This is a genomic window from Methanobacterium sp., assembly GCA_039666455.1.
Classification (GTDB): Archaea; Methanobacteriota; Methanobacteria; order Methanobacteriales; family Methanobacteriaceae; genus Methanobacterium_D.
This window is the reverse complement of sequence record JAVSLW010000002.1, coordinates 1-45857: the sequence shown is the minus strand read 5'-3', so window position 1 is coordinate 45857 and position 45857 is coordinate 1. Positions and strand designations below refer to the sequence as shown.

At 33.9% G+C, this 45857-nt stretch carries 51 protein-coding genes and 1 pseudogene; 25 read left to right on the top strand and 27 right to left on the bottom strand.

All coding sequences use genetic code 11. The annotated features are described in order from the left end of the window. The 8 genes from PQ963_00660 to PQ963_00625 form a co-directional block, all read left to right on the top strand. A partial coding sequence (locus tag PQ963_00660) for a 50S ribosomal protein L11 methyltransferase (protein ID MEN4028183.1) occupies positions 1–960 on the top strand: 960 nt, incomplete at its 5' end. Then, entirely contained in the window at positions 926–1408 is a 483-nt protein-coding gene (gene hycI, locus PQ963_00655) for a hydrogenase maturation peptidase HycI (protein MEN4028182.1), read from the top strand. The genes PQ963_00660 and hycI, both read left to right, overlap by 35 nt. 324 nt (positions 1409–1732) lie before the next feature. Further along, positions 1733–2848 (top strand): ATP-grasp domain-containing protein, encoded by a 1116-nt coding sequence (locus tag PQ963_00650; GenBank protein ID MEN4028181.1) that lies wholly within the window; start codon positions 1733–1735, stop codon positions 2846–2848. Positions 2849–2931: 83 nt separating this feature from the next. Beyond that, entirely contained in the window at positions 2932–4011 is a 1080-nt protein-coding gene (locus tag PQ963_00645) for a glycosyltransferase family 4 protein (protein ID MEN4028180.1), read from the top strand. A 14-nt stretch (positions 4012–4025) separates the two neighbouring features. Continuing rightward, positions 4026–5594: a Mur ligase family protein gene (locus tag PQ963_00640; protein ID MEN4028179.1), complete on the top strand. Its 1569-nt coding sequence runs from the start codon at positions 4026–4028 to the stop codon at positions 5592–5594. Positions 5595–5660: 66 nt separating this feature from the next. Continuing rightward, complete coding sequence (locus tag PQ963_00635) at positions 5661–6113, top strand: hypothetical protein (GenBank protein MEN4028178.1); 453 nt, start codon at positions 5661–5663, stop codon at positions 6111–6113. Positions 6114–6134: 21 nt separating this feature from the next. After that, positions 6135–7382: a hypothetical protein gene (locus PQ963_00630; protein ID MEN4028177.1), complete on the top strand. Its 1248-nt coding sequence runs from the start codon at positions 6135–6137 to the stop codon at positions 7380–7382. Between the two features lie 32 nt (positions 7383–7414). Continuing rightward, entirely contained in the window at positions 7415–7774 is a 360-nt protein-coding gene (locus PQ963_00625; protein ID MEN4028176.1) for a DUF356 domain-containing protein, read from the top strand. 26 nt (positions 7775–7800) lie between these two features. Here PQ963_00625 and PQ963_00620 read toward each other — a convergent pair whose 3' ends face one another. Next, positions 7801–8259: a multiprotein bridging factor aMBF1 gene (locus PQ963_00620; protein ID MEN4028175.1), complete on the bottom strand. Its 459-nt coding sequence runs from the start codon at positions 8257–8259 to the stop codon at positions 7801–7803. A gap of 276 nt (positions 8260–8535) precedes the next feature. Between PQ963_00620 and PQ963_00615 the strand changes: the two genes are divergently transcribed. Next, complete coding sequence (locus tag PQ963_00615) at positions 8536–9768, top strand: proteasome-activating nucleotidase (protein ID MEN4028174.1); 1233 nt, start codon at positions 8536–8538, stop codon at positions 9766–9768. Positions 9769–10033: 265 nt separating this feature from the next. Then, complete coding sequence (locus PQ963_00610; protein MEN4028173.1) at positions 10034–10504, top strand: hypothetical protein; 471 nt, start codon at positions 10034–10036, stop codon at positions 10502–10504. An 18-nt stretch (positions 10505–10522) separates the two neighbouring features. On the opposite strand, the gene PQ963_00605 is transcribed toward PQ963_00610, so the two are convergent. Further along, the gene (locus tag PQ963_00605; GenBank protein ID MEN4028172.1) at positions 10523–11251 is read right to left on the bottom strand and encodes a UPF0280 family protein; all 729 of its coding nucleotides are present in this window, start codon (positions 11249–11251) and stop codon (positions 10523–10525) included. Between the two features lie 132 nt (positions 11252–11383). Between PQ963_00605 and PQ963_00600 the strand changes: the two genes are divergently transcribed. After that, positions 11384–11983 (top strand): PH domain-containing protein, encoded by a 600-nt coding sequence (locus tag PQ963_00600; GenBank protein ID MEN4028171.1) that lies wholly within the window; start codon positions 11384–11386, stop codon positions 11981–11983. 137 nt (positions 11984–12120) lie between these two features. Here the strand turns inward: PQ963_00600 and PQ963_00595 are convergent, their stop codons facing one another. The 3 genes from PQ963_00595 to PQ963_00585 all read right to left on the bottom strand — a co-directional run bounded on the left by PQ963_00595 (position 12121) and on the right by PQ963_00585 (position 14432). Then, complete coding sequence (locus PQ963_00595; GenBank protein MEN4028170.1) at positions 12121–12384, bottom strand: hypothetical protein; 264 nt, start codon at positions 12382–12384, stop codon at positions 12121–12123. Between the two features lie 52 nt (positions 12385–12436). Further along, entirely contained in the window at positions 12437–13840 is a 1404-nt protein-coding gene (locus tag PQ963_00590) for an MFS transporter (GenBank protein ID MEN4028169.1), read from the bottom strand. 208 nt (positions 13841–14048) lie between these two features. Continuing rightward, positions 14049–14432 (bottom strand): hypothetical protein, encoded by a 384-nt coding sequence (locus PQ963_00585; protein MEN4028168.1) that lies wholly within the window; start codon positions 14430–14432, stop codon positions 14049–14051. 262 nt (positions 14433–14694) lie between these two features. Between PQ963_00585 and PQ963_00580 the strand changes: the two genes are divergently transcribed. From PQ963_00580 to PQ963_00570, 3 genes are all read left to right on the top strand, one after another. After that, positions 14695–14979, top strand: coding sequence for a hypothetical protein (locus tag PQ963_00580; GenBank protein ID MEN4028167.1), 285 nt, complete (start codon positions 14695–14697; stop codon positions 14977–14979). A gap of 44 nt (positions 14980–15023) precedes the next feature. Next, positions 15024–15317, top strand: a complete 294-nt coding sequence (locus tag PQ963_00575) for a pyridoxal-dependent decarboxylase (GenBank protein ID MEN4028166.1) — start codon at positions 15024–15026, stop codon at positions 15315–15317. A gap of 146 nt (positions 15318–15463) precedes the next feature. Further along, positions 15464–16675, top strand: a complete 1212-nt coding sequence (locus tag PQ963_00570) for a cation:proton antiporter (GenBank protein MEN4028165.1) — start codon at positions 15464–15466, stop codon at positions 16673–16675. 22 nt (positions 16676–16697) lie between these two features. On the opposite strand, the gene PQ963_00565 is transcribed toward PQ963_00570, so the two are convergent. Together PQ963_00565 and PQ963_00560 are read right to left on the bottom strand one after the other, a co-directional pair. Next, the gene (locus PQ963_00565; protein MEN4028164.1) at positions 16698–18233 is read right to left on the bottom strand and encodes an MFS transporter; all 1536 of its coding nucleotides are present in this window, start codon (positions 18231–18233) and stop codon (positions 16698–16700) included. 61 nt (positions 18234–18294) lie between these two features. Continuing rightward, positions 18295–18813: a DUF308 domain-containing protein gene (locus PQ963_00560; protein MEN4028163.1), complete on the bottom strand. Its 519-nt coding sequence runs from the start codon at positions 18811–18813 to the stop codon at positions 18295–18297. A gap of 239 nt (positions 18814–19052) precedes the next feature. Between PQ963_00560 and PQ963_00555 the strand changes: the two genes are divergently transcribed. Further along, entirely contained in the window at positions 19053–19565 is a 513-nt protein-coding gene (locus PQ963_00555) for a hypothetical protein (GenBank protein ID MEN4028162.1), read from the top strand. Between the two features lie 89 nt (positions 19566–19654). On the opposite strand, the gene aroC is transcribed toward PQ963_00555, so the two are convergent. Further along, on the bottom strand, positions 19655–20746 hold the full coding sequence (gene aroC / locus PQ963_00550) for a chorismate synthase (protein MEN4028161.1): 1092 nt from the start codon (positions 20744–20746) through the stop codon (positions 19655–19657). A 135-nt stretch (positions 20747–20881) separates the two neighbouring features. After that, positions 20882–21265 (bottom strand): nuclear transport factor 2 family protein, encoded by a 384-nt coding sequence (locus PQ963_00545; protein MEN4028160.1) that lies wholly within the window; start codon positions 21263–21265, stop codon positions 20882–20884. A 190-nt stretch (positions 21266–21455) separates the two neighbouring features. Between PQ963_00545 and PQ963_00540 the strand changes: the two genes are divergently transcribed. Beyond that, on the top strand, positions 21456–22163 hold the full coding sequence (locus PQ963_00540; GenBank protein MEN4028159.1) for an endonuclease III domain-containing protein: 708 nt from the start codon (positions 21456–21458) through the stop codon (positions 22161–22163). A gap of 59 nt (positions 22164–22222) precedes the next feature. Here PQ963_00540 and PQ963_00535 read toward each other — a convergent pair whose 3' ends face one another. The 8 genes and pseudogenes from PQ963_00535 to PQ963_00500 form a co-directional block, all read right to left on the bottom strand. Beyond that, the gene (locus PQ963_00535) at positions 22223–22495 is read right to left on the bottom strand and encodes a hypothetical protein (protein MEN4028158.1); all 273 of its coding nucleotides are present in this window, start codon (positions 22493–22495) and stop codon (positions 22223–22225) included. Then, positions 22495–23040, bottom strand: coding sequence for a flavodoxin family protein (locus tag PQ963_00530; GenBank protein ID MEN4028157.1), 546 nt, complete (start codon positions 23038–23040; stop codon positions 22495–22497). Before PQ963_00530 ends, PQ963_00535 begins: the two co-directional genes overlap by 1 nt. A gap of 56 nt (positions 23041–23096) precedes the next feature. After that, a complete protein-coding gene (locus PQ963_00525) occupies positions 23097–23885 on the bottom strand; it encodes an EFR1 family ferrodoxin (GenBank protein ID MEN4028156.1) in 789 nt (262 codons plus the stop codon). A 26-nt stretch (positions 23886–23911) separates the two neighbouring features. Then, positions 23912–24648 (bottom strand): annotated as a pseudogene (gene ribB, locus PQ963_00520) (3,4-dihydroxy-2-butanone-4-phosphate synthase). Between the two features lie 74 nt (positions 24649–24722). Next, positions 24723–25286, bottom strand: a complete 564-nt coding sequence (locus PQ963_00515) for a hypothetical protein (GenBank protein ID MEN4028155.1) — start codon at positions 25284–25286, stop codon at positions 24723–24725. A gap of 33 nt (positions 25287–25319) precedes the next feature. Then, a complete protein-coding gene (locus tag PQ963_00510; protein ID MEN4028154.1) occupies positions 25320–25703 on the bottom strand; it encodes a hypothetical protein in 384 nt (127 codons plus the stop codon). Between the two features lie 147 nt (positions 25704–25850). Continuing rightward, the gene (locus PQ963_00505) at positions 25851–26498 is read right to left on the bottom strand and encodes a TetR/AcrR family transcriptional regulator (GenBank protein ID MEN4028153.1); all 648 of its coding nucleotides are present in this window, start codon (positions 26496–26498) and stop codon (positions 25851–25853) included. Positions 26499–26707: 209 nt separating this feature from the next. After that, on the bottom strand, positions 26708–27997 hold the full coding sequence (locus PQ963_00500; GenBank protein MEN4028152.1) for a threonine/serine exporter family protein: 1290 nt from the start codon (positions 27995–27997) through the stop codon (positions 26708–26710). A 185-nt stretch (positions 27998–28182) separates the two neighbouring features. Here PQ963_00500 and PQ963_00495 point away from each other — a divergent pair, with 185 nt between their 5' ends. Both PQ963_00495 and PQ963_00490 read left to right on the top strand, forming a co-directional pair. After that, positions 28183–28476 (top strand): nucleotidyltransferase family protein, encoded by a 294-nt coding sequence (locus PQ963_00495; GenBank protein MEN4028151.1) that lies wholly within the window; start codon positions 28183–28185, stop codon positions 28474–28476. Further along, on the top strand, positions 28473–28820 hold the full coding sequence (locus PQ963_00490) for a DUF86 domain-containing protein (protein ID MEN4028150.1): 348 nt from the start codon (positions 28473–28475) through the stop codon (positions 28818–28820). The genes PQ963_00495 and PQ963_00490 overlap by 4 nt, the downstream gene beginning before the upstream one ends. Before the next feature lie 22 nt (positions 28821–28842). On the opposite strand, the gene PQ963_00485 is transcribed toward PQ963_00490, so the two are convergent. From PQ963_00485 to PQ963_00440, 10 genes are all read right to left on the bottom strand, one after another. Continuing rightward, positions 28843–30651 (bottom strand): glycosyltransferase family protein, encoded by a 1809-nt coding sequence (locus PQ963_00485; protein ID MEN4028149.1) that lies wholly within the window; start codon positions 30649–30651, stop codon positions 28843–28845. A 180-nt stretch (positions 30652–30831) separates the two neighbouring features. Then, the gene (locus tag PQ963_00480) at positions 30832–31437 is read right to left on the bottom strand and encodes a hypothetical protein (GenBank protein MEN4028148.1); all 606 of its coding nucleotides are present in this window, start codon (positions 31435–31437) and stop codon (positions 30832–30834) included. A gap of 29 nt (positions 31438–31466) precedes the next feature. Further along, positions 31467–32138 (bottom strand): hypothetical protein, encoded by a 672-nt coding sequence (locus PQ963_00475; GenBank protein ID MEN4028147.1) that lies wholly within the window; start codon positions 32136–32138, stop codon positions 31467–31469. A 9-nt stretch (positions 32139–32147) separates the two neighbouring features. Then, positions 32148–32384 carry a hypothetical protein gene (locus PQ963_00470; GenBank protein ID MEN4028146.1) on the bottom strand — a complete coding sequence of 79 codons (237 nt, stop codon included), beginning with the start codon at positions 32382–32384 and terminating at the stop codon, positions 32148–32150. Between the two features lie 258 nt (positions 32385–32642). Beyond that, positions 32643–34394, bottom strand: a complete 1752-nt coding sequence (locus PQ963_00465; protein ID MEN4028145.1) for a DUF1616 domain-containing protein — start codon at positions 34392–34394, stop codon at positions 32643–32645. Between the two features lie 58 nt (positions 34395–34452). Further along, positions 34453–35106 carry a biotin transporter BioY gene (locus PQ963_00460; protein ID MEN4028144.1) on the bottom strand — a complete coding sequence of 218 codons (654 nt, stop codon included), beginning with the start codon at positions 35104–35106 and terminating at the stop codon, positions 34453–34455. Positions 35107–35317: 211 nt separating this feature from the next. Further along, positions 35318–36181, bottom strand: a complete 864-nt coding sequence (locus PQ963_00455) for a tyrosine-type recombinase/integrase (protein MEN4028143.1) — start codon at positions 36179–36181, stop codon at positions 35318–35320. A gap of 230 nt (positions 36182–36411) precedes the next feature. Continuing rightward, a complete protein-coding gene (locus PQ963_00450) occupies positions 36412–37923 on the bottom strand; it encodes an ATP-binding protein (protein MEN4028142.1) in 1512 nt (503 codons plus the stop codon). Positions 37924–38012: 89 nt separating this feature from the next. Continuing rightward, positions 38013–39173 (bottom strand): DNA primase DnaG, encoded by a 1161-nt coding sequence (dnaG, locus tag PQ963_00445; protein ID MEN4028141.1) that lies wholly within the window; start codon positions 39171–39173, stop codon positions 38013–38015. A gap of 93 nt (positions 39174–39266) precedes the next feature. Continuing rightward, positions 39267–39674, bottom strand: a complete 408-nt coding sequence (locus tag PQ963_00440; protein MEN4028140.1) for a toprim domain-containing protein — start codon at positions 39672–39674, stop codon at positions 39267–39269. Positions 39675–40157: 483 nt separating this feature from the next. On the opposite strand from PQ963_00440, the gene PQ963_00435 reads away from it, so the two are divergent. The 7 genes from PQ963_00435 to PQ963_00405 form a co-directional block, all read left to right on the top strand. After that, complete coding sequence (locus PQ963_00435; protein MEN4028139.1) at positions 40158–40820, top strand: RraA family protein; 663 nt, start codon at positions 40158–40160, stop codon at positions 40818–40820. 55 nt (positions 40821–40875) lie between these two features. Continuing rightward, positions 40876–41940 carry a UPF0104 family protein gene (locus PQ963_00430; protein MEN4028138.1) on the top strand — a complete coding sequence of 355 codons (1065 nt, stop codon included), beginning with the start codon at positions 40876–40878 and terminating at the stop codon, positions 41938–41940. Between the two features lie 123 nt (positions 41941–42063). After that, positions 42064–42339 (top strand): Gar1/Naf1 family protein, encoded by a 276-nt coding sequence (locus tag PQ963_00425; GenBank protein MEN4028137.1) that lies wholly within the window; start codon positions 42064–42066, stop codon positions 42337–42339. Further along, positions 42336–43271: a transcription initiation factor IIB gene (locus PQ963_00420; protein MEN4028136.1), complete on the top strand. Its 936-nt coding sequence runs from the start codon at positions 42336–42338 to the stop codon at positions 43269–43271. Before PQ963_00425 ends, PQ963_00420 begins: the two co-directional genes overlap by 4 nt. Before the next feature lie 111 nt (positions 43272–43382). Next, complete coding sequence (locus tag PQ963_00415; GenBank protein ID MEN4028135.1) at positions 43383–44537, top strand: TIGR04083 family peptide-modifying radical SAM enzyme; 1155 nt, start codon at positions 43383–43385, stop codon at positions 44535–44537. Positions 44538–45127: 590 nt separating this feature from the next. Further along, positions 45128–45568 (top strand): hypothetical protein, encoded by a 441-nt coding sequence (locus PQ963_00410; GenBank protein ID MEN4028134.1) that lies wholly within the window; start codon positions 45128–45130, stop codon positions 45566–45568. Positions 45569–45613: 45 nt separating this feature from the next. After that, the coding region (locus PQ963_00405) for a helix-turn-helix domain-containing protein (GenBank protein MEN4028133.1) at positions 45614–45857 on the top strand (244 nt) is incomplete at its 3' end.

Sequence of the window (45857 nt, the reverse complement as noted above, 5' to 3'; positions counted from 1 at the left end):
TCAAAATCGGAGATTTTGAAGGCCGTCAAACACGAAGTGTTTGGGCAGTCAAAATCGGAGATTTTGAAGGCCGTCAAACACGAAGTGTTTGGGCAGTCAAAATCGGAGATTTTGAAGGCCGTCAAACACGAAGTGTTTGGGCAGTCAAAATCGGAGATTTTGAAGGCCGTCAAACACGAAGTGTTTGGGCAGTCAAAATCGGAGATTTTGAAGGCCGTCAAACACGAAGTGTTTGGGCAGTCAAAATCGGAGATTTTGAAGGCCGGAGGAATTGTTTATGATATTGGTGCAGGCTGTGGAATTTTATCTATTTTAGCTTCTTTTTATTTTAACACAGTGTATTCTGTTGAAATTGATCCTAATATTGCTAATATTGCTGAATTTAATTTTAAGCCGTTTGATAATATCCATCTAATTAATAAAGATGCAAAGGAACTTATTTTTCAGGATAAGGCTGATTTGATTATTTGTGAGATGTTAGATACTGCCCTAATTGATGAGGAACAGGTTCCAGTGATTAATTCTATTTTAAAATTCCTTAAAAAAGACGGAGAAGTTATTCCATGCAGAATTCTAAATGGTGCCGAAATTATCAGTATGGATAGGGATTACATCTGTTATGAAGACCCTGAATCAAATCAAAAACCCTATTATGAAGTAATGAGCAATTTCATAATCTACAGTGAAATTAATTTTAAAAATAGAATCGAAGAAAATTTAGAGGCGAATATTGAGTTTAAAATCTTAAAAAACGGGATTTTATCAGGAATTAAAATCACCACATTTACTGTTCTTACAGAAAATATAATTTGCGGACCTACACCAATGTTAAATCCTCCGTTACTTGTCCCTATAGAAAAAATCAGTGTATATATAGGAAATCGCATAAATGTTAAACTCAGTTACCGGATGGGTGGTGGATTAAATAGCATTAAAGCAACAGCTGAAAAAATTTCTTAAAAATCATGGGAAAGTAGTTATTCTGGGCATCGGAAATGAAATAAAAGGTGATGATGCTGCTGGACCCAGTACCGCATGGAAACTAACTGAATTATTTGAAGAAAATGGCGAAGTAGTTGTTTTTGACGGAGGGACCGTACCTGAAAATTATACAGGCCTGATAAGGAAAGAAAAGCCCACACATATCATTTTAGTGGATGCAGTGGAAATGAAAAATGATCCCGGATATATTAGAGTTGTTAAAAAAGAGGAAATAGTCAATTATAACCTTTCAACTCATGCCATGCCTGTTTCATTTTTGATAAAATTCATGGAAAGCACAATTGATGCAGACATAATTCTAATTGGTATTCAGCCTGAAAAAATGGATCTTGGTGAGGGAATATCTAAAGAAGTGGAAAAAAGTATTGGAATCGTGGTAAATACTCTTTTTGAGTTAATAAATTAACTCAAATGTCTTTTATCATTCCACTAATTACATCTCTGCATGAAGCTACTGCAGGTGCTCCTGAAGTGAGCAGCACAACTCCCAGAAGCTCAGCTATTTCTTCTTTATAGCTTCATGTCTTTCTTTTACCATTTCGATCACCACTTACTAATATCAATTTTAATAAATTTTACTGAGTTTATCATAAATACATTTACGACATTTACGTTTGGTTTTAAATATGTTAAAATCAAGATAGAGAATGAATAAAAATAAACTTCTTTATACATTTAAACCAAATTAAATATTATTGCCATATTAATTTACTGGTTTTCAGTGATAAAAATGAAGATACTGTTTATAGGAGCAAGGCTTTTCGACGATATATCATTATATACAAAAAATGAAGGGATTACATCTGTGTTAACAGAATCAAACCCTGATTCACCCAATTTGAAGTTACCAGATATTCACTACATTGTTCCAAGGGGGATGGAAGCACCTAAAGAAATTGCAATTAAAGAAGATGTGGATGCAGTTTTACCTTTAATTGGGATAGATAAACCTCTTATTGAAGTTGCAAGGCTAAAAAAAGAGCTTGAAACTGATTATGGAATCCCTGTAGTGGCATCTCCACTAAAAACAGTTATTACTGCCAGAGACAAGCTTAAAACCAAAGAATTTTTCATTAAAAATCAAATAAATACCCCTCTTTTCAGTAAAATTTCAAAAAATGGGCAAAAGCTACAATTACCTGCTGTAGTTAAAAAATTAGAAGGTCAGGGTGGAAGTGGAGTAAAAATTGTCTGGAATGAAGAGGATTATAATAGTATAATGCCAGATTTTGAAGGTGCATTTGCAGAGGAATTTATTGATGGCACAGAAATATCCATTGAGGTTTTAAGACATAATGGAAAAGCAGTTCCTCTTGTACCGGTTTATAAAGGAAAAACAACTATTGAAGGTACTCATCCCCTGGATAAACTTAAAACCGCTCCCTTAAATATAAATGGTCTGGATAATGAAGAATTAAGAAAAAAAGCCAGTATGATCGCTGATTTTTTAGGTGCTGAAGGTGTTATTGATATTGATGTCATATTTGATGAAAAAGAGAATATCAGCTACTTTATAGAGATAAACACCCGTCCAAGCGGCACAAGATATTTAACTGCAGCCTCCACAAATGTAAGTCCTATGCATGAACTTGTTGATATGGCTACAGGTAAATGGAATTACAAAGAAACAGAGAAAAAAATTGAAAAATACTGCGCTCTCGAGATACCTGTAGGGAATTATAAAAGGGAAGAAAATGATTATAAATTCAGAGAGTTTAAAGGCAGCAATTCATGGATAATTCACGGCCCTCAAAATTTCCAGCGGATCACAATCCGTGCTGAAACTCTGGAAAAAGCATTTAATACAGCACAAAAGTTAAATATTGATTATAAAAAGTTTCAATAACTTGAAAGTAAGCAAAGATTAAAATTCATGTAAATACAGATTAAAATATAGAAATTAATTGAAATTAGAAATCAGGTGGTAAGTTGAGTATTTCACAGATAGATATTTTCATATTTCTTCTTGCATTCATATCAACAGTATTTTTCACTTTATTTGTAAGAAAAATCTTAAAGGATGCCAATATAACTGATAAACCAATTGTAACAGAACACAGCCATAAAACAGGAACTCCAACTATGGGAGGACTTGCAATACTTCTTGGAATTCTTCTTACTGCATGTATTTATTTTGAAAATTCTAATTTAACCATTACAGTAATGCTGATGATTACATCTGGTATAATAGGCCTTATGGATGACTTAATAGGCCTTAAAACCAGAGAAATTCAAAAAAAAGTCAGAAATATTTCTTCCCTTACAATTGAAATGGGCAGATTAATGCTTAAACCGGGTGAAGAAGCACGTGTTACAACACCTAAGGCTAAAAAAGACCTTAAAAAGCATCTAAAAGAAAAGAACGTTGAAATAATAGGGGAAACACCTATAAAAAGCGAAGTTAAAGAAAGCGAAAAAATATTCGCCCAATTTTTAATTTCCCTGTTTTTGATAGGCTCCGGTGCAGTTAGTTCTGCGGTGCTTGGATTTGATCTTGGGATCTTTGTAATTCCAGTGATAATATTTGGTATAATTGGTGCAATAAATTCTGTAAACCTGATTGATGGTATGGACGGCCTTGCAGCAGGTATACTGGCAATAGCATCCACTGCATGCGCAATTTTCTCCATTTTTACTGGAAACACTGATGGCTCGATTCCATTTATTGCACTTGCTGGTGTGTCATTCGGTTTCCTTGCACTGAACAGGTATCCTGCTTCAATATTCATGGGAGATACAGGATCATTTGCTTTAGGTGCAGGATATATCACAGCAGCATTCTTAGGTGATATAATTTATTTTGCACTAATTGCACTTTCTGTTCCAATACTTTCTGTTGTAGTTAGCCTTTTGCACCGTGCTAAAATCATTAAGTTACCTGTAGAGCCATTGCATCATACTTTACATTACAAAGGGCTTTCTGAAAGGAAAATCGTTGCACTCTACTGGTTAATTACCATTGTAATATGTGTTATAGCACTTTATTTCTACCATTACTTCATAATTTAATCCTGTGTGAGAAAATGAAAGAACTTAAAGCATCAGAAATTGCAGAAAAAATAGAAGGAAAACTAAAAGGGCCTGATAAAGTAATAAAAGGTATTTTTAACATCTTAAAAGATGCAAAAAATGGTGATGCAGTAATAAGGCACTGGATAGATGAAAAAGGAGTAGAAATTGCCGCTAAAAAAGGTGTTTCATGCTTAATAACTCAAAGTCCCAAAGATGGTGCAGTTGAAACCGCCGAACACGAAGTGTTCGAGGCATCAAAATCAAAGCCCTCAAACACGGAGTGTTTGGGGCCCTCGGAAATTCTACGAATTTCCGGGGCATCGAAAATCAAAGATTTTCGAAGGCCCCAAAATCGAAGATTTTGTGGGATTTTGAAAGCCGCCGAAAAATTAGGACTCTCATTAATAGTTACCGAAAAAATTGAACTTGCCAGTGCATTTGCCATAAAGTGGGCAATTAATAAATTTGCCAGGAATTCACTGCGTGTTGTGGTAACCGGAACTAACGGGAAGTCAACAACTGCTCACATGATTTATAGCATTTTGAATGAATCAGGATATAGCACCTATACCAATACTGACTCAAAATCTGAATTTAATACCCTCATTGATCCAATGGTTTCCAAACAAATAGCTGAATTTGAACATGACATAGACGCAATGGTTATAGAAGTTTCTGAAGTACAGGGATGGCTTAATAACATAATGCAAGATCATGCTTTTCTAATGACCTCTGCAGTTGATCCTGATGTGGTTGTTATAACTAACGTGGCTTTGGATCATATAGGTCTTGTAAACTCCATAGAAGAAACCTATGATGAAACTTCTGGGGCTGTAAAAGCACTTAAAAAAGAAAATGGTCATTTAGTTTTGAACTCGGATGATCCTCTCGTAAAAAAGATGGAAAATCTTACATCAAATGAGATTCTGTTTTTTGGGAAAAATAGAGACATAGATCTGCTTGATGATGGAATTTCTTATAAAGGAGATGTTTTGATAAAAAAAGAGGATCTGCCCTTTAAAAGCAATCATTTTATTCAAAACACCATGGCTGCTGTAGGCGCGGCATTAAGTTTGAAAGTTGATCCTGAAATAATTAGAAATGCTCTTAAATCATACACTCCTTTAAATAGGCGTTTTACAATAATTAATAAAAATCCGTGCATCATAGATGATTTTGCACATAATCCTGATGGAATAAAGGCCACAATAAAAAATGCTGCATTAATGGCAAATGAGAATTTTTATGTTGTTTCAGCTATTAGAGGTTCAAGAGGTGAATTTATTAATCAAATTAATGCAGAAGCCATTGCAGAAGGGCTTAAAAATATCCCATATAAACTCATTATAACAAGTAGCAGCGATGTTGTGGATGATTTGAACATGGTTAAGGACAATGAGAAAAAAGTTTTTATGGACACTCTCCAAAAGAAAGGGATAAAATATATCTTTTATGAAAGACTATATGATGCATTAGAAAAGGTACTTAGATCATCAAAAAGCAATGATACAATTTTATTAATTGGGGCACAGGGTATGGATCCTGCAAATGGACTTTTAAATAAAATTTTAGATTTTTAGATGTTGAAAATCCTTAAAATAACATGTTAATACAAAATAACAGTGCATTAACTTTCGGTGAGTGAAATGTTCCTAAAAATAAGAAGAGATACTTTAATCATTCTGATGCTGGCCTTTATATTAATCGTTTCAGGAAGAACTATGAGTTATATGTCTTATGCTACAAATACAGGCTCAGATCAGGGTGTGCCAGTATCTGGAGTAATTATAAAAGGAAATGACATAGTCCCAACTGATTCAATTAGAGGTAACATAGCACAGTCAGGTTTTAGATCAGGAAGTTATATCAGGGGAGACACACTTGTAACCGGAAAACGAGAATTACCCCTAAGTGAAGCCATAGAAAGCGCTAAAAAGTTTGCAACATTAACTACTATTCCCGGCACAAGATTAACCCCAATAGTGGCTGCGGATGTTAAAGTGGATAAAGAAAAGGGAATTGTTACAGTAAATGTTATAGAAGATTTCTCGAATCTACAGGTAGCCCCTACAGGAGTAAATCCTTCAGCAGAAGTATGAGGTAGAAATACGATGAAAAATATGATAAAATTACTTTTATTTATTCTTACAATTAATATGCTGATTGCACCTGCAGCAGCAACAGGTAACATAGTTATAATTACGGATCCTACTGGAGGAGACCCTAACGGAGCTGCAGCAGGGAGTATGTCTTTTGCTCAAAACATGTTTCAGTCTACCTTTTTACTTTCAAAGGATAATAATTTTGCCGTTCTTTCTGGGGGTGAAGGTGATTCTATTGCTCGGTTGGGTTCTGTTGTGGAAACCATTAACCGTCTTAAAGCAGGAGCATCACCAGAAGAAGCTGCATCTGCTGCAGGATCATTTCCAGGAGTCAGGATAATGGTTGGGACTGCTACCAGGGGCGCTGCAGTGGGCGGTTCATTTGATGCTTATGTGGTAATGGTGGAAAATGATGGAACAATTACAGTTACTCCCTACACTGGAGGGACTGCAGTTTTACCTGCCGGAAAGAAAGGAGCTATAATTCACTTGAGAAACACCCAGGGTAATCCTATGTATGGAACAGCGACTAGCGTACGTCAGGAAACTGCAGTAAACATCGGAAAAATGATAAGGGACGGTTACTCTGCCACATATATACTTGGACAGGCCTTTAAACAGATATCAAATGACGCTGGTGAAAAATACGGTGGTGGGGGGGCAAATCTGGTTTCAGGAGTGACTACCGGAGACATGTTCACTCCAGAAAAGTTGAATACAACTGGTTATCCTATGAACTCTCCTTACAGTAAAGTATGTCCAACAGATGGTTGGAGTATTGGTTTTCCTGCTGCAGAAAATTATCAGGTTTGTCCAAATGATGGAACACCTCTTAAAACCATCTATGCTTATGATGCTTTGGGTAATGCACTTACAGTAAGTGGTCAATCAGTACAGGTCTCAGTATATGGATCTGATGAACTTGGCATAAAATCAACAACAAGAGAAATTGTTGCTTTAACTGTCCGGAAAAAAGGATACAACAACGTGGAAATAGCAAATAGTATTAACCGGGCAATAGATAATGGGATTTTGGTAGGGGTCAATCACGTGGAACCAAAGGACATCAACACTGTAGAAAGATCAAGAGCAGTGGGAGTATATTTTAAACCTCTTCCAGACCGTAGATCATCCCCGCCATGGGACTTACCAGTAAGCTCATCTATTCTTGACTTAATTGGGAATATACAAACTGCAATTGGTCTAATTTTAGTGTTGCTGGTTTTATTTAGAAGCAGTCTGATAAAATCGTTTAAAAATAGATAAAATCTAAAAATTTTATTTTAAAAGTGATGAAAATGGCTTTAATTTTAATTCGGGCAGACAACCAGGAAAAACTTTTAAATGCACTTGCAGACATTGAAAGGCATGCCAGTTTAAAAATAGCAGGTAAACCTAAAATACTTGATTCTAAAAAAGCAGACCTGCTTGCAAAGAGAATTCTTAAACAGAATTTAAGGACAGAAAGTAAAATAGCAGTTATTGTAAAAGTTTTAGAAGATACAACAAAAAGTATAATGCATATAAAAAAAATACATCCCCCAGCACACATAGTAGTTGTAAGTGATGAATACAGCGAATTTAAGGAAATAAAACAACTTTATACTATTTTACCTCCACTTAAAGGTTATTATTCCCATAAAAGGATGTTAAATTAGGAATTGAACACAGATTCAATCTAAATTTAATTTCTCTTAATTCGAGCTATATCTCCAATTGTAGCGCCTTTAGAGGCGATAGATCCTATATCTTCTCTTTGTACGTCATCCTGTTTTTCAATTAGTTTTATATTTAATGTTCTTTCTAATTTTCTTGCAAGCTTTATGTCAGGAATCATTTTTCCAGATTCAATTCTGTTTACCACAGAAGCCTTTTCATACAATTTTTCGGCAAGTTCCTCACGAGACCAGTTATTCCTTTCCCTTGCAGCTCTTATTATTTTATTATAATCCTCTACAACCTCTTCTGAAGGTTCTCTAAATCTCCGGGCGCTCTTAATCGGCCTATGTTTTACTGGTTTTGGTGGTTCTCTTTGTATTTTTCCAAACTTAGCACATTCATTGCATGTAACCATAATTGAGCTTTCAATTTTTGTTTTTGTTGGCTTTCCAATTATTTTCTTTCCACATATCTCGCATCTCATGTTATCCCTGTACTAAAACAATTGATCCACTTGAAAAACATTCTTTCATAATTAGTTGATTAACCCTTTTTTAAATAATTTATTTTTTTAAATTAAACAGGTTGTACTAATCTTTTTTTCATTATATCTGTACCTCAATATTTAAATATTATTAAAACTAAAATATGACTTGAACTATTTATATATTTTTTAACCAAATACAGAAGGCATGAAATGTTTGAATGCCCGAACACTTCGTGTTCGCTGATATGAAAAATTCAGGAGTGAGTACGGATCATGGAAAACATGTCCAAAAATATAATGAAAAAGACCGAAGATCTTAAAAGGGAAATAAAACTCCTAAAAGAAGAGAATACTAAAACAAAAAGAAACTTAATGTGGAAAGTAAGAAAACTTGAAAAGGACAAAGTTTTAGTTGAAAATGAAAAAATGAGGCTTGACAGGGAAGTAAAATCCCTTAGAGGAGAGATTGAAAGATTCAGATCTCCACCACTTGTAGTAGCTACCATTACAGAAGTATTAGAAGATGGAAAACTTGTAGTAAAAAGCAGCACTGGACCTCATTTTGTAATTGGATATTCACGTTTATTAGATACAAGTTCACTTGAACCTGGTGCAAGGGTAGCTTTAAATCAACAGACATTCAGTATTGTAAATGTCTTGCCATCAGAGAAAGACCCACTTATAACAGGAATGGAAGTTGATGAAAGGCCAGATGTAAGTTATGCGGAAATAGGTGGGCTTGAAGAACAGGTAGTTGAAATTAAAGAGACTGTAGAGTTGCCGCTTAAAAAACCTGAATTATTTACAAACATTGGAATTGAACCTCCAAAAGGAGTGCTGCTTTATGGTCCTCCAGGAACAGGTAAGACCTTACTTGCAAAGGCAGTTGCTAACGAAACCAATGCAACATTCATAAAAATTGTAGCATCAGAGTTCGTTAAAAAATACATTGGTGAAGGTGCAAGACTTGTTAGAGGCGTATTCGAACTTGCAAAAGAAAAAGCCCCAAGTATAATCTTTATTGATGAAATTGATGCAATTGCAGCCAAGCGGCTTAAAAGTTCCACCAGTGGTGACAGGGAAGTCCAAAGGACACTGATGCAGCTTCTAGCAGAAATGGACGGGTTTGAAGCCAGAGGCGATGTTGGGATAGTTGCAGCAACCAACAGACCGGACATACTGGATCCTGCACTTTTACGTCCTGGAAGATTTGACCGGTTCATAGAAGTACCTATACCAAACGAAGATGGTAGAATGGAAATATTAAATATTCACACCAAAAGCATGTCTTTGAGTGAAGAAGTGGATGTAAGGCTTGTAGCATCGCTTGCAGAAGGTGCTTCAGGCGCTGATCTTAAAGCAATATGTACAGAAGCAGGTATGTTTGCAATAAGGGAAGAGAGATCCACTGTTACAATGAACGACTTCATGGACGCTATTGATAAGATTGTGGGACTTGAAAAAGAAGAAGAAGTTAGAAGAGAAACCGGCGTAATGTACGGTTAAACTCCTTTATTTTTTAGTTTTTTAAGCCAATGATGAACCCTATGAGCTCTGATTGGTGATGAATGATGGGCGAACTGAGGCTTAACTTTACAACCCCTTAAGCTTTAAACTATATTAGGTTTGAAGTTTAAATAATACATTATTATATAATTATAATAATTTTGGTGGGTTAATGTCTTATCTTATCTGCAAAAAGTGTGGAGGTCACTATAAACTAAAGGAAGGAGAATCTCCAGAAAATCCTCAAAATCTTCGATTTTGGGACATGAAAAACGAAGTTTTCGTGTATTTTGAATCCTGTGAATGCGGAGGCAAGTTAAAATATGTTCAAAATTTTAATTCACATTTTGAAAAAAATCATTCAAATTTCATTAAAGAACATTCAGCTAAAGAAACAATTATTACAATATCATCAATAATTGCAGGAATTTTAGTCGTTTTAATACCTCAATTATTGATATTTAATGAAAATTATGCATTACTTCTCCTTGTACTTGGTGGTTTAGTATCATCTTTAACAGTAAAAAATAATGATGTTACATTAAATGCAGCTATTGTTGGTTTAGTTGCTGGTTTAATTCTCCTGATTTTCAGGAGCAATATAACATTTAGCAATGAAATGTCTTATTTTGTTACACTGGAAATGGTTGGTCCTCTTTTAATACTCATTATTTTTGGAGTTTTTGGAGGATTAATTAATATTTTTGTGAGATTTTTAATTTCAAAATACAGATAAAGGATAATACAAAAGCTATCAATATATATCAAATAAATCTCCCAAAACAACCTTTTTATCTGTTTTTATAAGCTCTGGGATTTTTCCAATTGTTCCTGCTGACCCCCCTACAACTATCATAACTCCTCTGAAATAGAACTTAAAATCATCAGCCCTATCAAGACAGCTTTGAACAGCATCTTCATCTAAATCACCTTTAGCTTCATTTGCAATGCTGGTTGCAAGTGCATCAGCAACACTGGCCTCATCAGCAAATACGGTGACAGAATCTGCCCTTCCAAGACTTATGGAATGACCTACTGTACCTGAAGATGTGCAAATTCCCATAGGAGTCTTTTCATGCTTTATTTTAAAACCAATTTGTCCTGAAAGTGATGAAGTTCCGGCATAAAGGCCCATCACAACATCTTTATTGGTTTTAAGTGCAATATCTCCACCATTTTCTATTATTACATATTCCGCACCTTTATTCACCAAATATTTCATTGAAAGCTCAGACATGGCCCCTGCAACAGCTGCCATTGGACCTACATCAGCGATTTCACCGGCTTTAGCCATTATCTTAGCTATAAAAGGCCCTTCATCCATGTTTACAGGTTCGAAAGATAGTAAAAATTCCCTGTTTTTACGTATATAATTTATAAGCTCCATACGTTGTTTTAAAATGAATTTATCCAATCTATGATTCATTAAATCTGTTTTAAGCAAAATATTGGTTTCATTAATCTGTATTCTTTCTGTGATCATACCAGTTCCTTCTTCTTGACACCTTCAATCACTTTTAAGATCCAGGTTCTTAAATAGGTTTCTGGCTTACATTAAATATATTAAGATTACTAACTCTAAATTAGTGTTATGAATAAAAAAACAGTGATTTAAATGAGAAGTACCCGGGAAGTTCGTTCAGGAGAAGAAGTAGTTTTTAAAACAAGACCGCACTTTTTAATGTATTTGAAGTCTGCTTTAATCAAATTCATGGTTATAGTGTTCATAGTATATTTCTTTAGAGATACAATGTCTTTGGCGGCAGCTTTGCAAAATTTTATCATTAATTATGTTCAGGTTCCCCTTGTACAATCTGTTACAATTATTCTGTTAGTCTTAATCTTTGTGCTGTTTCTTTGGATCATCGGGGATCTGCTTTCATGGAAGTACACATCATATATCATTACAAATACAAGAATAATCTCTAAAAAAGGTATACTCCGTAAAAAAAGGTCTTCAATTCACTTTGACAAAATTCAGGATATAAGGGTTTCGCAGGGGATAATAGAACGTATCATAGCAAGTGGAGATATAGAAATATACAGCGGCCATGATTTTACCACAATGAAACTTTATGATGTTCCAGGTCCCGATAAAGTAGAAAACTTGATTAATCGGGCTATTGAAGGAGATTTTGAATTTAAAAAGCCTTTCAGAAAATCTGAAAAGAATAAGCCAGTGGTGAGTAATTACGAAAGGAAATTTAGAAGGTAGTTTTTTAATAAATAATAAAATTTATTATGAGAGAAAATAAAGCGTTATAATGGTTTGAAATGAATTTAAATACTCTTTTAATTTAAAAACAGAATATTCAAAAAATTAAAATGTGGTTGTGTTTTCTTTAAAATAACTTATGAAAATACCATAACCCACACTAAGAAGGTAAAAATAGTGATTTTTTCCATCAACCCACCAAAGAACAGGTCATTAGCCACACTGTATGCAGTTAGGGCTTCAAAAATCACTACAATAATCCCCGATATGAAAGAGTAACTCACAAAATTTCCCATAGCTACTAATTTTCGAAAACTAATTCCAGTAAGGAAAATTGCAAGTATGATAAACATGGAGGAAAATCCAGCTAAAACTATTCCAATTTTTTTTCCTACATTCAAATATTTTGCTAATTATTACAAATTCCATTTTAGATTACGATCCTGGTTGATCTTATTTGATTTCCTGCTTTTTTATAGTCAAAGATATTAAAATCAATGCAATTACCATAATAACTGCCCCAATTAAAAAAGCATTACGAATTCCTGCAGATACAAGGTCTGGTGTTATATCTGCAATGGTTCCAGGCATTGCTCCTGCAAAGATGGCCATAACTGCAGAAGTAATCAAAATAGCCACTCCAAAACCATTACCCATCATTCGAGATGTGTTTACAAGCCCAGAAGCTATTCCCCTATATTGAATCGGGCTTTCTCCAATGACAAATTTAGTGTTAGGCGGATTAAAAGTAGCCACTGATGCTCCCATTACTAAAAAAGCAACGGCGATGAATACAAGACTTGATAAAGGGTTAAATGAAGCTATGAGGACACAAGCCAAAATACCAATCAATGCTCCTATTAAAGATACTCGATTTGGATCTATTCTATCAGAAAGAATCCCTGCTAGAGGGCCTACAATCATAATAGCGATAGGCATGATAGCAAGAGCCATACCAGATTGACTTACGCTGAATCCTTTGGCTAACTCAAAGTAGAACGGTAATAGAACAACTGCTCCCGAATAGGGCATGTTAAAGAAAAAATTGCCTGCAATTGCAAGAGCTATCTGACGTATACGCACAAAATTCATGTCAAGAAGAGGTTCTGAGGTTCTAGACTCCTGGAAAATGAACAATGCCCAGAAAATTATTGATGTAATGATACTTCCCAATATAATTGAAGAAGTCCATCCAAAATCAAGTCCTTTGTTTAGGGCAAATATCAAGGTTGTTTGAGCTATAAATATTAAAATTATGCCGAAAACATCGATTTTACCCGGTTGGATCTCTGTTTCTTCAAAAACAGCTTTTCCCATTATTATGGCAAAAATCCCAATAGGAATATTGATATAGAATATCCAGTGGAAATTTATGTATTGAGTGATAAAACCACCCAGGACTGGCCCCAATGCCATTCCCAGAGAACCCATTGTAGCAATAATTCCCATATTTCTGCCCCTTACATTTTCTGGAAGGTAAATAGCTACCATAGCCGCGGTTATCGCAGAAAACATAGCAGCACCAACTGCTTGAATAAAACGAGCCATAATTAATGTATCAAAATGTTGAGCAAGGCCGCTCATGGCTGAACCTATGATAAATAAAAAAAATCCTGTAAGAAAAACCTTTTTATAGCCCTTTTGTTGTGCTAACTTTCCAAAAGCAATGAGAAAACTTCCAAGGACTATCATATATATCAAGATAACCCAAAATACGGAACTAGTGCTGACTCCGAAGAATTTGGCCATTGTAGGAAGAGAAACATTAACTATAGACACATCTAAAAATCCCATAAACGCACCTAAAGAAATTACGAGTAAAGTGAGTTTCTGGTTATTTCTCAAAATTTCAAACACTTTGTTCCTCCCATAAAGCCAAATTTACATGTCGACTAATCTATTAATTACTATTCCACAAGTTAGAGGCTGTCATGTAATTAATTTTTGAAAATAGATAAGTTCTATTTTTAACGTCCATCTATCCCCTTTCATGATTTTAAGCCTATTAATCGTTTAGATTTTTTCCATATTTCTAATTATTAGTGCCTCTTAAGTCAAAATAAGGTCATGAAGAATAATTTATAGATATAACTCCCTGACCTCCAGAAGTACTTTGATTAACAACAACGTTCCCATCTTTAATTAGTTGTACATTTAAAGTTCCAGCATTGCCAGTTTTTCGTAAAATAAGATTTACAGAGCCTGGATTCTGACCTAAATTGTATGAAGCACTTCTTTCTCCTTTTATAGTTTGAGTTCCATTATTATATGTTAATATACCACTCCATGAACTATCAGAATTAATTTGAACTATTATATCTGAATTACTTTTCATATTTGAACCTCCAGAAGTGTTTAACTTTGAATTATTGCTACTATTACTGATACATCCAGATGCAAGAACCATTAAAACTAAAATAGCCATTAAAACAACTGCAATTTTTTTCATTTTAATGCATCTCTTTTATTTTATTCTATAAGACAAGATAGAGTTTTTTAGATTAGATACGAAATTCAGTGTCATTACGTATTATTTTAAACAAATTTCATCATAATAATACATTGTTTTTAAATCATAAGTAATCATCGATTTTTGATATTCTCAATCAGGCGCAAATCTGAAATGCAAAAATATAATGACAATCATTTACTTAATATTAATTATTAATAACATAATTAAGAACTTATTCCGAGTATAAAGGAGAATCAACATGTTATCTCGAAAACATGATTTAAGTAAGATGAATAAAGAAGAAAAGGAACATACAGCTTATACAACCACTTATGGAAGTCGATATTTTTCTAAAAGCGTTCCTAAATATGAAATGCCAGAAGAAGGTATGCCTTCAAGGGCAGCTTATCAACTAATCCATGATGAATTAAATCTGGACGGAAATCCTGCTTTAAATCTAGCCAGCTTTGTAACAACATGGATGGAAGGCGAAGCTGACAGGCTGATAATGGAAAGTATGGATAAAAACTATGTGGATAACTAGATGAGTATCCTCAAACGGAAAAAATACAGGATAGAGCTGTAAACATGCTAGCTCGGCTTTTTAATGCCCCATCTGATTGCAAATCCATAGGTACAGGCACTATCGGATCCTCTGAAGCAATTATGCTTGGACTTTTAGCTCATAAATGGACATGGAAAAAGCGCCGCCAGGCTGAAGGAAAATCCTATAATAAACCCAACATTGTGATGGGAGCAGATGTGCATACAGTATGGGAGAAGTTTGCACGCTATTTTGATGTAGAACTGAAGCTTACCCCTAAAAAGAGATCTTTATACAATAACTGCAGAAGACATTGCAGTAGTGAGAATGGTTATTAAAGAGAATTTTGGAAGGGATATGGTAGATATATTCTTAAATGACTTAATGAAGACTTACAGTAAGCTTGAAGAAGCTGATATCAAGAAAAAAGATATAAATCATCGTGAAAATCCATCCCTATTGTACTAAGGATTAAGTGAACAAAATGAATGAAATATTAATTTTTTTTGTTACAACATTTATTTTTGCATTATTTTCAAAAAGATTAGCTGGAAGCATTATTACTGCCCATATGGTTTTTATTGCGGCTGGTTTACTGATTGGATGGCTTATAACGAGTTATATTGATATTAGAAACCCTCCAATATCAGATATAGTACTTCTAATTGCAGAAATAGCACTAGTACTCGTCCTATTTAGCGATGCATCTCGAATTGGACCAGGATCGCTTAGAGGAAACAATCTACCAACACGATTACTGGGCATAGGTTTAACGTTAACCATAATTCTAGGAATTATAATTGCTGCTTTGTTATTTACAGATCTTACCATTTGGGAAGCGGGCATAATTGGGGTTGTTCTTGCTCCCACTGATGCAGCTTTAGGACAAATAGTTGTTAAAAATAAAAAATTACCTGATGGCATACGTAAAACGCTGGAAATAGAAAGTGGGCTAAATGATGGATTATCAGTTCCTTTTCTCCTTGTTTTCATAGCTATTGGTCTTGCTGAAGAAACTTTTAGACCAATAGGACTCTTTATAGAAGTAGCATTGGAACAAATAGGTTTAGGAGTGCTGATTGGACTGAGTGTTGGGATAATTGGAGGTTTATTAATAATTAAAGCCAGAAATAGGGACTGGATAACTCCAACATATCAAAGAATTGGATTTTTAGCCATGGCACTTATTTCATTCATAATAGCTGATGAAATAGGCGGAAGTGGATTTATAGCTGCATTTATAGGAGGATTAGCCACCGGTTATGTGATTAAAGATGCGGGAGAGATTTTAACTGATTTCACCGCAGAAGAGGGGCAATTATTAAATCTAGCTGTATTTTTCCTTTTAGGAGTTATTTTAGCCTCCTTAATTGGTAGTGTAACCTGGCAAATTGTTTTATATGCTATTTTAAGCTTAACTGTAATTAGAATGATACCTGTTGCCGTATCCCTGATTGGAACTAAGTTAAATAAAAATTCTATTCTGTTTATTGGATGGTTTGGTCCCAGAGGTCTTGCATCCATTGTTTTAGTTCTTATAGCAATAGAACGACTACATTCTTTTCCAGGCCTTAATACAGTCTTATTAACCGTTCTAATAACAGTTTTATTCAGCATTTTTGCCCATGGAATCACTGCTTCGCCTTTATCAAACCTCTATGCTCGTAAAATCAAAGAACAGTTGAATAATGAATAAAAAACCTAAAAATTAAGATAAATTATGATTTCCTGCTTTTCGATATAAAAATACTGATAATAAACCCTAAAAGCAGAATTAACGTTAAAACATTGAATGTCTGCTTCATTGCAGAGCTAATAGTGGAATCAACAATCTGTGAGGCTTGTGGTACTATTTGTGGAGGTATATTTTGAGGATTAACTGTCTGCATTTTTTCCACATAGTTAAAAAGACTGTCATGTATCTGTTCTGTGGTCATGTTTTCAGCTATGCCTGATGCTTCTATTCCGCTAGTAAGACCAATGAATATTCCAAGTAAGAGTAAAACTCCTATTAAAGCTGTCCCCATAGAATAACCTAAATTTTTAAATGCATTAAGGAAACCAGCAGCATCAGTTTCCTGATCACTTCTTGCAGCAGACATGGTGAGATTAGTAAGCTGTGAAAGTAAAAGACCAATTCCTATCCCAAATACAACTGTTCCAGGTACAATATCCACTATTTGAGTGTTTATGTTAAATGAGTTGCCTAATAGGAATGTTCCAGCTGCTGAAATAATAAATCCCATTATCAAGATATATTTTGAATTTAATCTGGATGATAACCTGGCACCCAGTAATGAAAACAAAAGAATGGTAATAGATGCAGGTAAAAGAGCAACTCCAGTCATAAATGCATTAAGTTTAGTAACCTGCTGCAGAAATACAGGAATTATAAAAAGAAACCCTGCTAAAGGTATTTGTTGTATAATAGAGTTTATATTACCTAATCCAAATACACGATTTTTTAAGAGAGATATATCTGAAAGAGGCTCTAAATCTTTTTTAATTCTTCTCCTCTGCCATAACAAGAAGAGCACAAAGAGAATTGAGCCTGAAGTTATTAATACTGCTACATATTCCCAATATTGAGGTCTTGTTAATAATAAAATGCCAAGGACAATCAAAATTAGGGATACTATTGAAAGTAACACTCCAACTTTGTCTAAATCTTTCCATTTCAAGGTTGGTTTTGATTCGCTTAAGTAATGCCTGAAAATTAGTATAATTGCAACGAAAACAAGTTCTGATCCAAATACCAGCCTCCATGTAATGTATGTAGTGAAAATTCCCCCTACTATTGGGCCAATTGCAGCACCCATTGCTGCTATACCTCCCCAAATTCCAAAAGCAGTGATTCTATCTTTACCTTCGTAAGCAGCCCCAACTATGGTTGTAGTTGCCGGTAAAATCATAGCCGCACCTATTCCTTCCAGAATAGCCCAACCTATAAGGAGCATATGAGCATTGATGCTCAAGGTCGCTATAGTGGTTCCACTAGCGTATATTGCTAATCCCAGAAGAAATGTCTTTTTTCTACCAAGAATATCCTGAAGCTTACTCCCTAACAACATAAATGAAGCAATAATCAGGGCGTATAAAGCAATTATGGCTTGAATAGTCGATAATGTCGTGTTTAAATCCACAACTAACGTAGTTATTGCTACATTCATAGCTGATGAGTCCAGTACAATAATAAAAATTGCCATACATGCAATTATAACTACTCCCCATTTATATTGGCCTTCTTTAGACATAATATCCTCAAATCTTTCTTTGATTTTAAATTAAATGGCTTGTTCATTTTAAGAAATTTTTTTATTCTTGAACAGATGGCTTTACCAATTCAGATGGACTAACAAAGAATAGAGCAATACCCTCGATTATTAGCCATATTCCTATTAATACTGCTAAATAATAGGGATTCCATGCATATGAAGCCAATATTATGTATAAAATACCGAGAATAACTCCCAATCCACCAGATCCTTTAGTAACAGTTCCTTCTTTAGCAAATAAGGACATTATTCCTGCTATTATGAGGAAAAATCCTGCAAAGAAGAGCCAGAAACTTGCTAAGAAGCTAAATGCAAGTATATTTCCAAATAAACCAATACCTCCTATTATAGCAATAAGACCCAGTATTAAATATGCTACACTACCTGCTTTGCTGGTACTCCAAACACCTAAACTTTGAACCAGTACCCAGATTCCCAAAAAGATTATGGCAAACCCGGCAAGTACACTGGCAGTAAAGACTCTGAAAAGTGGGAATGCGATCACCAAAATACCAAGTATTACTGCTAAAATACCTAATAAATAATTTCCTTCAGCCATATTTATCACCCCCCACTTAGTACAAACAAGCCATATAAGTAATAAATGTACTATATACTTGGAAGTTAATGAAGTTTACGGAGTCCAAAATACAAAGCCCTAAAATCCTACCACTAAAAAATCTTTCTAAAAAGTGAAGTAACTTAATTGGATAGAAATAACCATTTTTGCATTTTTAAGGATAAGTATAAGTATCATTTATTAAAATATATAATAATACTTTTAACTTTGGTGATAAAATGGAACGTAACCGTTTAATTCTGCCAGGAATAATCGTTGCAGTAGTAGTGATTATTGCTATTATAGCAGCTCTTTCGTTTGGAAATAACGTATTTAACACAGGTAAACTGTATTTCGAATATCCAAAATCATGGGGTCAGAACCATGTAGTAGGAGATTTTACCAATAACTCATTGTATTCTGAAGTCACTTTAACAGCAAATATTCCAAATACACAAAGTCCAACATCATATATTGTTATTCAAATGCAAAGGAAATCTCAAGGGACATTACAGCTTCCAGGAACGAATACAATAGTGATGAATACCACAAATTCAACCGTTGAAACTGCTGATATTGGGAACATTAAAGCATCTCAATTTGGAACACGCGGCCCAGATGTAGCCCAAAAAGTTACAATTATAGAAACAGGTAATTATTACTTTGTTCTGGGATACATTTGTCCACCATATGCGCTGAATCAGACTGAAGAAGCCTATAACATGATCTTAAACACTTTAAACATTTTATAAACAATTTCCTTTTATTTTTGATTTCTATTAAGTAAAAAGTCAAATATCTTGAAATTAAAAATAAATCCCATTATAAAAGTTAGAACTTATTATAATTTACATGGATGGATAAATCCACTTCTTATAAGATGATCTACAAGTACAACAGCAACAGAAGCTTCAGCAACTGATGTTATTCTTGGACAGATGCAAGGATCGTGCCTTCCCCTAATTTCTATTTCTGTATCTTCCATTTTTCCAAGGTCAACAGTTTTTTGAAGTTTAGAAATGGAAGGAGTTGGTTTTACAGCTATTTTTGCTATAACGGGCATTCCATCAGATATACCTCCTAATATTCCCCCAGAATTGTTAGTTTTTGTTTTTATTTCATTATTTTCAATATAAAATTCATCGTTCATCCCGGAACCTTTTAAGCCAGATGATTCAAATCCAGCCCCAATTTCGACTCCTTTTACAGAACCTATCCCCATTAAAACTTTGGCAATATCTGCATCTAATTTATCAAAAACAGGCTCACCAAGACCTGCAGGCACATTTAAAACTATAGTTTCAACAATTCCACCTACAGAATCTCCTTTCTGTTTTAAATCAAGGATCAATTTTTCCATCTTTGCAGCCGCTTCTAAATCAGCACATCTTACAGAATTTTTTTCAATATTTTCTCCTATTTTGCTTAATTCAACCTTTTGAGCTTCAATAGGGCCGACTTTTGTTACATGAGCAATAACTTTAATGTTTAATTTTTCAAGGAGCTTTTTTGCAATTGCACCGCCAATTACATGCCCAATGGTGGTTCTTCCGCTTGCTCTGCCTCCTCCTCTGTAATCATAATGTTCATATTTGCTTATCCACCCGTAATCCGCGTGTCCTGGTCGCGGTTTATTTCTAAGGGGTTCATAAGCTGATGAATCCATATCTCTGTTGTAGACTACTGCGGCAATAGGAGTTCCATCTGTTTTACCTTCAAAGATCCCTGATAATATCATCACTTCGTCTGTTTCGCCCCGTGAAGTTGTAACTTTACTTGTTCCAGGACGACGTTTATCCAGCTCTTTTTGTATATCTTCCTTTGATAATTCCAGTCCTGCAGGGCAGCCATCTACAACTGCACCAAGTGCAATGCCGTGGCTTGAGCCGAAAGTTGTTATTTTAAATATTTTGCCGATTGTATTTCCTGACATAGGCTCACATCCTTTAAGTAAAAATATTACAAATTATAATAGTAATCCACAGTTAAATCCTTCTGTTTTGAGGTTTTTTTCAATTATTTTTATCTTCTTTTTCATGTAGATCTGTGGAATTTTTAATTTTGCTGATTAATTTATATCTTCGATGGAGATGATTTTACCATTTTTAAATCTAAAAATTGATTTACTCTGGAGTTTGATTAAATCATATTTTTTAAGTTTATCTGATATATCAACAGCTAAAACTCCTTTAAAGTCAATTTTGTTTTCTATCATGTCATTTCCAAATTCCTGCTCTATTATCTTCATCTCCCTATTTTTAAAAAGAGCAAAAGCTTGTTCTATCTGTGTTTTAAATGCTGATTTTCCTTTTAATTCAAGAGTAACTTCCCCACCAGCGTAATTTTTAAATACAATGTCTCTGTGAATGTTTTTGATCATTCCTTCCAGATCAAATTCATTATAAGCTTTAAAGTACTGATTAACAATTTTTTTCATCAATTTTTCTTTCATATACTCCCCTTACCCTATAAACCAATTTGTGTGTTAAGTTAATTTGTTATACCAGGTTTTACAGTTGATCAATTCGTGTGTTTAAAGGGTCATGGTGACATAAATTCTCAGGGGTTCTCCTTGAGCATTACTCATGATTTCATCTCCATTTTCTATAATTTTTATATGGCTTCACCAGTATTTATTAATTATGAATAAATTTCAAAATCAAATAAAGTCTATTTACCGGAAACTATATGATCTTTACGGTCCTCAGGGATGGTGGCCCCTTATTAATTTAAATAGTTACAATCCCAATAAAACAGGTGCTCTAAGAGGTTATCACCCCCAAAACTATGAACTGCCAGAAGAGAGAAATGAAATTTATGAAGTAATTCTCGGGGCGATTTTAACGCAGAATACACTCTGGTTGCAAGCGGAGATAGCATTATTTAACCTCAATGCATTAAATGTAATTGAGCCTGAAAAATTATTGCATCTCGATGATGAATCATTGAAATCAGCGATCCGCTGCGCTGGATTTTTAAACCAAAAAGCAATCTATCTTAAGGAAATCACCAGATTTTTTATTGAACTTGATGGAAGAGTTCCAGCAAGAAAAGAATTACTTCAAGTTAAAGGTGTTGGCAATGAAACCGCTGATTCAATCCTGCTTTATGCTTATAAACAGCCTGAATTTGTTATTGATACATATACAAAGAGAATATTTGTGCATTTAGGGCTTGTGGATGAAAATATAAAGTATATGGAATTGAAGGAGTTGTTTGAGTCAAATCTGCCGAAGGATGTGGCTCTTTATCAGGAGTATCATGCTTTAATTGTGGAGCATGCTAAAAGGTATTACAGTAAAAGGCCTTATGGTGTGAATGACCCTTTGAAAGAGTTATTGAACAAATGATACATTTTTGAATTTGTATTTTAGATGAAATAATACATTTTAATCAATTATGCTCCCAATTACATTATTAAACCTATAAATTTGGATAATATCTTCGCCAGTGCTTTTTTAACAAAATTAGTTTCTGGATCATGGTAATAATAGGCATCCTTTTTAAACCAGCCATGATCTTTCCAGTAATGGTAATCAAAATATTCTGGGCCAATTTTCTCAATGGATGGTTTGGTAGATAAGAATATAGCCATGCTTAAAACGCTTGGTTTTGGCTTACCCTCTGTAAATGCATTATAAAACTTTTTTGCTGTCGTCGAAAATCTTCGATTTTCGGACATCAAAAAATCATGGATTTTTTGAATGCATTGTTAATTTTTTTGTTAGCTTTTTCTATTGGAGTACTATATTCCGTGATACCATTTGTTACAATCCCAAAACTGTGAGCAATCTTGAATCCCCATGTTTGGGGTGCAATTGAGAAAGGCAATAACATTAATTTTGATCCTCCAATACCAGAAGTGGTTAAGACCATTGCACTTTTAAAAAAGCGCGGACGATGACATACATAACCAAATCGGTCTATAAAGTTCTTCATAAGGCCTGAAACATTGAATACATAATTTGGAGAGGTAAAAATGACTCCATCAGCGTTTTGCATTTTTTCTTCAAGCATCGCCCGGTCATCTTTTAAAGGGCATAATTCTTCGCCTTTATTAAAGCAAACCTGACAACCAAGACATGTTTTAAGATCAAGATCCTTTAAAAACACATACTCAAATTCCACATCTCCAAGTTGTTTCATACGCTCTTCGACTCTTCTGGTGAGTTCGTAAGTGTTACCTTTCTTTCTAGGACTGTCAAAATCTATGATTTTGACGCCCAAAAAAAATCGTAGATTTTTTTTGACGGCTTCCCATTATTGCAAGTACTTTCACATTATCACCTCAAAAGAAGATCCGCTAAATTCACTCCAGGATTATGATAGCGTCTTTTGGGATCTTCATTTTCAATATGAATCGCTTCCTTAGGGCACCACTGGATACATGCCTGACAAAATTCACATTTTTGATTCCAATAGGGTTTATCATTCCTTATTTCAATATTATTGCTTGGACAGATTCGTTGACAGTTTAAGCATAAATTACAGTTTTTATTAACCCAGAATTGACCCATTGTATTTATACGGTTAATAGCCATTCCATATATTAAGTTTCCAAATTTATTAAGCAGCATGGAACTTATTTCTGGTTTATGTTCCTTTTTATTTCTTATTACATCTACAATCTCTGAAAGCCTTTCTTTTCCTGATTTAGATATTTTACTATTTCTTTCAATTAACCGGGCTATTTTAATGAAAATATTGTCTTCCTGAATGGTGTTTGAAGCTTCCCTTACAGCAAAGCCTGCTTGAAGGTCTGTACCTTTCGCTTGCAGCATTTTTTGTAATTGGATCAATGTTTCACCTGGTTGACCTGTGCATGTTGCCACAGAAAAAACATACTGATCTTCAGTTACATTTAGTTTACTTACAAATTCAACCACCATATTAGGCATCCCCCACATGTACACTGGGAAAACAAGACCTATTTTAGGTGTATCTGAGCTTATATCTTCATTTATAACTTTAGGAATTGATATAAGCTCTGTATCACCAAGTTCATCTGCAATATTTCTGGCCACTGCTAAAGAGTTACCAGTCCCCGTAAAATAGCATATTTTAGTTAACATAGCATTTTCATCCTATTTATCTAATTTTAATTTCCTGTGCTCACGAATTCCATATCTTTAAGACTTCCATTATGTAATTTGAAATGATATTTATTTCTAAACTCATTATAGGCTTTTATGAGGTCATCTCCGCTTAAAAATAGCAATCCTTCTTTTTCGGCGTATTTTGCAACGTCGTCAGTGGTCATGGAGTCCCCGGTATTGTCGTCCATCATTTCACAGCAGACAGCTACAGGCGTGGTTCCTGCCATCTCTGCAAGAGCAATGCTCATTTCTGTATGGCCCTGTCTTTTAAGTATGTGCCCTTCGGCAGCTCGAAGTAGTGTAACATGTCCTGGAGCTCTGAAATACTTCCCAAAATTATGGTAATCTTCATTTTTACATAGGAGAGCAAGTTCTTTTATGGTACAGGCCCTGTCATTATCAGTTATGCCTGTAAAAGTTTTTCTGTGATTTACTGTTATGGAAAATGCTGATTTATTGTCATAAGGAATGTCCGTTGATGATAATTCACCGAGAACAGGGTATTTATAGGCTGTAGCTTCCATTATATCTATCATGAATGGAATTCCAAGTTTATCTGAAATTTTTGAGGAGATAGGGACACAGAAAAGTCCTCCAGCGTCATTTCTCATTATTTTCATGTGTTCAGGAGTTATATGCTCTCTGAAACAATCATATCAGTTTCTCTTTCTCTGTTTTCATTGTCAAATATTAAAACTATTTCTCCGCTTTTAAACGCTTTAATTGCCTCTTTAATCATATAATTATCACTCCAAGTGACATGTTTTTATTATTTTTGGAGTCCACAATGAATGGCATATTTACATCATCTTTTTATTGCGTTAGGGCTAATACCAAGCCTTCGTAGTCTTGAGCAGCGTTTTTCTCATCGCGGTCACGGATCAATTTTATAGTGGCATTTTTACCGCTTTGAAGCGATGCTACCTGATTTTTAAGTGATTCTAAATCTTCGGCAACTAACTGGTCTGAGCCAGTGGTTCCGAATACTCCTAACTTTACTTCTTTCTGCAGAGTTAGTGTTTTCAGGTATGTGTCGATAGAGTTGCTTATTTTCCCGAAATACATGGGTCCACCAACAATAATAATATCATAATCTGAGGTATTAGCAGCGATTACGCTCCTGACACCCGCCAGCTCGACTTTATAACCCTTGGATCTCAGATCGATAGCAATTTCATCTGCTGCATTCTTCGCCGCTCCGGTAACACCCGGATTATAGACAATCAATGCGTTTCCTACTGGTATTCCCGGAGGATTCAGAGTTTCACTGCCTGTGGCTGTATAGCTCATCACATCCAGAGCTATAAAGCCCCCCACGGCAATTATTAATACAATAATTAAACCGATAGCTAATCCCACCATTATTATTATATCCATTTAAATTCCTCTGTTTCATTATTCTCCATTCATTTATTCCACATATACCTTAACTTTGGTTTGATTTTCTTCATCTTCCACATCAACGATTTTTCCTTCTGCCCCATTCTTAAGGGCCTTTATAATCTCTTCAATATCGATTTTATCAAGTTTAGATTCCTTTAATTTAGGATCAAATGTTTTTGCAACCTTCAATCCCACATCAACCAATGATAATGGTACTTTTACATTTGCTTTAGGCTTGTCTTCCATAGTAGTAACTCGAACTTTCAACCATTTAGCTTCTTTTTTAGGCGTATGTTCCTTATTATTTCTTTCCAAAGCATCAAGTAATTCCATTGCTTCTGTTGTATTAATCTTTCCTTCTTCAACCATTTCTAAAATTTGCATTTTTTCTTCTGATACATTTTTAGGCATTACAATATCCTCCTAACATTTTTAAAACATTATTACTCGTTGAGTAACCTTAAAACCGCTTATTTACAGGTTATATAATGTTATTGCAAAAAATGTCCCCTATAATTGTCGCTGTAACAATTATAACAGGTATTTCGAGGTTATTTTTTAATATTCATTTAAATCCCCCTCTATCCCCATTTTTATCGAGTTAAATATAAATACAACAAATTCATTGATTTGAGTATTGTACTTCTGTTGAAATGAGCTGGTATTATCGTACTGTACAAGGAAATAATCCATTAATGCCCCCTTGAAAAATGATATAAATATTCTGGACAGTATTTTGGGGTTAAACGGGCGGATAAGCTTATGCTTTATCATTATGCTGAAGGCTGACTCCCAAAACGAGTATCCTGCAGCCCATAGGTCTAAATAGAATTTTTTTGCTTGCTGATTATGGTATAGCTCAATGTGGATGATTCTAAATATCTTTTCCATATAGGGATCTTCCATCCAGCTTGTGAATGTCTGGCCAGATAAGTCCATGAAACCCTCAAGCCCCCTCGTGATAATTAACTCTTCAGTTTCAACTCCTACATCCGCAATGACCATCATCCTTGCCAGAGGGTATTCAACGATCTTCTCCAGTATCTCATCCTTGCTTTTATAATGGCTGTATAGCGATGCTTTTTTAATGCCCACTGCTTCTGCTATTTCACGCATAGATGTGGCGTCGAATCCATTCTGGGCAAATAAATCAATTGCAGCCTCGAATATTCGTTCTTTTGTTGTTATTTCACCTGTTACGTTCATATTATTTTTAGTTTCAACTATCTGATCACCTCACATACCCCCATTGGACAGGTTTTACATCCTACCCATAGGTAGCTCATTAAACATAATTAGATCATCCCAGTATATAAACCTACCGATAGGTAGGTAACTGGAGAGAAATCATCGAAAAAATTACACAATGTGATGAAGAATTAATGAATATTTTCTAACTATAAAGAATTTTAGCTCTACAGCGATTTAGACTTGATTTTCCCCAGTTTCAAAGGCTCAATAATCGCTGCTCCTACCAACAACCCCAACGAAATAGCAACAACAGTCATTACAACTACTATAAGATTGTTAATGGCTGAAAAATAGTTCTGACCTATTAGCGAAGCTAAGCTAATAAAACCTAAAGATCCGGGCACCAGAACCCAGAATGCAGGCAGTATTGATACAAAACTGGGAGTTCTAAGGGGCGAGCGCCCTACAAGAGTCCCGCTTATGGTCATTAAAAGCGAACCTAAGAAAGCTCCTGAAAATCCTCCAATAAAATAGTTTCCAAACTGTTGTCCAAAAAACGCTATGTAAAGAACTAAAAGTATCCATGGCAGGTCTTTATCACGTATAGACATGAAAAAATACATTCCAATAGTAAAAATCAGGACCCCTGTAATAGACGGCCATCCTTGAAATATATTGGTTATGGGAGCAGCTATAAATTCCTGTTGAGGCAAACCTGTTAACTGCATTCCTATTAAAACTCCAAAAAGGAGTAAAAATAGAATTGCCACACCGTAAATGACTCTGCTTGAGCCAGAAACTATATTTCCAGATGCAATTTCAAACGTCCCTGTTGTAAATGTAGCGCCCGGTAAAAAATAAGCCAGGGCAGGAATCAGTGTTATTATGGTTCCTGATATCAACCCTTCCTTAATTCCCCAAAATAAAAATGTAGAAATCAATAATGCAGCGATCACAGGCAATATAAATGTAAATCGAGGGCGATCTTTACTAAAAATTAACAATAATCCAATAATTGCTCCTGATCCTCCAGATACAATCAACTGTTCTGCTGTGGGCTGTAGAAGCATTCCCAAGCCTATAGCAAATAGTATGTAACCTATGAGTATTCCTATAGAACCAAAACGATGTTTTTCAGAAAGTATTTCTTTAACACGATTTTTTCCTTCAACTGGAGATATTTCAGCCTTTTCAGCTTTATAAATTAGCTCATAAAGTTTTGAAACTTGATGCAGAGGTAATAAGCCAGGTAATTGATTAGCTGCAGTCAATGAAGCTGATTCTTCATCGCCAAGTTTTATGAGCAAAACTGTGGGAAGCACAATAATCTCAGCTTTAATATTATATGCTTCTGTAATATCTTCTAAAATTGATTGTACGGCTGTTACAGAAATCCCTGCCGAAGTTAAGGCTTTACCAAGTTCAGTTAAGAATTCAAGCATTCCCTGTATAGATTCACTGTCTTTGGTGCAGATGGTGTTTTTTCCTGATTTTAATTTTCTGTTTTCATTCATTATAAAACCGATTTTATCATTTATTATCTTAATTAATGTCTATCCTCAAAAATATATTATTTGTATGACAACTTGAGCAGATAATCCAATATTATTTTAAATCATATATATGTTACATGATATTTACCCTAAAAATTATTTATTAATAGAACAAAGATAAATCACAGGAACTTGATGTGATTTTCATGAAAACCTTTCAAGAAATAAAGGAAATCCTTGCAAAAAACAAGAAAAAAATAAAAAGCAGGTATAAAGTAAAAAAGATTGGAATATTTGGTTCTTACGTTAGAGGAGAACAGAAAGAAGATAGTGATGTAGATATACTTGTTGAGTTTGGTGAACCTGTGAGCTTGCTAAAATTAGTAAGTTTTGAAAATTTTTTAAAGGATATCACTGGCGTTAAAGTGGATGTTGTTCCTGAAAATGATATTAGGCCTGAACTGAGGGACAATATTCTTAATGAGGTAAGTTATATATGAAAAGGGATATTTCAATCTATTTAAAAGATATCCTTGAGAATATGGAACGCATTGAAACGTTCACAACTGGGATGGGTTATGATGACTTTGTTAGTGATGAAAAAACCCATTTTGCAGTAATAAGGTGTATTGAAATAATAGGAGAGGCGGCAAAGCACATACCGTATTCTATGAGATGCAAATATCTTGAAATTCCATGGAAAGACATGGCAGGTATGAGAGATAAAGTTATTCATTTCTATTTTGGTATTAATCTTGAAAGAGTCTGGTTAACGGTTATCGAGGATATACCTGCAATAAAACCACTTATTGAAAAAGTTTTAGATGATTATAAGAAATTATAAAAAGTAGACCTGAAATATTAAGCTATTTTGCATTATCCCTGGATTCTACAGGATTATGCTGTAACAGATCATTTTTATATTTTTTAGAATATTTGGCTATTATTTTGTCAAGATCATGAAAAATTTTGTTATTGTGGTCATGTTCAAATGAATTAAGTGCATTTCTATATGAATCAAGGTTTAATATGAATTTTTCAAAGCTTTCTTTGGATATTTGCTCATGGAATTCACCATAACCCAATTTTTTTAAGTATACTGCATTTACAGTCTGTTCAAACTGCTTTTTAACAGGAATTGTGTAAACTGGCTTTCCAAGATAAATTGCTTCACTCATTAAAGTAAATCCTCCATTAGCAACCACCGCTTTGCATGATTCAAAGTCTTTAAAGAACTTATCTTCATTGAATTTTCTGAATTTAAGATTTTTTTCCTCCTTTTCAATATCAAAGCCGTATATAATAAATTTTTCATCTAAAGATTTAAGAATATCAATAAGTCTTGAATTAGAATCACTTGTCTGGTAAACAAGTACATGATCTCCGTTAAACGGTTTGAGATTTAAAATCTCATTTCTAAGTACTGGAGGATATAAAAATACTTTTTCATCGTTTTTAACCTCCAGATAGAAAAAAGTAGTTATAAGATAACTTTTTGGCAGTGTAATAAATGAATGAATAACACCCTGTGCTGCAAGCCTTTCTGCATAATATTTTTCAGGAAGTTCAAGTTTGCACTGTGTAATGACATGAATATTGTCCACACTGATTAAAGGAATTCCCATTATCTTGCTTAAAAGATTGGAATAGGCTTCAAAATCAGATATTATGATGTTAGGCTTGAATACACGGGCAATGTTATAAAGAATCTTCATATTATTTTTCAGACTCTTAGGAAGGTTTCTAAGCCCTGCAAGAAACGTGGACATGTATTTTGCAGTATTTTCAATGTAAACTGTATTAAATCCTTCTATATAATACACATTGTCAAATTTTTTGGAAAGAAAATCATATGCTTTTCCACTTGCAAAAATAATCACTTCATTATCTTTTAAAAGATGTTTTATAATTACAGAACTACGTATTGCATGACCCATTCCTTCTCCACACACAGAATACAATATTCTCCTTTTGCTTTCACCATAGCCAAAATTGTAATTAAGCTCTCCTGCAGTTACACGCTTTCCTAAAAGGTCATATAATGTGCTTTTTGCATATATCCTTGTCAGAGTTGCAAGTCCTTCCTTTTCAAGCCTTCGGGTAGATATAAGAAGTCGAGGTTTCCTTAAAACCTTGAATGAACTTATTTTCCCTATCTTTTCAATGTAGTTGCTGTCTTCTCCAAAATCATATGTTTCATCAAAACCACCCACCTCTTCATGAAGCTTTTTTGTGGTTAAAATGCCGTAACATCCAGCTCCATGAGGCTTTATTGATTCTACGCCCCTCATGAAAAGATTAGCAAAATCGTGCAGTATTTTATCCTTCTTTTTTTCACTTAAAGGCATTAGCTGTGTTATACCTATTCCCTGATTATTTTCTATAAATTCATTTAAAGCAGATTCAAGATATCCTTCAGTCAGTATAACATCTGCGTCTAAAAATAGTAAATATTCTCCACGAGCAGCTTTTGCACCATTATTTCTACCAGTAGCAGGAGATCCACCTTTTACAACTTTACATCCATAAGATTTCGCTATTTTTCGCGTATTGTCTGTTGATTCGGCATCTGCTACAATAACTTCATAATCAGAGAAATTCTGATCTTTTATACTTTGAAGTAGTTTAGGGAGGTATTTCTCCTCATTATATGTTGGAATTATTATACTAAGCATTCATGGTTATGTTTATTGTTATCTGCTCTTAAAGATTACCCTATATGAACTTATGAATAATTTTTTATTATTTCAAAAAAGAGCAATAAACCTGTACTTTTAAAACCAGTCAAAATAATACTCTATATTAAAGATAAGCTTTTATAAAAACCTCCAATACAAAGTATTTGTTATATAAATTTACATGTAGATGATATTACTGCCTTTTCTAACATCTGAAGGGTTATTTTTAGGATGTAAAATATAATTCATTTCAAGTACAATTCGATTTTCGTATTTTAGAGTGAATGTTCCATCCCAGTAAGTCATGGGGCCGTTGATTATAAAGTTTCCAGAGATATTTTCTCCACCCATACTTGAAAAGTTACCATAGCCAGTCCATGCAGCGCATTTCATATCAAAATCTCCTGTGTATCTTGTATCAAACATTGCCTTTTTAATATTACCTGAATAAAGATTATAAATTGTATCATAGGTGATATCAATTGTTTTTATTCTTCCAGTTCCATTAAGACCATCTTCCGTGTAATCTAAAGGACTTTCAGCTTTTTCAGCACCAGGTAGTTTGATAATAAAGTTAAAGTCACGTCCCTGTCCCCATATCTTATAATAGCCCCCTAATGAGCTATTTAATTCAGAAGCAGGAGGTATCCACAAAAGCCCTGTATAATTATAAGTAATTCTATCAAGGACTGCCTCTTCCCCATGGCTGGTTAGAAGCAGGTATCCGAATAACCCTGTGAAAATTAGAGATAGTGTTATTATGGCCACAGTCTTATTATCCATGATTTCACCAAAAAAAATAAAAAAAGAAGTTATATTGTGTCTCCAGCAAATAAAATGCAAAGCTCAGGTGTTTTAAGCAGTGTGATTGTTACTTTTCCGTTTTGATCAACTGTAAGCAAGTATTCTGCGTACAGTATGTTTTGACTTGGATCATCCAATATGCTTACCGCAGGATCAACTTTACCTAAATCAGTAACTGTTACTATTTTAGTTTCATTTATACCTGCTGATAACTGTGATACTGGTAGTCCTGAGTAGAAAACATTCAATATGGCATCACCAGGACCTGGCCTGGCTGTATTGGACCATCCTTGCAGGTTAAGGTTCATATCACCAGTTCCGCCTGCAACCTGGTTAAATAGACCATGCCATGCCAATATTCTTATGGTGGTTCCTGCAGGTAATCTTTCGTCACTATAACCTGTAAGATTGCCCAGATCAATCGCTGCTGTATCATTAGGTTTTATAAAGATTTCATTATAGAAAGTCTGTTTTGTACCATTTTTAAGGGTCACATTCTCCATGACTGCATTTATCTGCAGCCATGTTGTACCGTTGTTTTGAAATGCCAACTTTGTTGCTTTATCCCCTGTTGCAATTGCAGTTTGCGGTCCCTGAGGTTGTAAAAGAGCTGTCGCTGCTAATGCAACCACGACAATTACTGCTATAATTGCTATTATTATTAAATTTTTACTGGCCATTTTTATCACCTAAATGACGGTCACTACTTTGTATGCAACAATAGCAGCAAATACTAAAAGCAATGGTACTATTGCAATGTTGGATCCTTTAACAAATGATTTCATTCGCGAGTTCTTATCTACTTCTGCGCTTAGAATTTCTTTAAGTGCTAAAACTGCTATGAGTGCAATCACTGCTATTATACTGTAAGCCATAACATCTGATGTTGTCACAGTAGTTGTGGTGGTAGTTACAGTCGAAATCATATTAACACCTCCATTTTACATCTTATATTAAATAATATATAAGTTTTGCTATTTATCTTCATTTTGTGATTTATTTCACATTATTCAGAGACATTTATTTGCATTTATTTTAATATTTTTAATTTAGGAATTTATATGATATTAATTTTTGCTTTTCTAAGATTTAATTTTATTATATAAAATTATTATAGGAGTCATTTGTGTTATTACAGTAATTTTTATGCCCTTTTAGATGTTAAATATTACTAATAAACATTACTAATTAACATCAATCCATAAATGAAGAGATCTATATGAATTATTATCATCGGGTAGTTTATAGAGCAGGAATTCTAATTTTTGTTTTTCACCAGATCTTGATGCATTAAATGTAAACGGTGTCTCATATTTTTCATTACTGGAAAGGGTGATATTCTCTTCTTTTATAGTTTGATTATTCAATTTTATTATCATCTGGTAATTAATTGTAGCATATTCATGATTGACAACACCAATGGTTACATTTCCAGTTTCTCCAGCTGTCAAATTTGTTGGATAATCACTTGCTTTACCATTTGGCCCTAAAATATAGAATTCAGTGAACTTTTCGCCTTCTTTAGGAGTTACAATGATGTATAGCGTTGTAGAAATTGCTATAATAATTGAAGCGATTAATACAATTGATAATATTTTATTTCCTCTGGATTCTCCTTTAAATGAATTTACTATACCCGTATAATATTTTTTAAATTCTACGGTGAATTTTTCATCTTCTGGAAGCTTTAATCTTCTTATATAAGCTATAATACTTATAATAATAGTAAATGCTGAAAGTGATATTAAAATTGGTGCCAATCGGATTCCAAACGGTGTATAGTTCAATATTAATCCAATTAAGGGAGTTACTGCTATACTTAAACCAAAACTCAATGCAGTTCTTTCAATACCATCCAGATCATCTTTTTTAGGGAACAATGCAGCTATTAATGAATAACCGGGAATAAATAATATCAATAAAAGTCCAAGGATAATTCTAAAGATAGTATCATTCAAAATTGGAGTTAAAACGAAAATTACGCATAGAACGGTGGTTAACCATACCATTAATATGTCTGAAGGCACAAATTTTAATAATCTGCTTTTAGGTTTAAAATGAGCTTTTTCCTTTAAATAGTTTTCAGGTATTTGTTTGGATTTGGACCTTCTAATAACTGAAATAATACTTAAAGCAATTGTAATAAGGGATAGAATTATTATACATCCTAAATAGGATGCTCCATGAGTATTGAGACTAAAGATTAAGCTTAAGAAAAATGTAATTAAAATACTCCAGATAATGCTTGATAAAATCAGTTTGAATTTAGAAAATTGCATGAATATGGCTTTTGTAAGTGAATAGCCAGGTAAAAAGAATAATAAAGGCAATATAAAAATTGGTCTTAAGATAGTATTACTTAATGCAGGAACGCTTGTAACTACAACGGCCAAAGAGACTATAACAATTAATGATACTGTCTCTTTTAGAAATTTAAACTTATGTTTGGACTTTTTAGCAGGTTTAAGGATACTATCAGCATATTTTAATTTGCCGCCGCACTCACAAAACTCAAAATCACCTAAAGATTCTCCTTTTTGGAGTTTGTAATAACCATTACATTTATCACATACAATAAAATTTTTTTTGTATTTTTTTGGAGATTCAAGTCTTATTATACAACCAGTCAGGGCAATAATTATTGTAATCAACCCTATAACTAAAAATGCATTTACATATGCCATTTTCATGGAATTAAAGATAGAAGATAATATAAAAATTATGAAAAAACTTAATATAAAGCTTATTAAAATTTTTCTGGTTAATTTGACGTTTTCAAAATAAAATACTGTTGATAAGGCAAAACCAGGTAAGAACAGTAAAAGCATCACAGGAACAATTCTTGCAGGAAAATTATTTAACGGCGGAACAAAGATACAAATCATAGATATTATTACCAGTAAAATTATTAGTGCAATGTGGTATGATCTTTTCATTGATAGTCTTCCTTATTTTACCAAATCAGAGGTATACTGATTGTATTTGCTTACAAGTTTATTGTTTAGCGCCCACTTCGTAGGTGTATGGTTCTTTTGGTGTAATAGCTTTAGTTAGTCCTGCTGCACATATAATTTTAATTAAATCCCCAATAACAAATGGAAGAAGCCCCATTACAAGTAATGCCCATATTGAAGGTACTGCACCTTTAACGAAGTATAAAAAGGCACATAAACCAATTAAACCTGGAATATATATAATTGCGAAGTTTGCAAGGAGCATCAGTCCTAACATTGGTGTGAAACTTCGTGCTTTAATATATTTATCGGTAAAGTGACCTAAAAAAAGCGCAGTTAATATGAAACCTATTAAATAACCTGTTGTAGCTCCAAATATTATGTTATAACCTCCAGTCATTCCTGCAAACCATGGAACACCTGCTAAACCTATTGCAACATACATCACCTGACTCATTCCACCCCAGTATCTTCCAAGAACAACTCCCGCCATTAAAACGGCAAAAGTTTGTCCTGTTACGGGTACAGGAGTCCATGGGAGAGGTATAATTATCTGGGCACAAATTCCAGTAATACATGCCATAAAGAAGGCTAAAATCACTTTATTTGTTAAAGATAGTTCCCTGCTCCATTTAAAAAAAGCGAACCTCTTTTTATAATAATTATCAACAACGGGTATTTCCGGTATTTCCATTTTGTATCCTCCTGAATTAAAGATATTAGAATGAACTTTCATTTAGTTAAAATAATCATGAAAAATTTTGGTTTCAACTTCATGTCCTTTAGTGATTAGATTAAAATATTATAAATACTTTATTTTTACTGACACTAATTCAGTTTAACTGGACACATCTCAATTTAAAAAAATTTTGGTTCTATGCATCTTCGTAATTTGAAATAAAAATTTAAATTAGTTTAGCACGGTCATACACACTTTTCAGCGTCCGCATATCCACGCTGGTGTAAATTTGAGTAGTAGAAAGGTTTGAATGCCCTAAAAGCTGTTGAATAGCTCTAATATCAACACCGTTTTTTAAAAGATGTGTGGCAAATGAATGGCGTAAAATATGTGGTGTAACCTTCTTTTTAATCCCTGCTTTTTCTGCATGGAATTTTATCATCATCTGAATATATCTTGGTGTTAAATGGTTTCCAGATCGATTAACAAAAAGGTATTCGTCATTAACGGATTTTTTATCGATGTAATCTTCAATTAAAACCTTTGTTTCATCATCAAAAAGCACAATACGGTCTTTTTCACCTTTTCCACGTATTCGCATTGTTCTCTCGTGTAAATCTATGTTATCTGTCTCCAATGTAACAAGTTCAGATACTCTTAGACCGGAAGAATAAAGTAATGCTAAAATAACCTTGTTTCGAAGGTTCACTAACTTCTTATATTCGCTATTACAGTTTGATTCGTTGTCAAAGGCATTTATGAGACTTTCAACCTCTTTTTCATTTAAATGTTTAGGGAGTGATTTTGTTCTTTTAGGTGTTTGAACTTCATTTAAAATGTAAATACTGCCGAACTCAAAGAATTTTTTACAAACAACTGTCACCAGGTAAATGTAATTTTGAGAAACTCCTTTATCACGCTTTAAAAATTGAATATACTTTTTAAATGCTCTTAAAACTCTCCTATCGTCAGTAAGATTTTTTTCTTGAAGTAAAAAATTATAGAAATTAATCACTATTGATTTGTACGTTTTTATGGTATTTCTGGAGTAATTTCTTATTTCAAGTTCGATTAAATAATCTTCAATCATCTCTGGAAAATCAAAAGTATCTAAAATAGATTCTCGAAGCTTTTCGTTTCGAGTTTGCAAATCTCTGATTTGCAATTCCTGTACAATATAACTGTTTCCTTCGGTAGCATTGTTTCCATAGTTTGTTGAAATTACATCTCTATTTCTTTTCATATGCTTAGAGTATTGGTTCATTGTATCAGTTATATTGTATTGTTTATATTTAATGTAATTAGGTGAACTTTAATCTTTTACATATAACTTCTGTCAACATTTTCATTGGGTAGGCCGTGTTTTCCATTGCTCATATTCTGGGAACTGGAGAGATCTTTCTGCAAAGCGTTTTCAAAACTGTTATATCTTTTAATAATCTGATCTTCAATAGATATGGCGTTATTAATAGCAAAATTCATATGTTTTTCCATTATAAATTCCGCTCCTTCCATTGCCGCCACGTCTCCGGCCATTCTTATTACTCCTCCAAGATCTCTTAATCTAAGGGTTAGTGAATCCTTTTTATCGTCAATAACTTTTGCTCGCTTTCTTGCTTCATCAATTAAAAGTTCTACTGCACCTCTTGTTGCATGAGGTATTTTACCATCCATTTGAATTTCCTGGGCAACGAATTGGGTCAGTTTTGCAACGTTTTCATCGTTATCTGGCATTGTTGTCCTCATGAGAATTTCATATCCTTCACCCTGTATCCTTGAACGTAAGGGAGGTAGTATATACTGTATATCTCTTATGTTGCATGCTCCTACAAAAATAAAGTCACATGGAACATCTTCAACTTTAACAGAACTTCCAGCACTTTGAGGGTTTCTCCCAATTATGGGAAATACTTTATCCTGCATAGCACTTAAAATATAGCGCTGTAATCCTGCTATATGCACTATTTCATCTATGAAAAGAACTCCTTCGTGAGCTTCGTGTATTGCTCCGGGAACAACTCTTTCATATGGTTGTGTTCCTAAATCAGGGTGTCCTCCATAAGGATCATGTCTTACATCACCTAAAAGCTCAGTTTCACTTGCACCAGTTGCCTGGATAAATAATTTACGTTTTAATGGAACAATAATGTTTTTAGGCTTTTCATCAACAATTTGGCGCCGTTTTTCGAGGGCGTTTTGATTAAGTACTTTAATTTTATCGCTGTCGATTCTTTCATATATAACAACTTCTTCTTTTCCGTCTTTAACCCTTGTTGTTGTTACTCTTTCTTGTGGAAAACTTACAGGGCCGCTGTTCATTTCAAACATACCTAGAAGGTCGCCTAAATGTTTTCGTCTGGCATTGATATGGGAAAACTTATCTCCACTGCAGTCTGGACATATGCTCTGGTAAGCGCTGTTATAGTTGCCGCAGTGGACGCATCTAAATCCTAATCTCTCTGCAACCGCCTCAGGAACTTCATATGCATTTACAACATCTCCTTCTGCCATTTGAAGCTCCATTTTTTCGCTTTTTATTTCTTTACGGGTTTTTATTTCTACAAAAGGCCTTTCTGGTCTTTCGGGATTATGAACTACGGTGATTTCTTCATTTGGTTTATGTAAGTGAAAAGAAATTGCCTGTGCTATCAATGATTTACCAATTCCCGGGGGCCCTACAAGTAACAGATTTCTCCTTTGTTTAACAGCTATTTTAACGAATTCTATAACATCATCATGCCCTATTACTCTACTTAGAGGGTCTTTTGGTATTAGAATATCTTTTGTAGTTTTTATATCTTTTAAAAACTCCTTTTTCATGTTAACATACATTTGAACACCCCTAAACGTAATTATGATGAGTTTGAATTTGAATAACAAATTTGAAATAATAAAAGATCCACCAGAGGTGGAAAAACGCTTTATCTTGTTATTACTTTAATAGTATTGGGCTTTTTAACCACATCACTCATTTTTACTGCAACTATATGTTTAAGCCCTTTTTCTTTGGCAATATCGATTAACCTCTGGCTGATAACGCCATCAAATACCACAGCATAGGTGTGGTTATCAATATTTTTAAGTTCATCATAGAGATTTTCTACTTTAACTTCTTTAAGGATGTTTAAGGCATCGTCAAAGATTTCTGCATTTCCAGTGCCTTCTAATTCTTTGAGAATATTTTTCATAACTTTGACCTTGTCTTCAACCTTTTCTTTTTCCTTTACTTCAATTTTCTCAACTTTGACCCCCAGATCGTGGTACATCTGTTCAACAGGGATTTTATCCCTTAAAGCCACCATAACTTCTTCTTTTTCTAGATCTTCCACTTCTTTCCCTCTTGGAGCTCTGGTGACATAATCCACTTCACCAACCTGTAATAATTCTTTTAATATAAGTTCCCCACCACGGTCACCGTCTACAAACGCAGTAACAGTTTTGCTTTTGGTTAATTCGGCAACAGTTTTAGGAACACTTACTCCCTCAACTGCAATGGCGTTTTTAACGCCATATCTAAGCAGGTTTAAAACATCAGCCCTTCCTTCAACAACAAGTATTGCGTCGGATGTTGATACATTTGGGCCTGCAGGAAGTCTTTCATCACCAAATTCAGTTATTTCGTGAATTCTCATGGCTTCTTTAACTTCTTCTATCATTTTCAGGCTTTCAGGAGTTACTTCTTCCATCATTACTTTGTATAACTCCTTTGCTCTGTCTACAACCTTCCTTCTTTTTACTGCCCTCACATCTTCTACTTTAGAAACCTGTATATATGCCTCGCAGGGTCCCACGCGGTTTATAGTTTCCAGTGACGCTGCAAGAATGGCAGTTTCTACACGGTCAAGGCTGGATGGAATGATTATTTCGCCTTTTGAACGTCCTCCTCTGGAGTTAATATTCACTTTGATTCTGCCTATTCTTCCAGTTTTTTGTAATTCTCTTAAATCCAGATCATTGCTTAATAGACCTTCTGTCTGTCCAAAAATGGCACCTACGACATCGGGCTTTTCTACAATACCATTAGCGTTAATTTGAGCATGAATGAGATATTTAGTTGTAGTTATTTCTTCGCCTTTTCCCATAAATGGGCCTCCTTTGTTAAGTAGATACTTTTGGTGATATTGGCATCACAGGTGAATGGGCTTTCCATTAAACAGATAATCCTTTGATAATAATTATAGATAGTTACCATAAGGATTTATTTCAAGTTCAAGTTGTTTTAAATGTTTTGGAAGACTTTCTATATCTTTAATATATCTTCCAGTAATTTTCATTATTTTTTTTCTAATATTAAGATCAGGATGAGAGCCAAGGTTCTGTATGTCTTTTGACAATTTTTTAGCAAGTATATTGCCTTTTTTATCAAAATCTGTCAATATAATGACTTCTTTAGATGATTCAACTGCCATCTCAGCAATTTCAAAGAGTTTAAGGCCAGAACCAGAAACTTTAATTATATTTCCACTGATACCTAATTCTCTTAATGCTTTTTCATCTTTCTTCCCTTCGATAAGAATTGGTGTTCCCTGTCCTACACGAAATGATAGCTCTTCAACAATACGAGATAATCTTCTAAAACTCATGATAAGCCCTATGAAATTTCAAATAGTATCTATAAGATAATATGCTCTATCTTATATAAATAATTGAACATATATAAAATGTAATAACTCCCAAAAATAATATTAATTAATTAATAATTATGATTTAATTTTAATTGTCATACTCATGCATATGCTCCTGTTTCAGTGAATGAAAATATGCCGTATGAAAGACTGTGGAATGTTTATGAAGATTTATGAAGCCTTTTAAAGATTTTTACGAACTTTTTATCAAGCCTTCAACTTCAAGATAATGACTCATTCATTTAAGGTGAAATATTTAAGTTGATTTATAAAAACAGCATTTAAATAATTTTAGAAGTTTAAAACTATACTTTTAAATACTTATGGATTAATATCAATAAATACTGACCATCTGCAAAAGACAAGGTTAAATATGAAATAAATTATTAATTCAATACTTTTTATTGAATTCCAATATAATTTCACAGGGACTGGTAATTTATGAATTATAAAGGGAAACTTTCACCTGAAAGTTTCTTAAAAACATTTTCAAAAACTGAATTTAATAGACTTAAACGTTTAAACATCACATCTTCCCAGATTTCAGATGCGCTGAACAATTTAACAGGCAACTCTGGAGTAATAAATGGGATTAAACCTTTATTTGATGCCACAGTAATTGGAAAAGCAGTGACAGCTGATACTGCATCTGATGATTGGGGAACAAGTGTAAAGGCAATAGACAGTGCAAAAAAAGGTGAAATTGTTTTCATCCGTGTTGATAGGGATGATAAGGCAGTTTGGGGAGAATTAACTTCTAAAACTGCAAAGGAGAAAGGAATAGTTGCTACAATTATTTACGGTGCAGTAAGGGATATTAAAGCAATTAAAGAAATGAAATACCCTGTTTTTTCTAAAAATATAGTCCCCAATGCTGGAAACCCAAAGGCAGAAGGTAAAATCGGTATTTCTCTTAATTGCGGTGATGTTGCTGTCAATCCTCAAGATGTTATCATTGGAGATGAATGTGGAGTAGTAGTCATACCCAAAGAGCTTTTAAATAAGGTAATAAATGAGGCAATAAAGATTAAAAATAAAGAGAAACAAATTATTGCCAGGATTGAAAAGGGAAGTTCACTGTCATCAATCCTTGAATTAAAATAAAAATTTTTTTATCAGAAAAAATGAAAAATCATTTTTAATTATTGAGGATGTTAACATGCAGAGCACTACAGATTTTATCAGAGAACACAAAGTTAAGATTGTAATTTCTTTTGCAATGAGTTTATTCCTCATATTCATTGTATCTTTTATTGTGGGCTTACAGGATATAGTAAACGTTTTAAGTCAAACAAATCTTTATTTAATGGTATTTACCATGTTTTTAGGATTTACAATAATATTTGGATGGACATTAAGATGGAAACTGATTTTGGAAGTGCTTCATAGTGCGCCTGAATTTAAACAGCTTATTTTAATGATGTTTACAAGTCTTTTTGGAAACAACATTACTCCCGGGGCCGCTGGAGGAGAACCTTTGCGTGCATACCTTCTTAATAAATTTGAGGATGTTCCATTTGAAACTGCCTTTGCCTCTGCTACTGCAGATAGGGTTTTTGAATTCTTCCCTTTTGTACTGGTGTCCACATTAGCAGCTTACCTTATATTTACATTGAACATTGGATTTTTACCTGGTTTGATAGTTAGTATAATGATAATAACAACCATGGTATTCTTTGGATTAATAATATACGTTGGTTACAGTAAAGAAGTGTCAACAAGAATTATTATTTCAATTGCAAAACGTATTTATCCATTTATCAAGAAATTGACTTCCAGAGAAACGTCTTTTACTTCCATAAAAGAAAAGTTAATTGGATATATTGAAACCTTCACCATGGGTTTTCAGGGAATTTTAAGGGATCACAGAACATTCATCATGGGAATACTGATTTCATTTGCTATGTGGGGAATTGATAATTTCCGCTTTTACCTGACATTTGGAGCAATTGGTTATTATCCCCCCATTATACCTATGATAATTATTTATACAATATCTATTTTAGTATCTATTCTCCCAACACTTCCTGGAGCTCTTGGTATTCGTGAAGGTACCATGATTGCTCTTTTCCTGCCAGTTGGAGTTCCTGCAGATGTGGTTCTTGCTGTATCATTACTGGATAGGTTAGTAACCTATATCGTGCCTACTTTATTGGGTGCTGTAACCACGCTGTATTATGGAAAAAAATATAAGGAAAATAAAGCACGTTTTATTCGTGCATGATTAATCCTCATCTTAAAAAGTTTTATCCTGAGCTTAATATTTAATATTTAAAAATATCGAAACATTTATATACTTCTTTTCAATAGTATATATTAATATATAAAATTATCGGTATGATGATAAATGAAAAAATTAGGAAAAATCTCGCATATCTCCAGCAAAGGTAAAATCATCGTTAGATCTGATACTACACCGGGCTTTGGTCTTTCTGTTTTCAATGAGAACAATAAAAAGATTGGAATTGTTCAAGATATTTTTGGACCCACAAAAAAACCTTATATCACAGTAAAAGTATATGCAAAAAATACTGAAAGTCTTGACAAACGAGTTGGAGAGGCAGTGTTTGTATCATCAAAACCTTTAAAAAAATGGGGGCGAAGAAAACGAAAGAAAAAATGAAATACGATGCTTCAGAAATCGAAAAGGTTGAAACGAAGTGTCCAGAATGCGATTCTGACAAACTCATTAATGACCACGAACGTGGAGAAATTGTTTGTGGTGCATGTGGTCTGGTTATAGATGATAATTTAGTTGATATGGGGCCAGAATGGAGAGCCTTTGACCATGAGCAAAGAGATAAAAGAACAAGAGTAGGTGCCCCTATAACCTATACAATCCACGATAAAGGTCTAAGTACCATGATCGACTGGAGGAATAAGGACATCTATGGTAGAGATATCCCTGCAAGAAACCGTGCCCAGTGGTACCGTTTAAGAAAATGGCAGAGGAAAATAAGGATCTCTGGTGCCACAGAAAGGAACCTTGCGTTTGCTTTAAGTGAACTTGATAGAGATTCATCAAGGTTAGGTTTACCAAGAAGTGTGAGAGAAGCAGCGTCAGTCGTCTACAGAAGTGCTGTAGAAAATAAACTCATCAGAGGAAGGAGTATTGAAGGAGTCGTTGCAGCATCGCTATACGCTGCATGCAGAAGATGTAACGTTCCAAGAACTCTTGATGAGATTGCAGAAGTATCACGTGTAAGTAAAAAAGAAGTTGGAAGAACTTACAGGTTCTTAACCCGTGAACTTAACATTAAATTGCCACCAACTTCTCCAGTGGACTATGTTCCAAGATTTGCAAGTGAATTAAGCTTATCTGGTGAAGTACAATCTAAGGCAATCGAAATAATAGAAAAAGCAATGAAAAAAGGCCTCACTTCAGGTAGAGGTCCTACAGGAGTTGCAGCAGCAGCATTATACATTGCATCTGTACTTCTTGGTGAGAGAAAAACTCAAAGAGACGTTGCAGACATTGCAGGTGTAACTGAAGTAACCATCCGCAACAGATACAAAGAGCTCACTGAACAGCTTGATATGGGTGTAACATTATAGTTACATTCTAAACCTTTTAAAATTCTCCATAATTTTTATTGTTTCTGATTAAAGGAGCTTCTGCAAAAATCAAAGATTTTTGACAGCCCTCAAATCAAAAAAGGTGTATTAATGGCTTTTCACGTAATGATAATTCCTACTCTTGGATGTCCTTCAAAGTGTAATTACTGCTGGAGCTCTGAGGAGGGGTCCCCTGTAATGGACATTGAAACTGTTCATGAAATTGTTAACTGGCTTAAAGATTTCCGTGAAGATCCAGTGACATTTACATTTCACGGCGGCGAGCCTCTTTTAGCAGGCTATAATTTTTATAAGAAAACTTTACCTCTTTTAAGCAAGGGTTTAACAGGGCTTAAACCAGCTTTTGCACTCCAAACTAACCTCTGGAATATGACTGATGAATTAGCAGAGCTTTTTGCAGAGTATAATATTCCCATAGGCTCAAGTATAGATGGCCCGCAGGAACTAAACGACTTTCAAAGGGGAGAAAAGTACTATGAAAGAACCATGAAAGGTTATGAGACTGCAAAAGCGCATGGTTTAAAAGTAAGCTTCATATCAACCTTTACATCTTATTCGATTGATTATAAAGAAGATATCTTTAATTTTTTCCTTGAAAACGGCTTTACTCTTAAATTACATCCGGCTTTACCCTCACTTCGAAATGAAAACCCCACTAAATGGACTCTTGATCCTCAAAAATACGGAGAACTCTTAATCTATCTTTTAGATAAGTATCTGGAGAACATGGATGAAATTGAAATTATGAACATTGACCATCTCTGCAAGTGTGTTCTAACTCGAAGGGGCACTGTTTGCACATTTGTAGACTGCATGGGAGATACTTTTGCTGTAGGGCCTGATGGGAGTATATATCCGTGTTATCGCTTTGTTGGAATGCCTGAATATGTCATGGGAAATGTAGAAGATCACCCTACCCTAAAAGAGCTTCAAAAATCAGAACCTGCAAAACTGCTTGCGGAATTTAAAAACTATGTAGACAAAAACTGTAAAAAATGTTCTTATGTGAGGTTCTGCAGGGGCGGATGCCCTTACAATGCTTTAAAAATTAATGAAAAAACAGGTAAAGCAGAAATAAGTGGCGTAGATCCCTACTGTGATGCATATAAAATTATATTTAAGGAAATAACCAACAGAGTAAACAGGGAATATTTAGCATCTTCTGGAATGATGGCATTCGGTAGCCAGACTGATGAAAAAACAAAGAAGCCTGGAATAATGTCCTTAATGCTTAAAGATATTTGATTATATTTCTTTTGAAGAATTAATTTCAGGTTTTAAAGTATTAGATCAAAAAGTTAAAATACATCTGTATTTACAGAAAACTGTAAATTAGTTTAAGTATTCTAATTATTTTTATATGCTTTTTAAAAGTTTTTAATGTAATTATAGAGTATTTATTGTATTTCAAGTAATAACAACACGTCGGATCATTTTTCAACCAGATATAATTATTTTTAATCAAATATCCCATTAATTTACCTTAATTTTTTTAAAAACACAGTATAATAAAGTTTTTTTAGTAAAATATTGCTTAACTGTATTTTATTCATAAATTAAATCTTATTATAAGTTTAATCATATTAGATCTGGTTAATAACACATATTTATCATATTTATTGATTATTATTACTCAAAATTCATTTTATTAAAAAACAACGTAAATTCATGTAAATAGTATTAATTTTAGTCCGTTATTATTACAAATTCGTTATATTTCGCCGATTTAGTAATAATAAAAATGTAATAACAAGTATTAAATATTAGAAGTAACTATCATCCCTCATAAACAAAAAGGAGGTGAAAATATTAGAAAACAAGTGATTTTACTAATAATGACATTTGTTTTTGCACTGCTTCTTTGTGGAACAGTTGCAGCTGAAGATTCATCAAACGGTGGTGAAGGCAGACTGGACATGGACCAGACAGAATCTCTTGATGATGATACTGGTCCAGTAACGACACAAAATAATAATGAACAAGATCTTGTTGACCCCATTATCGGAGTCAAAGTAAATTATGAATATCCTGACGATGTTATCAACCCCGGCATAACCTTAAAAGATAGTAATGGTGTAAAAATCAATAATTATACCAAAAAATATGACGCTGCATTCAAAGGATACAAACTGGAATTTATTTATCCTGGTGCAACTGAAGGCACTAAATTCAAAGTTTCAGTAAGTGCTCCAGGATATATTACCCAGACACATGAAGTTACAGTAAACAAACACCCTACTGATCTTACTGATCCGAATTTATATGCCAATGTATAGTTAATTACGAAACTTATTTAACTGATTAATTACAGATATTCTTCTATGGCAGGGAAAAGTAAAATTAAAATTGAAAAGCATTTGTCGATTAAAGAGTTGGATGAGATTATTTCTGGGCTTAAAATTGATGTTAAGGTTTATCAACGGGCTATTTTTTTGAAAATGGTAATGCAAAAAAAGCCTATTTCACATGCAGCAGAATTTGTGGGTGTTACTAGAGAAACTGGATTCAATTGGCTGAAAAAATATAATGAAAAAGGTTTTGATGGTTTAATTCCCAAATATGGTG

Excerpts from the sequence above, each read along its gene's own strand:
- PQ963_00625 (MEN4028176.1), top strand. The coding sequence starts at position 7,415 with ATGGCTTTAATTTTAATTCGGGCAGACAACCAGGAAAAACTTTTAAAT.
- PQ963_00630 (MEN4028177.1), top strand. The coding sequence starts at position 6,135 with ATGATAAAATTACTTTTATTTATTCTTACAATTAATATGCTGATTGCA.
- PQ963_00435 (MEN4028139.1), top strand. The coding sequence starts at position 40,158 with ATGAATTATAAAGGGAAACTTTCACCTGAAAGTTTCTTAAAAACATTT.
- PQ963_00505 (MEN4028153.1), bottom strand. The coding sequence starts at position 26,498 with ATGAACGTAACAGGTGAAATAACAACAAAAGAACGAATATTCGAGGCT.
- PQ963_00600 (MEN4028171.1), top strand. The coding sequence starts at position 11,384 with ATGAGAAGTACCCGGGAAGTTCGTTCAGGAGAAGAAGTAGTTTTTAAA.
- PQ963_00580 (MEN4028167.1), top strand. The coding sequence starts at position 14,695 with ATGTTATCTCGAAAACATGATTTAAGTAAGATGAATAAAGAAGAAAAG.
- PQ963_00565 (MEN4028164.1), bottom strand. The coding sequence starts at position 18,233 with ATGTCTAAAGAAGGCCAATATAAATGGGGAGTAGTTATAATTGCATGT.
- PQ963_00575 (MEN4028166.1), top strand. The coding sequence starts at position 15,024 with ATGCTAGCTCGGCTTTTTAATGCCCCATCTGATTGCAAATCCATAGGT.
- PQ963_00485 (MEN4028149.1), bottom strand. The coding sequence starts at position 30,651 with ATGCTTAGTATAATAATTCCAACATATAATGAGGAGAAATACCTCCCT.
- aroC (MEN4028161.1), bottom strand. The coding sequence starts at position 20,746 with ATGTCAGGAAATACAATCGGCAAAATATTTAAAATAACAACTTTCGGC.
- PQ963_00470 (MEN4028146.1), bottom strand. The coding sequence starts at position 32,384 with ATGATTTCGACTGTAACTACCACCACAACTACTGTGACAACATCAGAT.
- PQ963_00490 (MEN4028150.1), top strand. The coding sequence starts at position 28,473 with ATGAAAAGGGATATTTCAATCTATTTAAAAGATATCCTTGAGAATATG.
- PQ963_00570 (MEN4028165.1), top strand. The coding sequence starts at position 15,464 with ATGAATGAAATATTAATTTTTTTTGTTACAACATTTATTTTTGCATTA.
- PQ963_00650 (MEN4028181.1), top strand. The coding sequence starts at position 1,733 with ATGAAGATACTGTTTATAGGAGCAAGGCTTTTCGACGATATATCATTA.
- PQ963_00425 (MEN4028137.1), top strand. The coding sequence starts at position 42,064 with ATGAAAAAATTAGGAAAAATCTCGCATATCTCCAGCAAAGGTAAAATC.
- PQ963_00495 (MEN4028151.1), top strand. The coding sequence starts at position 28,183 with ATGAAAACCTTTCAAGAAATAAAGGAAATCCTTGCAAAAAACAAGAAA.
- PQ963_00635 (MEN4028178.1), top strand. The coding sequence starts at position 5,661 with ATGTTCCTAAAAATAAGAAGAGATACTTTAATCATTCTGATGCTGGCC.
- PQ963_00605 (MEN4028172.1), bottom strand. The coding sequence starts at position 11,251 with ATGATCACAGAAAGAATACAGATTAATGAAACCAATATTTTGCTTAAA.
- PQ963_00430 (MEN4028138.1), top strand. The coding sequence starts at position 40,876 with ATGCAGAGCACTACAGATTTTATCAGAGAACACAAAGTTAAGATTGTA.
- PQ963_00465 (MEN4028145.1), bottom strand. The coding sequence starts at position 34,394 with ATGAAAAGATCATACCACATTGCACTAATAATTTTACTGGTAATAATA.
- PQ963_00500 (MEN4028152.1), bottom strand. The coding sequence starts at position 27,997 with ATGAATGAAAACAGAAAATTAAAATCAGGAAAAAACACCATCTGCACC.
- PQ963_00460 (MEN4028144.1), bottom strand. The coding sequence starts at position 35,106 with ATGGAAATACCGGAAATACCCGTTGTTGATAATTATTATAAAAAGAGG.
- PQ963_00440 (MEN4028140.1), bottom strand. The coding sequence starts at position 39,674 with ATGAGTTTTAGAAGATTATCTCGTATTGTTGAAGAGCTATCATTTCGT.
- dnaG (MEN4028141.1), bottom strand. The coding sequence starts at position 39,173 with ATGGGAAAAGGCGAAGAAATAACTACAACTAAATATCTCATTCATGCT.
- PQ963_00410 (MEN4028134.1), top strand. The coding sequence starts at position 45,128 with ATGACATTTGTTTTTGCACTGCTTCTTTGTGGAACAGTTGCAGCTGAA.
- PQ963_00415 (MEN4028135.1), top strand. The coding sequence starts at position 43,383 with ATGGCTTTTCACGTAATGATAATTCCTACTCTTGGATGTCCTTCAAAG.
- PQ963_00640 (MEN4028179.1), top strand. The coding sequence starts at position 4,026 with ATGAAAGAACTTAAAGCATCAGAAATTGCAGAAAAAATAGAAGGAAAA.
- PQ963_00455 (MEN4028143.1), bottom strand. The coding sequence starts at position 36,181 with ATGATTGAAGATTATTTAATCGAACTTGAAATAAGAAATTACTCCAGA.
- PQ963_00535 (MEN4028158.1), bottom strand. The coding sequence starts at position 22,495 with ATGTCCGAAAATCGAAGATTTTCGACGACAGCAAAAAAGTTTTATAAT.
- PQ963_00545 (MEN4028160.1), bottom strand. The coding sequence starts at position 21,265 with ATGAAAGAAAAATTGATGAAAAAAATTGTTAATCAGTACTTTAAAGCT.
- PQ963_00615 (MEN4028174.1), top strand. The coding sequence starts at position 8,536 with ATGGAAAACATGTCCAAAAATATAATGAAAAAGACCGAAGATCTTAAA.
- PQ963_00450 (MEN4028142.1), bottom strand. The coding sequence starts at position 37,923 with ATGTATGTTAACATGAAAAAGGAGTTTTTAAAAGATATAAAAACTACA.
- PQ963_00475 (MEN4028147.1), bottom strand. The coding sequence starts at position 32,138 with ATGGCCAGTAAAAATTTAATAATAATAGCAATTATAGCAGTAATTGTC.
- PQ963_00480 (MEN4028148.1), bottom strand. The coding sequence starts at position 31,437 with ATGGATAATAAGACTGTGGCCATAATAACACTATCTCTAATTTTCACA.
- PQ963_00515 (MEN4028155.1), bottom strand. The coding sequence starts at position 25,286 with ATGGATATAATAATAATGGTGGGATTAGCTATCGGTTTAATTATTGTA.
- PQ963_00540 (MEN4028159.1), top strand. The coding sequence starts at position 21,456 with ATGAATAAATTTCAAAATCAAATAAAGTCTATTTACCGGAAACTATAT.
- PQ963_00510 (MEN4028154.1), bottom strand. The coding sequence starts at position 25,703 with ATGCCTAAAAATGTATCAGAAGAAAAAATGCAAATTTTAGAAATGGTT.
- PQ963_00610 (MEN4028173.1), top strand. The coding sequence starts at position 10,034 with ATGAAAAACGAAGTTTTCGTGTATTTTGAATCCTGTGAATGCGGAGGC.
- PQ963_00585 (MEN4028168.1), bottom strand. The coding sequence starts at position 14,432 with ATGAAAAAAATTGCAGTTGTTTTAATGGCTATTTTAGTTTTAATGGTT.
- PQ963_00620 (MEN4028175.1), bottom strand. The coding sequence starts at position 8,259 with ATGAGATGCGAGATATGTGGAAAGAAAATAATTGGAAAGCCAACAAAA.
- PQ963_00555 (MEN4028162.1), top strand. The coding sequence starts at position 19,053 with ATGGAACGTAACCGTTTAATTCTGCCAGGAATAATCGTTGCAGTAGTA.
- PQ963_00420 (MEN4028136.1), top strand. The coding sequence starts at position 42,336 with ATGAAATACGATGCTTCAGAAATCGAAAAGGTTGAAACGAAGTGTCCA.
- PQ963_00560 (MEN4028163.1), bottom strand. The coding sequence starts at position 18,813 with ATGGCTGAAGGAAATTATTTATTAGGTATTTTAGCAGTAATACTTGGT.
- PQ963_00525 (MEN4028156.1), bottom strand. The coding sequence starts at position 23,885 with ATGTTAACTAAAATATGCTATTTTACGGGGACTGGTAACTCTTTAGCA.